The sequence below is a fragment of the Bradyrhizobium sp. LVM 105 genome (assembly GCF_003957705.1).
GTDB classification, from domain to species: domain Bacteria; phylum Pseudomonadota; class Alphaproteobacteria; order Rhizobiales; family Xanthobacteraceae; genus Bradyrhizobium; species Bradyrhizobium frederickii.
Genome location: NZ_QZMV01000001.1, coordinates 794,674 through 850,252, shown reverse-complemented (window position 1 = coordinate 850,252; position 55,579 = coordinate 794,674). Strand labels below are relative to the sequence as shown.

The 55,579-nt window shown below is 64.9% G+C and carries 56 protein-coding genes and 1 pseudogene (2 of these 57 running past the window's edge); 33 read left to right on the top strand and 24 right to left on the bottom strand.

Annotated elements, in window-relative coordinates; translation table 11 throughout:
• From D6B98_RS04045 to D6B98_RS04030, 4 genes are all read left to right on the top strand, one after another.
• Positions 1-1,587, top strand: the 3' portion of a protein-coding gene (locus D6B98_RS04045) for an ABC transporter ATP-binding protein (RefSeq protein WP_164718365.1). 3 nt of this gene lie to the left of the window's left edge; 1,587 of the gene's 1,590 nt are visible here — the last part of the coding sequence; the start codon falls outside the window, past its left edge; the stop codon is at positions 1,585-1,587.
• The gene (locus tag D6B98_RS04040; protein WP_126255615.1) at positions 1,571-2,662 is read left to right on the top strand and encodes an ABC transporter permease; all 1,092 of its coding nucleotides are present in this window, start codon (positions 1,571-1,573) and stop codon (positions 2,660-2,662) included. The genes D6B98_RS04045 and D6B98_RS04040 overlap by 17 nt, the downstream gene beginning before the upstream one ends.
• Positions 2,649-3,566, top strand: a complete 918-nt coding sequence (locus tag D6B98_RS04035; protein WP_126255614.1) for an ABC transporter permease — start codon at positions 2,649-2,651, stop codon at positions 3,564-3,566. Before D6B98_RS04040 ends, D6B98_RS04035 begins: the two co-directional genes overlap by 14 nt.
• Before the next feature lie 77 nt (positions 3,567-3,643).
• Positions 3,644-4,720: a BMP family ABC transporter substrate-binding protein gene (locus tag D6B98_RS04030; protein ID WP_164718364.1), complete on the top strand. Its 1,077-nt coding sequence runs from the start codon at positions 3,644-3,646 to the stop codon at positions 4,718-4,720.
• Positions 4,721-4,826: 106 nt separating this feature from the next.
• On the opposite strand, the gene D6B98_RS04025 is transcribed toward D6B98_RS04030, so the two are convergent.
• Complete coding sequence (locus tag D6B98_RS04025; RefSeq protein ID WP_164718363.1) at positions 4,827-6,176, bottom strand: 8-oxoguanine deaminase; 1,350 nt, start codon at positions 6,174-6,176, stop codon at positions 4,827-4,829.
• Positions 6,177-6,341: 165 nt separating this feature from the next.
• On the opposite strand from D6B98_RS04025, the gene D6B98_RS04020 reads away from it, so the two are divergent.
• Together D6B98_RS04020 and D6B98_RS04015 are read left to right on the top strand one after the other, a co-directional pair.
• On the top strand, positions 6,342-7,166 hold the full coding sequence (locus D6B98_RS04020; protein ID WP_126255611.1) for an FAD binding domain-containing protein: 825 nt from the start codon (positions 6,342-6,344) through the stop codon (positions 7,164-7,166).
• On the top strand, positions 7,163-9,889 hold the full coding sequence (locus D6B98_RS04015; RefSeq protein WP_126255610.1) for a molybdopterin-dependent oxidoreductase: 2,727 nt from the start codon (positions 7,163-7,165) through the stop codon (positions 9,887-9,889). The genes D6B98_RS04020 and D6B98_RS04015 overlap by 4 nt, the downstream gene beginning before the upstream one ends.
• Here the strand turns inward: D6B98_RS04015 and uraD are convergent.
• From uraD to D6B98_RS03975, 7 genes and pseudogenes are all read right to left on the bottom strand, one after another.
• A complete protein-coding gene (uraD, locus tag D6B98_RS04010; protein ID WP_126255609.1) occupies positions 9,886-10,773 on the bottom strand; it encodes a 2-oxo-4-hydroxy-4-carboxy-5-ureidoimidazoline decarboxylase in 888 nt (295 codons plus the stop codon). The genes D6B98_RS04015 and uraD overlap by 4 nt on opposite strands.
• 2 nt (positions 10,774-10,775) lie before the next feature.
• Positions 10,776-11,711 carry an allantoinase PuuE gene (gene puuE, locus D6B98_RS04005; RefSeq protein ID WP_126255608.1) on the bottom strand — a complete coding sequence of 312 codons (936 nt, stop codon included), beginning with the start codon at positions 11,709-11,711 and terminating at the stop codon, positions 10,776-10,778.
• On the bottom strand, positions 11,712-12,125 hold the full coding sequence (locus D6B98_RS04000) for a DUF3830 family protein (protein WP_126255607.1): 414 nt from the start codon (positions 12,123-12,125) through the stop codon (positions 11,712-11,714).
• Positions 12,126-12,696: 571 nt separating this feature from the next.
• Entirely contained in the window at positions 12,697-13,107 is a 411-nt protein-coding gene (locus tag D6B98_RS03995; protein WP_126255606.1) for a hypothetical protein, read from the bottom strand.
• Positions 13,108-13,411: 304 nt separating this feature from the next.
• Complete coding sequence (locus D6B98_RS03985) at positions 13,412-15,199, bottom strand: chloride channel protein (protein ID WP_126255605.1); 1,788 nt, start codon at positions 15,197-15,199, stop codon at positions 13,412-13,414.
• A 12-nt stretch (positions 15,200-15,211) separates the two neighbouring features.
• The gene (locus D6B98_RS03980; protein WP_205680444.1) at positions 15,212-15,604 is read right to left on the bottom strand and encodes a class II aldolase/adducin family protein; all 393 of its coding nucleotides are present in this window, start codon (positions 15,602-15,604) and stop codon (positions 15,212-15,214) included.
• A 138-nt stretch (positions 15,605-15,742) separates the two neighbouring features.
• Positions 15,743-16,368: pseudogene (locus D6B98_RS03975) on the bottom strand (MarC family protein).
• A 90-nt stretch (positions 16,369-16,458) separates the two neighbouring features.
• On the opposite strand from D6B98_RS03975, the gene D6B98_RS03970 reads away from it, so the two are divergent.
• The 5 genes from D6B98_RS03970 to D6B98_RS39675 all read left to right on the top strand — a co-directional run bounded on the left by D6B98_RS03970 (position 16,459) and on the right by D6B98_RS39675 (position 20,444).
• Positions 16,459-16,665, top strand: a complete 207-nt coding sequence (locus tag D6B98_RS03970; RefSeq protein WP_126255604.1) for a hypothetical protein — start codon at positions 16,459-16,461, stop codon at positions 16,663-16,665.
• 104 nt (positions 16,666-16,769) lie between these two features.
• A complete protein-coding gene (locus D6B98_RS03965; protein ID WP_126255603.1) occupies positions 16,770-17,336 on the top strand; it encodes a YciE/YciF ferroxidase family protein in 567 nt (188 codons plus the stop codon).
• 150 nt (positions 17,337-17,486) lie between these two features.
• Entirely contained in the window at positions 17,487-17,870 is a 384-nt protein-coding gene (locus D6B98_RS03960; protein WP_126255602.1) for an Hsp20/alpha crystallin family protein, read from the top strand.
• A gap of 8 nt (positions 17,871-17,878) precedes the next feature.
• A complete protein-coding gene (lon, locus tag D6B98_RS03955) occupies positions 17,879-20,284 on the top strand; it encodes an endopeptidase La (RefSeq protein ID WP_126255601.1) in 2,406 nt (801 codons plus the stop codon).
• Between the two features lie 4 nt (positions 20,285-20,288).
• Positions 20,289-20,444, top strand: a complete 156-nt coding sequence (locus tag D6B98_RS39675; protein ID WP_164718362.1) for a hypothetical protein — start codon at positions 20,289-20,291, stop codon at positions 20,442-20,444.
• A gap of 69 nt (positions 20,445-20,513) precedes the next feature.
• On the opposite strand, the gene D6B98_RS03950 is transcribed toward D6B98_RS39675, so the two are convergent.
• From D6B98_RS03950 to D6B98_RS03930, 5 genes are all read right to left on the bottom strand, one after another.
• Entirely contained in the window at positions 20,514-20,816 is a 303-nt protein-coding gene (locus D6B98_RS03950; RefSeq protein ID WP_025037698.1) for an HU family DNA-binding protein, read from the bottom strand.
• A gap of 340 nt (positions 20,817-21,156) precedes the next feature.
• Positions 21,157-22,389: an acetyl-CoA C-acetyltransferase gene (locus D6B98_RS03945; RefSeq protein ID WP_126255600.1), complete on the bottom strand. Its 1,233-nt coding sequence runs from the start codon at positions 22,387-22,389 to the stop codon at positions 21,157-21,159.
• A gap of 234 nt (positions 22,390-22,623) precedes the next feature.
• Complete coding sequence (locus D6B98_RS03940; protein WP_126255599.1) at positions 22,624-24,081, bottom strand: GH1 family beta-glucosidase; 1,458 nt, start codon at positions 24,079-24,081, stop codon at positions 22,624-22,626.
• Positions 24,082-24,235: 154 nt separating this feature from the next.
• Entirely contained in the window at positions 24,236-24,646 is a 411-nt protein-coding gene (locus D6B98_RS03935; protein ID WP_126255598.1) for a hypothetical protein, read from the bottom strand.
• Positions 24,647-25,014: 368 nt separating this feature from the next.
• Positions 25,015-25,377 (bottom strand): hypothetical protein, encoded by a 363-nt coding sequence (locus D6B98_RS03930; RefSeq protein WP_126255597.1) that lies wholly within the window; start codon positions 25,375-25,377, stop codon positions 25,015-25,017.
• Positions 25,378-25,742: 365 nt separating this feature from the next.
• Here D6B98_RS03930 and D6B98_RS03925 point away from each other — a divergent pair, with 365 nt between their 5' ends.
• From D6B98_RS03925 to D6B98_RS03915, 3 genes are read left to right on the top strand one after another with little or no spacing between them, the layout of a single operon-like run.
• Positions 25,743-26,696, top strand: a complete 954-nt coding sequence (locus tag D6B98_RS03925) for a sugar-binding protein (protein WP_126255596.1) — start codon at positions 25,743-25,745, stop codon at positions 26,694-26,696.
• Between the two features lie 33 nt (positions 26,697-26,729).
• Positions 26,730-28,247 (top strand): sugar ABC transporter ATP-binding protein, encoded by a 1,518-nt coding sequence (locus tag D6B98_RS03920; protein WP_126255595.1) that lies wholly within the window; start codon positions 26,730-26,732, stop codon positions 28,245-28,247.
• The gene (locus D6B98_RS03915) at positions 28,244-29,269 is read left to right on the top strand and encodes an ABC transporter permease (RefSeq protein WP_126255594.1); all 1,026 of its coding nucleotides are present in this window, start codon (positions 28,244-28,246) and stop codon (positions 29,267-29,269) included. The genes D6B98_RS03920 and D6B98_RS03915 overlap by 4 nt, the downstream gene beginning before the upstream one ends.
• Before the next feature lie 74 nt (positions 29,270-29,343).
• On the opposite strand, the gene D6B98_RS03910 is transcribed toward D6B98_RS03915, so the two are convergent.
• Positions 29,344-31,815, bottom strand: a complete 2,472-nt coding sequence (locus D6B98_RS03910) for a TonB-dependent receptor (protein WP_205680443.1) — start codon at positions 31,813-31,815, stop codon at positions 29,344-29,346.
• A 163-nt stretch (positions 31,816-31,978) separates the two neighbouring features.
• Positions 31,979-33,337, bottom strand: coding sequence for a histidine kinase (locus tag D6B98_RS03905; RefSeq protein WP_164718361.1), 1,359 nt, complete (start codon positions 33,335-33,337; stop codon positions 31,979-31,981).
• A 218-nt stretch (positions 33,338-33,555) separates the two neighbouring features.
• On the opposite strand from D6B98_RS03905, the gene D6B98_RS03900 reads away from it, so the two are divergent.
• Positions 33,556-34,176: a response regulator gene (locus tag D6B98_RS03900; RefSeq protein WP_018320706.1), complete on the top strand. Its 621-nt coding sequence runs from the start codon at positions 33,556-33,558 to the stop codon at positions 34,174-34,176.
• Positions 34,177-34,252: 76 nt separating this feature from the next.
• Complete coding sequence (gene fghA / locus D6B98_RS03895; protein ID WP_126255592.1) at positions 34,253-35,098, top strand: S-formylglutathione hydrolase; 846 nt, start codon at positions 34,253-34,255, stop codon at positions 35,096-35,098.
• Positions 35,099-35,257: 159 nt separating this feature from the next.
• On the opposite strand, the gene D6B98_RS03890 is transcribed toward fghA, so the two are convergent.
• Positions 35,258-35,830, bottom strand: coding sequence for a DUF3280 domain-containing protein (locus D6B98_RS03890; protein WP_126255591.1), 573 nt, complete (start codon positions 35,828-35,830; stop codon positions 35,258-35,260).
• Positions 35,831-35,890: 60 nt separating this feature from the next.
• On the opposite strand from D6B98_RS03890, the gene D6B98_RS03885 reads away from it, so the two are divergent.
• The 6 genes from D6B98_RS03885 to D6B98_RS03860 all read left to right on the top strand — a co-directional run bounded on the left by D6B98_RS03885 (position 35,891) and on the right by D6B98_RS03860 (position 40,909).
• Positions 35,891-37,072, top strand: coding sequence for a lanthanide ABC transporter ABC transporter substrate-binding protein PedA1 (locus D6B98_RS03885; protein ID WP_126255590.1), 1,182 nt, complete (start codon positions 35,891-35,893; stop codon positions 37,070-37,072).
• Positions 37,073-37,253: 181 nt separating this feature from the next.
• A complete protein-coding gene (locus tag D6B98_RS03880; RefSeq protein ID WP_164718413.1) occupies positions 37,254-38,222 on the top strand; it encodes a YVTN family beta-propeller repeat protein in 969 nt (322 codons plus the stop codon).
• On the top strand, positions 38,219-39,025 hold the full coding sequence (locus D6B98_RS03875; protein ID WP_126255588.1) for a lanthanide ABC transporter ATP-binding protein PedB/LutE: 807 nt from the start codon (positions 38,219-38,221) through the stop codon (positions 39,023-39,025). The genes D6B98_RS03880 and D6B98_RS03875 overlap by 4 nt, the downstream gene beginning before the upstream one ends.
• The gene (locus tag D6B98_RS03870) at positions 39,022-39,870 is read left to right on the top strand and encodes a lanthanide ABC transporter permease protein PedC (protein ID WP_126255587.1); all 849 of its coding nucleotides are present in this window, start codon (positions 39,022-39,024) and stop codon (positions 39,868-39,870) included. The genes D6B98_RS03875 and D6B98_RS03870 overlap by 4 nt, the downstream gene beginning before the upstream one ends.
• Positions 39,867-40,475 carry a BAR domain-containing protein gene (locus D6B98_RS03865; RefSeq protein ID WP_126255586.1) on the top strand — a complete coding sequence of 203 codons (609 nt, stop codon included), beginning with the start codon at positions 39,867-39,869 and terminating at the stop codon, positions 40,473-40,475. The genes D6B98_RS03870 and D6B98_RS03865 overlap by 4 nt, the downstream gene beginning before the upstream one ends.
• 134 nt (positions 40,476-40,609) lie before the next feature.
• Positions 40,610-40,909 (top strand): copper-binding protein, encoded by a 300-nt coding sequence (locus D6B98_RS03860; protein WP_126255585.1) that lies wholly within the window; start codon positions 40,610-40,612, stop codon positions 40,907-40,909.
• A gap of 52 nt (positions 40,910-40,961) precedes the next feature.
• On the opposite strand, the gene D6B98_RS03855 is transcribed toward D6B98_RS03860, so the two are convergent.
• Together D6B98_RS03855 and D6B98_RS03850 are read right to left on the bottom strand one after the other, a co-directional pair.
• Positions 40,962-41,519, bottom strand: coding sequence for a PQQ-dependent catabolism-associated CXXCW motif protein (locus tag D6B98_RS03855; protein ID WP_126255584.1), 558 nt, complete (start codon positions 41,517-41,519; stop codon positions 40,962-40,964).
• Positions 41,516-42,397 carry a substrate-binding domain-containing protein gene (locus tag D6B98_RS03850; protein ID WP_126255583.1) on the bottom strand — a complete coding sequence of 294 codons (882 nt, stop codon included), beginning with the start codon at positions 42,395-42,397 and terminating at the stop codon, positions 41,516-41,518. Before D6B98_RS03850 ends, D6B98_RS03855 begins: the two co-directional genes overlap by 4 nt.
• A 127-nt stretch (positions 42,398-42,524) precedes the next feature.
• Here D6B98_RS03850 and D6B98_RS03845 point away from each other — a divergent pair, with 127 nt between their 5' ends.
• Both D6B98_RS03845 and D6B98_RS03840 read left to right on the top strand, forming a co-directional pair.
• Entirely contained in the window at positions 42,525-43,451 is a 927-nt protein-coding gene (locus tag D6B98_RS03845) for a quinoprotein relay system zinc metallohydrolase 2 (protein ID WP_126255582.1), read from the top strand.
• A gap of 82 nt (positions 43,452-43,533) precedes the next feature.
• Positions 43,534-44,352: a quinoprotein dehydrogenase-associated SoxYZ-like carrier gene (locus tag D6B98_RS03840; RefSeq protein WP_126255581.1), complete on the top strand. Its 819-nt coding sequence runs from the start codon at positions 43,534-43,536 to the stop codon at positions 44,350-44,352.
• Positions 44,353-44,470: 118 nt separating this feature from the next.
• Here the strand turns inward: D6B98_RS03840 and D6B98_RS03835 are convergent, their stop codons facing one another.
• A complete protein-coding gene (locus tag D6B98_RS03835; RefSeq protein ID WP_126255580.1) occupies positions 44,471-44,830 on the bottom strand; it encodes a hypothetical protein in 360 nt (119 codons plus the stop codon).
• Between the two features lie 87 nt (positions 44,831-44,917).
• Between D6B98_RS03835 and D6B98_RS03830 the strand changes: the two genes are divergently transcribed.
• From D6B98_RS03830 to D6B98_RS03810, 5 genes are read left to right on the top strand one after another with little or no spacing between them, the layout of a single operon-like run.
• Complete coding sequence (locus D6B98_RS03830) at positions 44,918-45,916, top strand: ABC transporter substrate-binding protein (protein ID WP_164718412.1); 999 nt, start codon at positions 44,918-44,920, stop codon at positions 45,914-45,916.
• 1 nt (position 45,917) lies between these two features.
• Positions 45,918-46,655 carry an ABC transporter permease gene (locus D6B98_RS03825; RefSeq protein WP_126255579.1) on the top strand — a complete coding sequence of 246 codons (738 nt, stop codon included), beginning with the start codon at positions 45,918-45,920 and terminating at the stop codon, positions 46,653-46,655.
• A complete protein-coding gene (locus D6B98_RS03820) occupies positions 46,645-47,385 on the top strand; it encodes an ABC transporter ATP-binding protein (protein WP_126255578.1) in 741 nt (246 codons plus the stop codon). Before D6B98_RS03825 ends, D6B98_RS03820 begins: the two co-directional genes overlap by 11 nt.
• 48 nt (positions 47,386-47,433) lie before the next feature.
• Positions 47,434-48,228, top strand: a complete 795-nt coding sequence (locus tag D6B98_RS03815) for a pentapeptide repeat-containing protein (RefSeq protein ID WP_164718359.1) — start codon at positions 47,434-47,436, stop codon at positions 48,226-48,228.
• 26 nt (positions 48,229-48,254) lie between these two features.
• On the top strand, positions 48,255-48,602 hold the full coding sequence (locus tag D6B98_RS03810) for a hypothetical protein (RefSeq protein ID WP_126255576.1): 348 nt from the start codon (positions 48,255-48,257) through the stop codon (positions 48,600-48,602).
• A gap of 149 nt (positions 48,603-48,751) precedes the next feature.
• On the opposite strand, the gene D6B98_RS03805 is transcribed toward D6B98_RS03810, so the two are convergent.
• The 5 genes from D6B98_RS03805 to lanM form a co-directional block, all read right to left on the bottom strand.
• Positions 48,752-48,961, bottom strand: a complete 210-nt coding sequence (locus D6B98_RS03805; RefSeq protein WP_126255575.1) for a hypothetical protein — start codon at positions 48,959-48,961, stop codon at positions 48,752-48,754.
• A gap of 360 nt (positions 48,962-49,321) precedes the next feature.
• Complete coding sequence (locus D6B98_RS03800; protein ID WP_126255574.1) at positions 49,322-50,227, bottom strand: DUF6662 family protein; 906 nt, start codon at positions 50,225-50,227, stop codon at positions 49,322-49,324.
• Positions 50,228-50,251: 24 nt separating this feature from the next.
• Entirely contained in the window at positions 50,252-50,332 is an 81-nt protein-coding gene (pqqA, locus tag D6B98_RS03795) for a pyrroloquinoline quinone precursor peptide PqqA (RefSeq protein ID WP_008562446.1), read from the bottom strand.
• A 228-nt stretch (positions 50,333-50,560) separates the two neighbouring features.
• A complete protein-coding gene (locus D6B98_RS03790; protein ID WP_126255573.1) occupies positions 50,561-50,899 on the bottom strand; it encodes a hypothetical protein in 339 nt (112 codons plus the stop codon).
• Positions 50,900-51,026: 127 nt separating this feature from the next.
• Positions 51,027-51,419 (bottom strand): lanmodulin LanM, encoded by a 393-nt coding sequence (lanM, locus tag D6B98_RS03785; protein ID WP_126255572.1) that lies wholly within the window; start codon positions 51,417-51,419, stop codon positions 51,027-51,029.
• A 329-nt stretch (positions 51,420-51,748) separates the two neighbouring features.
• Between lanM and D6B98_RS03780 the strand changes: the two genes are divergently transcribed.
• The 4 genes from D6B98_RS03780 to D6B98_RS03765 form a co-directional block, all read left to right on the top strand.
• Positions 51,749-53,413 carry a methanol/ethanol family PQQ-dependent dehydrogenase gene (locus tag D6B98_RS03780; RefSeq protein ID WP_126255571.1) on the top strand — a complete coding sequence of 555 codons (1,665 nt, stop codon included), beginning with the start codon at positions 51,749-51,751 and terminating at the stop codon, positions 53,411-53,413.
• Positions 53,414-53,424: 11 nt separating this feature from the next.
• Positions 53,425-53,781: a c-type cytochrome gene (locus tag D6B98_RS03775; protein ID WP_126255570.1), complete on the top strand. Its 357-nt coding sequence runs from the start codon at positions 53,425-53,427 to the stop codon at positions 53,779-53,781.
• Positions 53,778-54,713 (top strand): type 2 periplasmic-binding domain-containing protein, encoded by a 936-nt coding sequence (locus D6B98_RS03770; protein ID WP_126255569.1) that lies wholly within the window; start codon positions 53,778-53,780, stop codon positions 54,711-54,713. Before D6B98_RS03775 ends, D6B98_RS03770 begins: the two co-directional genes overlap by 4 nt.
• 164 nt (positions 54,714-54,877) lie before the next feature.
• Positions 54,878-55,579, top strand: partial view of a tripartite tricarboxylate transporter substrate binding protein gene (locus tag D6B98_RS03765; RefSeq protein ID WP_126255568.1) — the 5' portion only. The gene runs 300 nt beyond the window's last position; the window shows 702 of its 1,002 coding nt (coding positions 1-702); the start codon lies at positions 54,878-54,880; its stop codon lies beyond the right edge, outside the window.

The following is a 55,579-nucleotide window of genomic DNA, read 5'->3' as shown; positions in this document are numbered from 1 at the left end:
CAAGCGCATCAGCGAATGTTAGATTCAACACCTGACGGCCTGAATTCCGGCGAATCTCCGCTGCTGCGGACGATCGGGCTCACCAAACGGTATGGCGATTTCCTTGCCAACGATTCTATCGACATCGATATCTGGCCCGGCCAAATCCACGCGCTGCTCGGTGAAAATGGGGCCGGCAAGTCGACGCTGGTCAAGGCGGTCTACGGGCTGATCCAGCCCAGCGCCGGTGAAATTTACTGGCTGGGCGAACGCATCGTGCTGTCCGGCCCCTCGGAAGCCCGCAGCCGCGGCATCGGCATGGTATTTCAGCACTTCTCGCTGTTCGACAATCTCACGGTCGCCGAGAACGTCGCGCTCGGCCTCGACGGACGGGAATCCTTCAACGACATGTCGGCGCGGCTGGCACAGGTGTCGAAGACTTACGGCCTTCCGCTCGATCCCCGGCGCGAGGTCTGGCAATTGTCGGTCGGCGAGCGCCAGCGCATCGAGATCGTCCGCGCCTTGATGCAGGATCCGAAATTCCTGATCCTGGACGAGCCCACCGCAGTCTTAACGCCGCAGGAATCCGATCAGCTTTTCATCGTACTGGAGCGCCTCAAGTCCGAAGGCCGCGCCATCCTCTACATCAGCCACAAGCTCGAGGAGGTGAAGCGGCTCTGCGATACCGCCACGATCCTGCGCGGCGGCAGAAAGGTCGAGACCTGCGATCCCCGGCGCGAGACCGCCGCTTCGCTCGCGCGCATGATGGTCGGCGGAGAGATCAAGGAGGTGAAGGCGGCGGCCGGCCGGACGACCACCGTGCCGCGGCTCGTCGTCAACGATCTGTCGCTCGCACCAGGCGAGGCGCATGGCGTGCGGCTCGCGCACATCTCTTTCGAACTGAAGGGCGGCGAGATTCTGGGGATCGCGGGCGTTGCCGGCAACGGCCAGGACGAATTATTCGCCGCGCTGTCCGGCGAGCGATTGTCGAAGGATCCGGGCACGGTGGTGATCGAAGGCATTGCCGCCGGCCATCTCTCCATCACGCAACGGCGTAAGCTGGGTGCCGCCTTCGTTCCCGAGGAGCGGCTCGGCCACGGCACGGCGCCGCGCATGAAGCTCTCGGAGAACGCGCTGCTCACCGGCCATGCCGCGAGCGGCATGGTGCATCGCGGCTTCATCGATACCGCCGCCACGCTGAAGACCGTCGACCGCGCGACCGAGACGTTCGACGTGCGCAAGGCCAAGCGCGATCCCGAAGCAGCATCCCTTTCCGGCGGCAATCTGCAGAAATTCATCGTGGGGCGCGAGATCCTGCGCAACCCCGCGGTGCTGGTCGTGAGCCAGCCGACCTGGGGCGTCGACGCCGGCGCCGCTGCCGTCATTCGCCAGGCGCTGCTTGATCTCGCAACCGCGGGCGCCGCCGTGCTCGTGACCAGCCAGGATCTGGACGAACTCGCCGAGATCGCCGACCGTATCGCCGTGATGTTCCACGGCAGGTTATCAGCGCCGCTCGCCGCCAGCGAGGCGACGCGCGAAAAGCTCGGCCTTCTCATGGGCGGCAGCATGCTGGAGCCGAAGGAGGCGGCGCATGCAGTTGGTGCTTGAGAAGCGCGCCGAGCGTTCCGGCACGATCGCGCTGGTCTCGCCGCTGATCGCGGTCGGCCTCACGATCGTGACCATGGTCATCCTGTTCGCGATCCTCGGCAAGAACCCGCTGCTCGCTTTGCACGCCTATTTCATCGCGCCCTTGACCGACGGCTATTCGCTGCAGGAGATCGCGGTAAAGGCAACGCCGCTGGTGATGATCGCGATCGGGCTGTCGCTCTGCTATCTCGCCAATGCCTGGAACATCGGCGCCGAAGGTCAGTTCCTGATCGGCGCGGTGGCCGGAAGCTGGATCGCGGTGAGGACGCAAGGCACCGACGCCGGCGCCTGGGTGCTGCCCGCCATGATCGTCCTTGCCGCCGCCGCAGGTGCGCTCTATGCGCTGATCCCGGCGATCTGCAAGGTGAGGTTCGGTGCCAGCGAGATCCTGACCAGCTTGATGCTGGTCTATGTTGCCGACCTCTTCCTCGACTATCTCGTGCGCGGCCCCTGGCGTGATCCGCACGGCTTCAACTTCCCAACCACGGCCGAGTTCGACCCGGTGGCAACCGTCCCGCTGCTGATCGAGGGCGGCCGGCTGCATCTCGGCGCGATCATCGCGCTTCTGGTCGTGGCGGCCGCCGCAATCCTGCTCGGGCGAACCATCAAGGGTTTTGAGATCCGCGTCGTTGGCGCAGCCCCCCGCGCGGCGCAGTTCGGCGGCTTCAAAGCCGACCATCTGGTCATCCTGACCTTCGTGGTATCAGGCGCGCTCGCGGGCCTCGCCGGCATCATCGAGGTTGCAGGTCCCGTCGGCCATCTCCAGCCCGGCATCTCCCCCGGCTACGGTTTTACGGCGATCATCGTTGCCTTCCTCGGCCGGCTGAATCCGCTGGGAATACTGGTTGCGGGCCTGTTCCTTGCGTTGACCTTTATCGGCGGCGAGCAAGCGCAGATCGCGATGAAGATCCCGTTGGATGTCACCAAGGTTTTTCAGGGTATTCTGCTGTTCTACGTGCTCGCCTGCGATTCCCTGATCCTCTATCGCTTCAGGCTGGTCTTCCCGAACCGTCAGGTGGCCCGTGGAACTCGTTGAAGCCATCATCCTTTCGGTGCTCGCCGCATCGACGCCGCTCCTGCTCGCCGCGACCGGAGAGCTCGTGACCGAGCGCTCCGGCGTGCTCAATCTCGGCGTCGAGGGCATGATGATCGTCGGCGCGGCCTGCGGCTTTGCCGGGGCCTGGCTCACCGGGTCGATCTTCGTTGGGGCGCTGTTCGGCATCCTCGCGGGCACGATGATGTCGCTGATCTTCGCATTGATGGCGCTCGGGCTCGCCGTCAACCAGGTCGCGACGGGTCTCGCGCTGACCATCCTCGGCGTCGGGCTGTCCGGACTGGTCGGTGCCGGCTTCGTCGGCGAGCGCATCACGCCGGCAGCCCATCTCTCCATTCCGGGCCTCACCGATATCCCGCTGGTCGGCCGCGTGCTGTTCGGCGAGGATGCTTTCGTCTACTTCTCCATTGCACTCGTCGTCGCCGTCTGGTGGTTCCTGTACCGTACGCGCGCGGGACTGATCCTGCGCGCCTGCGGCGACAATCACGTCTCCGCACATGCGCTGGGTTATCCCGTGTTGCGGATCCGCACCTTCGCCGTGATGTTCGGTGGCGCCTGCGCCGGGCTTGCAGGCGCCTATCTGCCGCTCGCCTATACGCCGTTCTTCATCCCCGGCATGACCGCGGGCCGCGGCTGGATCGCCCTGGCGCTGGTGGTGTTCTCGTCCTGGCGGCCGGGCCGGCTCGTAGTCGGCGCCTATCTCTTCGGCGCCGTGACGATCCTTCAGCTGCATGCGCAAGGCTGGGGCGTCGGCATTCCCTCGCAATTCATGTCGGCGCTGCCTTATCTTGCGACCGTCATCGTTCTGGTTCTGCTCTCCCGTGCGCGCAGCGGCGGCTCGACCGCACCGGCCGCGCTCGGGACCGTGTTCGTACCTGACCGCTGAGTTTCATTTTCGCGACAGGCGCGATGGGGCGCGCAGGTTGCGGATCGTGGCTTCCCCCTGATGTTTGGAGATCGATGATGAGGAAATCACTTCTTGCGCTGGCCGCCACACTCTTGCTCGCCGGGAGCATCAGTGCAGCCTCCGCCGCCGACAAGCTGAAGGTCGGCTTCATCTATCTGGGCCCGATCGGAGACTTGGGGTGGACCTATCAGCACGATCTCGGGCGCCAGGCTCTGGTCAAGGAATTGGGCGACAAGATCGAGACCACCTATCTCGAGAACGTGCCCGAAGGCCCCGACGCCGAACGCGCCATCGAGCAGCTCGTCCGCGCCGGCAACAAGCTGATCTTCACGACGTCGTTCGGCTACATGGATCCGACGCTGAAGGTCGCCAAGAAATATCCGAATGTGCATTTCGAGCACGCGACCGGATACAAGCGCAACCCAAACATGTCGACCTATTCGGCCAGATGGTATCAGGGCCGCTACATTCAAGGCCTGATCGCGGCCAAGATGTCGAAGTCCGGCGTGCTCGGCTACATCGGCTCGTTCCCGATTCCGGAGGTCGTCTCCGGCATCAACGCGACGATGCTGGCGGCACAGACCATCAACCCGAACATCAAGGTCAAGATCATCTGGGCCAACACCTGGTTCGATCCGGGCAAGGAGGCCGACGCCGCCAAGGCTTTGATCGACCAGGGCGCCGACGTGATCATGCAGCATACGGATTCGCCCGCGGCGATGCAGATCGCCAGCGAACGCGGCAAGCTCGCCTTCGGCCAGGATTCCGAGATGATCAAGTTCGGGCCGAAGACCCAGCTGACCTCGATCCTGGACACCTGGGGCCCCTACTACATCGAGCGCGTCAAGGCCGAGCTCGCCGGCACCTGGAAGTCCGAGGACAGCTGGGGCGGCCTCGACAGCCACATGTTCGCGATGGCGCCCTATACCAACATGCCCGACGAGGTGAAGAAAATGGCGGAGGATGCCCAGGCCGCGATCACCGCAGGCAAGCTGCATCCGTTCAAATGCCCGATTGTTGGGCAGGACGGCAAGCCGGTGGAGTGCAAGGGCGGTGATCACCTCGATGACAGCCAGATCCTCGGCATGAATTTCTACGTCAAGGGCATCGACGACAGGCTGCCGGGCAAGTAGCACGCTTCTTGCTTTGCCCAGATCACCTGCTCCTCCCGGAGGAGGTTCGGAGGGGGTGGCCAGAAGCACCCGGCACTTGTGGTCGCCCCCTCTTTCAATTTCTGCCTTATCCCGACTGCATGGCCCGCGCCGCGGAACTGTGGCGACGGATGAGATCGGCGACATCGAGACCCGGAATCGCACCGTCGGTCACGACCCATTGTCCGGCTACCATCACGCGATCGGCCCGATGCGCTCCGCACAGAACCAGCGCGGCCAAGGGATCGCCATGGCCGGAGAAGCGCAGCTCGTCCAGCTTGAACAGCGCGAGATCAGCCGCCTTGCCGATGGCGATCTCGCCGAGTTCCGGCCGGCCGACGCAGGCCGCCGAGCCCTTGGTGGCCCAGCGCAACGCGTCCTTGTGGCTGACTTTCGTGACGCCATAGCGGGCCCGTTGCAGCAGGAACGCAGCCCGCACCTCCTGCATCAGGTTCGATCCGTCGTTCGAGGCCGAGCCGTCCACGCCGAGCCCAATGCCGACGCCGGCCTCTTCCATCTCGCAGACCGGACAGCGGCCTGACGCCAGCAACTGGTTGCTGCATGCGCAATGGCTGATGGTCGTCCTGGCCTTGCCGAGCCGCTTGATCTCGTCGGCGTTGAAGAAAATCCCGTGAGCAAGCCAGGTTCGCGCAGAGAGCCAACCGCATTGTTCGAGATAGTCGAGCGGGCGGCAGCCATACATCTGCTCGCAAAACTTGTTCTCGTCCTCGGTCTCGGCGAGATGGGTATGCAGACGCACATCGAGCTTGCCGGCGAGATCGGCGGTCGCGCGCATCAGCGACGTCGTCACCGAGAACGGCGAGCACGGCGCCAGCGCGATCTGCACCATTGCATCCGGACCGCGCTGGTGATGTTTTGCCACCACGCGCGCGCTGTCGGCGAGGATCGTGTCCTCGTCCTGCACCACGCTGTCGGGCGGCAGGCCGCCGTCGCGCTGCGACAGGTTCATCGAGCCGCGCGTCAGCAGCACGCGCACACCGAGCCGCTTTGCGACGCCGACCTCGATGTCGACGGCGCCCTCGAGTCCTGCCGGGAAAACGTAATGATGATCGGTCGTGGTGGTGCAGCCCGACAGTAGCAGCTCGGACATCGCCACGGTGACGCCGAGCTCGAGCGCGTCAGGCGTCAGCTTGGCCCAGACCGGATAAAGTGCCTGGAGCCAGGGGAACAGCTCGCGGTCCATCGCCGCCGGCAGCGCCCGCGTCAGCGTCTGGTAGAAGTGATGATGGGTGTTGATCAGACCCGGCAGCACGACGTGCTCGGCCGCATCGAACACCGCGACATCGGCGGTCGCAGGCGTGCCGCCGGCCGGCACCAGCTCGACAATCCGGCCGTCCGTCACCACAATCCCGCGCTCGGCACCGTCGGCGAGGATCGCCAGGGGATCCCTGATCCAAATCGGCCTTGTGTCGTCCATGATTCCGCTTCTCCTCACATTCGTTGACGACGGGACCGCAAGGCGGAGGCGGGTCCGATCGCGGATTTGCTGCGACCTGCCGTTGCGACTTCTTGTTGCGACTTGGCTCCGGTCTTGCAAGACTTTCCGTCGGACGATTCACCCGACGCTAGCGTGGGCGCAGCCATGGACTTGAATACCATCACAGCGGTCGCCCATCCGCAAACGCGCGCACAGCTGCCGGTCTGGACGGCTGGGGATGCTTGGCTGGCAGGCGGCACCTGGCTGTTCTCGGAGCCGCAGACTCATCTGACACGACTGATCGATCTCACCGATCTGAAATGGCCGGCGCTGACGGTCACAGAGAACCATCTCAGCATCGCCGCGACCTGCACCATCGCGCAGCTCGATGGTCTCGCCTGCCCGCCTGACTGGCGCGCAGCGCCGCTGATCGGCCAGTGCTGCCGGGCCTTCTTGGCCTCGTTCAAGATCTGGAAGACCGCGACCATCGGCGGCAATCTCTGCATGTCGTTGCCGGCAGGGCCGATGATCTCGCTCGCCTCCGCGCTCGACGGCGTCTGCACCATCTGGAAGGCCGGTGGCGGCGAGCAGAAGATTCCGGTGATCGACTTCGTCACCGGCAACCAGCGCAATCGCCTGACGCCGGGCGACCTGCTACGCCAGATCGATATTCCGGTTGCCGCGTTGAAACGCCGCACGGCGTTTCGTCAGATCTCGCTGGCACCGGTCGGCCGCTCGGCGGCGCTCCTGATCGGCAGCCGCGATACCGATGGCGTGCTGACGCTCACGGTTACCGCATCGACGGTGCGGCCGATCCAGTTGTCCTTTCGCGGCGCTCCGGATGCGAGTGCGTTGCATGCAGCGATCGCGCAGCAGATCACGGACGATCTGTATCACACCGACATCCACGGCCAGCCGCTCTGGCGCAAACACATGACATTGCGGCTCGCCGAGGAGATTCGCCGCGAGCTCCTGGGAGCAACGTCGTGAGCTTCGAGATCAACGGCAAGACGTTCGCGCAGGAGCCGCGCGCCGGTCAATGCCTGCGCACGTTCCTGCGCGAGCTTGGCCATTTCGGCGTGAAAAAGGGTTGCGACGCCGGCGATTGCGGCGCCTGCACCGTGCTGCTTGACGGCGAGCCGGTGCATAGCTGCCTGATCCCGGCGTTCCGGGCCGAGGGACGCCCCGTGACCACGATCGAAGGCCTCGCCGGAGACCGCGGCACGCATCCGATGCAGCAGGCCTTCCTTGACGCGCAGGGTTTCCAATGCGGCTTCTGCACCGCCGGGATGATCCTGACCTGCGCCTCGCTGAACCAGGCCCAGCGCACCGATCTCGGCGCAGCGCTGAAGGGCAATATCTGCCGTTGCACCGGCTACCGCTCGATCGAGGATGCATTGCTCGGCAAGACCAACGTCGAGACAGGCGTCGAGGCAGGCGCCGCCTTCGGCCGCAGCCTGCCGGCGCCCGCCGGCCCCGACATCGTGCGTGGCATCGCGCGCTACACCTTCGACACCGCGATCGACGGCCTGCTTCACGTCAAGCTGGCGCGATCGCCTCATGCCCACGCCAGGATCGCCGCGATCGACAAGTCGCAAGCGCTGCAAGTTCCCGGCGTGCACGCGGTGCTGACGCACGAGGATGCACCATCGGTCCTGATCTCGACTGCGCGGCACGAGATGGACTGGATGGACCCGGAGGACACCCGCATTCTCGACGACGTCGTCCGCTTCATCGGCCAGCGCGTTGCCGCAATCGTCGCCGAGAGCGAGGCCGCCGCCGAGGAGGCCTGCCGCCGGCTGAAGGTCGATTACGAGATTCTGCCGGCGCTGATCGATCCCGAGCAGGCGATGGCGCCGGGCGCGCCCGTCATTCATCCCGATCGAACCACCGCGAACCGCATCGCCGATCCCCAGTGCAACCTCGCGGCGGAAACGCATGGCGAATTCGGCAATGTCGCCTCGGCGCTCGCCGCGTCCGCCGTCACATACGAGGCCACCTTCCACAGTCATCGCGTGCAGCATGCCGCGCTGGAGACCCATGGCGGCCTCGCCTGGCTCGATGAGTCCGGGGTGCTCAACGTCCGCAGCTCGACGCAGGTGCCGTTCCTGACCCGCCGCGCGCTCTCGAATATCTTCCAGCTTCCCATGGACAAGGTCCGCGTGTTCTGCGAGCGCGTCGGCGGCGGTTTTGGCGGCAAGCAGGAGATGTTCGTCGAGGACATTCTGGCGCTCGCTGCGCTGAAGACCGGACGCGCTGTGAAACTGGAGCTCACCCGCGAGGAGCAGTTCATCGCGACCTCGACGCGGCACCCGATGCGGGTCCACATCAAGGCCGGCGCCGACGCCGACGGCAAGCTCACCGCGCTCCAGCTCGACCTACTCTCCAACACCGGCGCTTACGGCAATCACGCCGGTCCCGTGATGTTCCACGCCCTGGCGGAGACCATTGCCGTCTACAACTGCCCGAACAAGCGGGTCGATGGCTTTGCGGTCTATACCAATACGGTGCCGGCGGGGGCGTTTCGCGGTTACGGCCTGCCACAGGCGCTCATCGCCGTCGAAGCCGCAATTGACGAGCTGGCGAAGCAACTCGGCATCAGCGCCTACGAGATGCGCCGGCGCAACATCGTCAGACCCGGCGATCCCATGCTGTCGCCGCCACCGTCCGAATATCACGACGTCGTCTACGGCTCCTACGGGCTCGACCAGTGTCTCGACCTCGTCGAGCGCGCCATGCATGCCGATGGTCCCCAGCCGGACCTGTCGCCGGAATGGTTGATCGGCGACGGCGTCGCGCTGACCATGATTCACACCGTGCCGCCGGCCGGACATATCGCCGACGCCATGATCGTGCTCAACGAGCACGGCGGCTTCGAGCTCACCGTCGGCACCGCCGAGTTCGGCAACGGCACCAGCACCGTGCACCGGCAGATCGCCGCGACCACACTTGCGACCACCGTCGACAGGATCCACCTGCGCCAGTCCGACACAGCCCATGGCGGCCATGACACCGGCGCCTATGGCAGTGCGGGCACCTTCGTCGCCGGCAAGGCGACCCATGCGGCTTCCATGCAACTCGCGACCGAGCTGAAGGCGGCCGCCGCCGGCGCGTGGCTCTGTGACGTCGGGACCTGTGTGCTCGAGGACAATGCAGTCGTCAGCGGCGTACGGCGCATGTCCTTTGTTGAGCTGGCGAAGCTCGGCGGCGAACGCGGACGACCGTTCGTCGGCAGCGGCAATTCCGGCGGCACGCCGCGCTCGGTCGGCTTCAACGTGCAGGGTTTTCGCGTCGGCGTGAACCGGGGCACCGGCGAGCTCAGGATTCTCAGGAGCGTGCACGCCGCCGACGCAGGCGTCGTCGCCAATCCGATGCAGTGCCGCGGCCAGGTCGAAGGCGGCGTCGCCCAAGCGCTCGGCGCCGCGCTCTACGAGGAGATGGTGATCGATGCTGAGGGGCGCGTGATCAACCCGAAATTCCGCGACTACCACCTGCCCTCTTTCGCCGACGTGCCGCGCACCGAGGTGTTCTTCGCCGAGACGACCGACACCATCGGTCCGTTGGGAGCGAAGTCGATGAGCGAGAGTCCGTACAATCCGGTCGCTGCCGCGCTCGGAAACGCCATTGCCGATGCCACCGGCATCCGCTTCACCGCACCGCCGTTCAAGCCGGACCGGCTGTTTCCGGCGCTGCTCGAGAAGTTCGGCGGCTAGCTACCGCGATAGGTCGAATAGCTCCACGGCGTGACCAGCAGCGGCACGTGATAGTGGCCTTCCGGCTCGCTGATCGCGAAGCGCAGCGGGATGTCGTCGAGGAACGGCGGGTCGGTGAGCTGCACGTTGCGCTCGGCATAGTATCCGGCAGTGCTGAATCTGAGTTCGTAACGGCCGATCGGCAGCGGCCGTCCGCCGATCAGCGGCTGGTCGGTGCGGCCGTCCGCATTGGTGACCGCGCGCGCGATGATTCGGTTCTCGCCGAGCGCGGAGAGTTCGACAAGCTCCACGGGGATGCCCGCCGCGGGCCTGCCGATCTGATTGTCCAGCACATGGGTCGACAGCCGGCCATGCACCTTCAACTCGTCGTCGGCAATGACGAGCTGATCGAGCCGCAGCGCGGAGATCCGACCGATCTCCTCGATCGCCCGCCGTGTCTCGGTCTTGGCGATATTGCGCAACCGGACCTCGAAATCGCGCAGCACGGAATCCCGGGTGTGCCGGCGCACGCAGACGATATAGGGGAAGCCGAACTTGGCGCGATAGGCGTTGTTGACGCGCTCGAACGCGGCGTATTCGGCATCCGACAGCCGATCGAGGCCGGCGCTGTTCTGCTCATTGGTCGATTCCGCCGTGAGCCCTGCCGCGCGCCGGGTCTTGCTGGCGAGATCGGGATGCGCCCGGATCAGCGCGAGCTGCACATCGGGGTCGGCGCCTTGAATCACCGCCATCAGCGCCGTGTGCAACTGGTTAATGCCGGCGAACGGCCGCTTGTCGGCGAGCTGCTCGGCGATCCACGGCGAGTATTCGACGACGTTGGCAAGCGCGGCGACGAAATCGGCCTTGGCAGCGCCATTGAGATCGGAGAGGGAAATCTGCGACATCGTCAACCGATCTCAAATGCGTCGGCGGCAAGATCCGCGTGCCTGGCGTGCCAGTGTTGCGCGATCTGCAATCGCGTCGGCACCCAGACTCGCTCGTGCTTGCCGATATAGTCGAGGAAGCGGATCAGGCCAGCAGCGCGGCCGGGCCGACCGGCGAGGCGGCAATGCAGACCGACCGACATCATCTTGGGCGCGGTCTCGCCTTCGGCATAGAGCACGTCGAAAGCGTCCTTGAGGTAAGTGAAGAACTGCTCGCCTTCTGCAAACCCCTGCGGGTTGATGAAGCGCATGTCGTTGGCATCCAGCGTGTAGGGAATGACGAGCTGCTTGCCATTCGCGCCCTTGATCCAATAGGGTAGATCGTCGGCATAGGAATCGCAGAGATAGAGGAAGCCGCCCTCCTCCATCAGCAGACGGTTGGTGTTGATCGAGGAGCGTCCGGTGTACCAGCCGAGCGGCCGCGCGCCGGTGGCTTCGGTATGGACGCGGATCGCCTCCGCGATCTCGGCGCGCTCCTGCGCTTCGGTCATGTCCTTGTGCTCGATCCATTTCAGGCTGTGACTGGCGATGTCCCAGCCCGCCTCGTTCATCGCCGCGACGATCTCGGGGTTGCGCTTGAGCGCGGTGGCGACGCCGAACACCGTGGTCGGCCAGTTGCGTTCGCCGAACATCCGCCACAGCCGCCAGAACCCGGCGCGCGAGCCGTATTCGAACATCGATTCGATATTGGCGTGGCGCTGGCCGGGCCACGGCTGCGCGCCGAGCACGTCGGACAGGAACGCTTCCGAGGCGCGGTCGCCGTGCAGGATGTTGTTCTCGCCGCCTTCCTCGAAATTGACGACGAACTGCACCGCGATCCGCGCATCGCCGGGCCATTGCGGGTGCGGCGGATTGCGGCCGTAACCGCGGAGATCGCGCGGGTAGCTCTTATCGGTCACTCAGGCTTCCTCGAAACGGATCGGCAGGGCGCCCTTCCACAGCACGCTCCTGCCCAGCGCCGCCAGATTCTCCAGGCCGGAGGTCAGCGTGATGAAATGGTTGCCGGCGAGCTGGCCCATCTTGCTCGCGAAATGCACGCTGCCATAGGCCAGCAGGATCTCGGTCTCGCTGATGCCGCCGGGATAGAGAATGATCTGGCCGGGCGCGGGATAGCTGGTGTGGTTCTCATAGCCGACGCCGAAATCGAGATCGCCGAGCGGCATCCACACGCCTTCGCCGCTCCAGCGCACATGGATGATGTGGCTTTCGAACGGCAGCGCCTTGCGAAAGGCGGCGACGGTCTTGGGTGCCAGCTGCTCCTCGAAGCGGGCATCGAAGGTGAAATCGCCGGCGCGGATAACGAGCTTGCTCATCTCATCTCTCGGGATCGGGTCCGGTGGCCCCGGACAACGCTCAAGCAAAGAGCACTCCCGACGACTTCGCGCAAGTGGCGCGCCGCATCACACGTCATGGAGTACCAGCTTGCGGTCTGCGGTACGCCCCGATCGGGGCAGAAGGATCGGGACGTCCGGCCGCGGCCTTCGCCGCCATCTTGGCTCGCGCGTCGCCTGGAAACTCAATGGGTCCCATTGAACCGGATTGCCGCAGGCAAGTCCATCGGCGCGGGCGGGCATGATTGCCGAATAATTGGCCGGCATGGGCCGGGCGGCTCCGCGAGGGACGGCAGGCGCGCAAAGACAGAGAGCTAGCTGCATCACCCCCTCGTGTCCCGGCTCTGCGGCGCACCGCTGAAGAAGCGCTGCGCTGCGTCCGGGGCACGAGAGTTGAGTCTGGCGCAGGTTCTTTCCAGGTGCCGGCCCAATCCGGGACGGGGCCATCCAGGCTACAGAAGCACCGGCGCATCAAAAAAGGGCGGCACAAAGCACCGCCCTCTTTGTGCAACCCAATCCGGGCAGCGCCGAAAACGATCGCTCGATACGATCCCTAATAGCCCGGATCGTAATAGTAAGGGCTGCCGCCGCCGTAATAGCCGTGACCGCCATAATAACCGGTACCGCCGTAGTAAGGACGCGGGCCGTAGTAATAGCGGTTCTCGTAATACTCGCGGCGCCGGCTCTCGGCGATCGCACCACCGATCATCCCCGCCGCGAGGCCCATGAAGGCGAGACCGGCAGCGTTGGGCCCGCGTCGATAGTAATGGCGACGCCGGGCTGAGCTGAAATCAGTGACGTCGGACGAGCCCTGCCCTGCCGTGACAGGCTTCGTGGACAGCGCCTCAGCCGCCCCTGCGGACGCCGCAGCAGAGGGCGATGCGGAGGTTGCGACCATTGCCAGGCTGGCGAACGCGGCCAGTAGCGTCTTGCGGCCGGCAGAAATCATCGGTCTGGCAGTCATTTTGACCTCCTATGTCCTTGCGCAAACGTAGAATATGCAAACCACGTTAAACGCGCAAACCACTGAAATGGTTTCCTAATCGCGGCAATCCGCCACGTTTTGAACGATTGTAAACGAACGGCCGAAGCCCAGCATGCACCCTCCAACCTGAGCGGATCATGAACAGCCGCTGCGTTTTGCGGTCACCGCCGGGCACCTGGGCGCTGTCCTCGCCGGTCGCCTTTCCAACGCTGCTCGTGGTGCTGCCGTGGTGCGGCGGATCGTGACCTGCCTCGTTGCAGCCCCATCCCGCCTATAGGCGCGCTTACGACAACGCGCCCAGCACGCCGCGCGTGGCCTTGTCGATCTCCTCGACATAGCGGCGGCGGGCGAAGCTCTCGGTGAGGAAGCCGACCACCTTGCGGCTGTCGGTGGAGTCGACCACCGCCAGCATCTCGGCCTCGGCCTCGTCGAACACCGCCATGGCCGATTTCACGTTCATTTCCGGGATCAGCACGATGTCGATCAGGCGGGCGAGCTCGACCACCTGGATGTCGTCGGCGATGCTGTCGAGATCATTGGAGAACAAGTCGGGCAGCATGACCAACCCGACATATTCGTCCGCATTGTTGACGATCACGATTCCGGGCCGCGAGCCCAGCGCGAACTCGCGACGAACCGCGGCGATCGTCGTGGTCGAGGGCACCTTGCCGACGTCGGAGCGCATCAGGCGCTCGACGGTGAGATTGCGCAGCCAGCCGACGTCGTTGGCGCTGCGGATGGTCTCGCCGCGCAGATGCAGGCGCCAGGTCGAGAAGGAGTGGCCGAACATGAAGCGGACGCAGATCGAGGTGACGATGCAGCCGGCCAGCACCACGGCGGTGACGTCGACATTGCGGGTCATCTCCAGCACCAGGAACGACATGGTGAGCGGGCCGCCGACGACGGCGACACCGAGCGTCGCCATGCCCGTCAGCATCGCGACCAGCGGATCGATCGCGAAGTTCGGGCTGATCAGGAGCAGCACCGCGGCAAAGAACTTGCCGATCAGGCTGCCGACGAAAAGCGATGCGAAGAACAGACCGCCGCGGAAGCCCGAGGCGAGCGAGATCAGGCAGGCCGTCACCTTCAAGGCGATGACCAGCGCGATCAGGCCGATCGTCATCTCGTGAAACAGATCGAGCACCATGGCACCGTGGCCGGCTGCCAGCACCTGCGGCGTGATGATCGCAAAGCCGCCGACGATGAGGCCGCCGATCACCGGACGCAGCCAGACCGGCATCCAGGCGAACAGGCGCTCGAACATCGGCGAGGAGCGCATCACGGCGATGCCGACGCCGCTGGTGATGAGCGCAAGCCCGATCAGTGCCAGATATTGCTCGACGCCGACGGCGCTTACCTTGGGTATCTCCAGCGAATACGGCGCGCCGCCGAGCCATTGCGCGGTCAACGCGCCGGCCAGCGAGGCTGCCAGGATCGGCGCTGCGCTGCTGACCGAATAGACTCCGACGATCAACTCGCAGGCATAGAAGGCGCCGGTGATCGGCGCGCCGAACGCCGCCGCGATCGCCGCGGCAGCGCCGCAACCGACCATCAGGCGCAGATCGTTGCGGCGCAGATTGAAGAACTTGCCCAACAGCGAGGCGATCCCCGAACCGATCTGGGTATAGCCCGCCTCGAGGCCGACCGAGGCGCCGCAGCCATTGGAGATCAGCGTCTGGCTCGACACCACCATGCTGTCGCGCATCGACAGATTGCCGCCGCGCAGTGCGTTCGCCTCGATCGGGTCGACCGCATTCGAGATCTTCATGCGCCGCCGCGACCATTCCATGATGCCGAGCGACAGGCCGCCGAGCGCAGGCGCGATCAGCGCCGCCCACGGGCTGACGCTCTCGTGAGCCGACAGGTGAACATCAATGGGAATGCCGTAGATCACCACATGCGCGATCTGGGCAATCTGGGCCATCAGCGTCACGACCGAGCCCGCGAGCGTGCCGATCACCAGCGCAAGCGGGATCAGGTAGAACTCGTTGCTGCGCAAGAGGGCGCGCAGCCGAACCATGGTCCGGTTCGTTCCCTTGCGATCGACGAGATGCCTGATCCGCACGAACACTTTCTGCCTGCCCTACCCTTCCGGCAGGCCGTAGCCGGCCATGCGCTGGCGGACCCGCTCGATCTCGGCGCTGTGGAGCAGCGGCGGTTGTCCGATCTGGAGGCAGCCGTGATATTGCCGCGCCAGCGTCTCGACCTCGACGGCGAGCCACATCGCCTTGTCCAGCGTCTTGCCGACCGCGATCATGCCGTGATGGTCGAGCAGACAGGCAAGCCGGCCCTCCAGCGCCCGCACCGCATGTTCGGACGATTCCGCGGTTCCGAACGTCGGCGTGACCAGCAGCCCGTCCACATGCCGGACAGAAATGTTGCCTGAGGTGCCCTGGTTGATGCCGAGCGCATTCATGCGCCGGCAAGCGTCGATGATGGCCTGTCGCTTGGCGAGCTCGTCCGTTGTCATCGACATCCCGATTTCCCGACGATGGTCTTGTTAGACCGGAAGTACGTCAAAGCAACATGGCAGTGCAAGCGAAAGCGGCCCGGATCGGGTGCCAAAACCACGAAACGGACGGCAAAATCAATGGATTCACCTGTTATCGCAGCCCTATGACAGGCCGGCCCGGACGGCCGCGATCCCGTTGATCACGAACTGCACCGAATAGGCCGCGAGCAGCATGCCGAGGACGCGCGAAAGCACGGCATTTCCGGTGCGTCCGAGAGTGCGCGCGATCAGGTGAGCGGAGACGAAGCACAGCATGCAGAGCAGGCAGACCGAGAGGACGGCGGCGATGATGATCGCGAGCCTCGCCCCATAGCCGGCATCGCCCGAAAGCAGCAGCGTGGTCGCGATGGCACCGGGGCCGGCCATCATGGAGATGGCCAGGGGAAACACCGCGACATCGGAGGCGTGCTCCGAGGTCGCTCGGTCGGCCTCGCGGGCTCGCGGTGCGGACGATCGCCGAAGATCATCTGATAGGACACGCCGAACAGCAGCAGCCCGCCGGCGATCTGGAAGGCTGGAACGCCGATCCCAAGCTGGCGCAGCAGCCAGTTTCCGAGCAGCGCGATCATTACCAAAATCGAGGCCGCGATCAGCGGCGCGCGCAGCGCGATCGTTCGCTTGATCGTGTCGGGCAGCCCGGCTGTGGCCGCCAGAAAAGCCGGAACGAGGCCGACAGGATCGACCACCAGCAGCAGCGTCACGAAGGCTGACAGGGCGAAGTCGATCATGTCCCGGTGGGCTCCCTGGACGCTGGAACGATGGCGGGCGGTCTGACTTAGCCCGGCAGGACCGTTTTGCAAAATCACTGGAGACGATCGATGAGCGACAGTGGAATCGGAATGCTGCTCGGCCAGCTCTCTGCCAACCTGCTCTGGCTCTGGTTCATCGGCGCGTTCGTGCTCGGCGCGGCCCTCGTCTATGGCGTGATGAAGGCCGGCCACCTCAGGCGCAGCGAGCGGGCACAGCTCGATCGCAACACCGAGGCGCGGCAGCGCCAGGAAGATCCGTATAAGCGCCCGACCTGAGCGTTGACCGGTTGCAGATTGGAACTTTCGTTGCTGAAGCGGCTTTGATCGCCTGAGGATTGAGGAGGGCGAGGCCTTCCTGTGTCACCTCGTGAGGAGGACCTATGGCTAAGCAAGCAAAGAAGCGCACGACCAAGAAGACCGCGGCGCGCCGACCGCGACAGGCACCGAAGATGCTCAGCGACCTGTTTCTGGAGACGCTGAAGGACATCTATTTCGCCGAGAACAAGATCATCAAGACCTTGCCCAAGATGGCGAAGGCAGCGCGGTCGAAGGAGCTGGCCGCCGCCTTCAACAAGCACCTGCGCGAGACCCAGGGTCAGGTCAAGCGGCTGGACCAGATCTTCAAGATGCTGGGCAAGCCTGCACGCGGCAAGCCCTGCGAGGCCATCAACGGCATCACCGACGAGGGCGCCGAGATCATGAAGGACTTCAAGGGCGCACCGGCGCTCGATGCTGGACTGCTCGCGGCCGCCCAGGCGGTCGAGCACTACGAGATCTCCCGCTACGGCACCTTGCGGACCTGGGCCGAGGAGCTCGGCATGCAGGACGCGGCAAGGCTGCTTCAGGCGACGCTGGACGAAGAAGAGGCGACCGATCACGCGCTGACGGAGCTCGCGACGTCCGTGATCAACCTCGAAGCGGAGCAAGAGTACCGCGCCGCGGCCTGACCCGCGCCGCTGCCGATGACGGAACGCCGCGGCCCATGCCGCGGCGTTTGTTTTGGATCGCACGACAGCGCATGGCACGTCGGCGCCGGCGCACTGGATTTTCCGGGAACCGGCCCCATATGCAGGCTTTCCCACCCCTGAGCCTTCCACATGCAACCCAAAAATCCCCTCGACTGGATGCTGTCCGAAGCCCTGGACTCGCTGACCCGCGCCGACCGGCTGCGCCAGCAGTTCGGCCGCCAGGAAGCCTGCTGGGAGCCGCCGATCGACGTGCTGGAAACCGAGCACGAGCTCCTGATCCTGGTGGCGCTTCCGGGCGTCAATCCGGACAATGTCGAGACGGTCATCCATGACGGCGTGCTCGTCATCTCCGGCCAGCGCACCCTCCCGCCGGAGCTCCGCAACGCCCGCATCCATCGGCTCGAGCTGCCGCAGGGGCGTTTTGAGCGCCGCATTGCATTGCCCGTCGGCCGCTACGCCATCAGCCGCTTCGTGATGGACGGCTGCGTCGCACTGCGCCTCGCCAAATCCTGAGGTCGATCATGGCCACCGAACAGATGAACAACGAACAGACCAATAACGACGTGAAGATCCCCGACGACGCGCTGATCATCATCCCCGTGCGCGAGATGGTGCTGTTCCCCGGCGCCATCGCGCCGATCACCATCGGCCGGGCGAAGTCCATCGCCGCCGCCCAGCAGGCGCTGCGCGAGCAGCGGCCCGTCGGCATCGTCCTGCAACGCAGCCCCGAGACCGATGCGCCGGGGCCGGACGACCTGTACCGGGTCGCGACCATCGCCAACATCGTGCGCTATATCACCGCGCCCGACGGCAGCCACCACATCGTCTGCCAGGGCGTGCAGCGTGCACGCCTCCTCGACTTCCTGCCGGGGACGCCGTTTCCCGTTGCGCGCTTCCAGCAGATCCCCGAGCCGACCACGACCTCGCCCGAGATCGAGGCGCGCGCCTTGAACCTGCAGCGCCAGGCCATCGAGGCCATCGAGCTGCTGCCGCAGGCGCCGCCCGAGCTGGCCGCGATGTTCCAGGGCACCAGTGCGCCCGGCGCGCTGGCGGACCTGGCGACCTCGTTCATGGACATCAAGCCGCAGGACAAGCAGGAGGTGCTGGAGACCATCGACCTCGTTTTGCGCGTCGAGAAGGTGTCCAAGCACTTGGCCGAGCGGTTGGAGGTGCTGCGCATCTCCAACGAAATCGGCCAGAAGACCAAGGCCTCCTTCGACGAGCGGCAGCGCGAGGCGATCCTGCGCGAGCAGATGGCGACCATCCAGCGCCAGCTCGGTGAAGGCGACGGCAAGGCCGCCGAGGTCGCCGAGCTGACGGCTGCCATCGCCAAGGCCAATATGCCGCCCGAGGCCGACGCACACGCCAAGAAGGAGCTGCGCCGCTACGAGCGCATGCCGGAGGCCGCCGGCGAAGCCGGCATGGTCCGCACCTATCTGGACTGGCTGATCGAGCTGCCCTGGGCGCTGCCTGCGGAGAAGCCGATCGACATCAAGGAGGCGCGAGCCATCCTCGACGCCGACCATTTCGGCCTGGAGAAGATCAAGAGCCGGATCATCGAATATCTGGCGGTCCGCAAGCTCGCCCCGCAGGGCAAGGCGCCGATCCTGTGCTTCGTCGGTCCGCCCGGCGTCGGCAAGACCTCGCTTGGCCAATCCATCGCCCGCGCGATGGACCGTCCCTTCGTCCGCGTCAGCTTAGGCGGCGTGCACGACGAGGCCGAGATCCGCGGCCACCGGCGCACCTATATCGGCGCGCTGCCGGGCAACATCATCCAGGGCATCAAGAAGGCCGGCGCGCGGAACTGCGTCATGATGCTGGACGAGATCGACAAGATGGGCCGCGGCGTGCAGGGCGATCCCTCGGCCGCCATGCTGGAAGTGCTCGACCCCGAGCAGAACGGGACGTTCCGGGACAATTACCTCGGCGTGCCGTTCGACCTGTCGCGCGTGGTGTTCATCGCGACCGCCAATATGCTGGACCAGATCCCGGGGCCGCTGCTGGACCGCATGGAGCTGATCAGCCTCGCCGGTTACACCGAGGACGAGAAGCTCGAGATCGCGCGGCGCTATCTGGTGCGGCGGCAGCTGGAGGCCAACGGCCTCTCGGCCGAGCAGGCCGAGATCGAGCCGGAGGCGCTGAAGCTGGTGGTCAAGGGCTACACCCGCGAGGCCGGCGTGCGTAACCTCGAGCGCGAGATCGGCAAGCTGTTCCGGCATGCTGCGGTGCAGGTCGCCGAGGGTACGGCTGCCAAGGTCGTGATAGCGGCGAAGGACATCGTCACCGTGCTCGGCCAGCCGCGCTTCGAAGGCGAGATCGCCCAGCGCACCAGCATTCCGGGCGTGGCCACGGGCCTTGCCTGGACGCCGGTCGGCGGCGACATCCTGTTCATCGAGGCATCAAAGGTGCCCGGCAAGGGCGGCATGATCCTGACCGGTCAGCTCGGCGACGTCATGCGCGAGAGCGTGCAGGCTGCGATGACGCTGGTGAAGAGCCGCGCCTCGCAGCTCGGCATCGATCCGCAAGCCTTCGAGAAGAGCGACATCCACGTGCACGTGCCCGCGGGAGCAACCCCGAAAGACGGGCCCAGCGCGGGCGTTGCGATGTTCACGGCGCTAACGTCCCTGCTCACCAACCGCACCGTGCGCAGCGACACCGCCATGACCGGCGAGATCTCGCTGCGCGGCCTGGTGCTGCCGGTCGGCGGCATCAAGGAGAAGGTGGTCGCAGCCGCGGCCGCCGGCCTGAAGCGGGTGATGCTGCCGGCGCGCAACAAGCGGGACTATGACGACATCCCGAAGAGCGCGCGGGACAACCTCGAATTCATCTGGCTGGAGCGTGTCGACGAAGCCATCGCCGCGGCGCTCGAACCGGTCGAGGCCCAAGTCAATGCGAAGGTCAACGCGAAAGTCGAAGCGGCGGAGTAACGCGATGAAGAAACTGCTGGAGAAAGCGAAGGGATCGCGGAAGACGCAGCGGCTGCGCCAAATGCTCGATCGCGCGATCGACCGGCTTCGCGATGCGCTGGCGGCGCCCGGGCGGCAGCTTCAACCCGTTCCGGTCAGGGTGAAGCGCCGCAAGGGTTGAGCCCTCCGTCTCAAGTCCTCGCGGCTGCCCCAAACAAAAGGCCCCCTTACCCAAGGGGGCCTTGCGTCGCTAGCCCACGGCGTCCTTGGCCGCCTTGACCGGGCGGGCGCGGACGATCTTCCGGGCCGGCTTGGCCTTGAACATCATCTCTTCACCCGTGAACGGGTTGGTGCCCTTGCGCGCCTTGGTCGCGGGCTTCTTGATGACCACGAACTTGGCGAAGCCCGGCACCAGGAACAGGCCGTTCTTCTTGAGCTCCTTGTGGCCGACGTCGGTCAGCGTCTCCATGACGTTCTTGACGTCGCGCTTGGAAAGCTCTGTGGCGGTCGCAATCTTTTCGATCAACTGCGATTTGGACATTTGGGTTGCCATCGTGTCTCCTCTGATTCGTGACGGCTGCATATTAGACCAACCGGCGAAGGCCTATAGCCTTCTGCACAGTTTTGTCGCGATTTTACGGGCTTTTTTGGCCCTCTGTGGCAAAAAGCCCTGCTTTTTAGCTACTTCCGGAGCGGGAGAAGCCTCAGGCAGCGGATTTTGCCTTGTTTCAAAGGCCCGCACGACATCTTGCTAGAACTGATTCGCCGCCTTCGACAAGCGACGACCGGCCTCTTTGTGCAAGGAAGCGCGCGATTCACCCTGAAAAATAAGGGTTGGATCGATGTCGCCGGTCTTCCTCCCCGTAAGAACAGGGAGAAGTGCGAGCAATTGGCTAGACGCGCTCGATGATGATGGCGGGAGCCATACCGCCGGCGGCGCACATGGTGACAAGTCCGCGCCTCAAGTCGCGCCGTTCGAGCTCGTCGAGCACGGTGCCGATCAGGATCGAGCCGGTGGCACCGATGGGATGACCGAGCGCGATCGAGCCGCCATTGACGTTGACCTTGGCGCGATCGAGCCCGAGGTCGCGGATATATTTCTCCGCCACCACCGCGAACGCCTCGTTGATCTCGAACAGGTCGATGTCGTCGACGGTCAAGCCGGCCTTCGCCAGCACCTTGCGCGTGGCCGGCACCGGTGCGTTCAGCATCAGGGTCGGCGAATCCCCCATATTCGCCATCGCCACCACGCGGGCGCGGGCCTTGAGGCCATGCGCCTTGGCGTAAGCGGGCGAGGCCAAGAGGATCGCCGCGGCGCCGTCGACGACGCCGGACGAGTTGCCGGCATGGTGCACGAAGTCGATCTCGAGATCAGGATATTTCTGCAGGATCAGGCCGCGATAGGTCGTGCCCTTGTCGTCGAGCGCATAGTCGGCGATCCCCGGGAATGCCGGCTTCAGGCTGCTCAGCCCCTCCATCGTGGTCTGCGGCCGCGGATACTCCTCCTGGTCGAGCGCAAGGCTGCCGTCCTCGCGGTGGACCGGCACGAGGCTCTTCTTGAAATACCCGTTCGCCATCGCGTGCGCGGCACGTTTCTGACTCTCCAGCCCGAGCGCGTCGACATCCCTTCGGGTAATGCCTTCCAGCGTCGCGATCGCATCCGCGCAGACGCCCTGATGCGACTGCGGATGCCGCGCGCGCAGACGCAGATTGCCGTTGTCCATCATCATCGGACCCGAGCCGCGGCGTCCCTCCATCGACATCATCTCGCAGCCGCCGGCGATGACGAGGTCTTCCACGCCCGCCATGATCGAGCTTGCGGCCATGTTGACGCTGGTGATGCCGCTTCCGCAGAAGCGGTCGAGCGTCACGGCGCTGGCGCGCACATCGTAGCCGGCGTCGAGCGCCGACATCCGGCCGAGATCGCCGCCTTGCGTTGCGACCTGCGCGCTGCAGCCCCAGACGATATCGTCGACGTCGGCGGTGTCGATGCCGGTGCGCTCGGCGAGCGCGCGCAGCACGGTTGCGCCCAGCTGCTGCGGATGTATGCCCGACAGTGCCCCCTTGCCGGCCTTGCCGACGCCGCGCGGGGTCCGGCAGGCATCGATGATGAGTGCGTCGGTCATGGGCGCTGTCCTCTTGTTATGAGTGTTGAGGACAGTTCTGAATAACGGGGAGAGGAGAGTCAATCCGCGTTGCAGACGTCACTCGCGCGGATTTTCCGTTGCGCGGTTAGCCCACGAAGCTTCGGCGACGTCATGGCCGGGCTTGTCCCGGCCATCCACGTCTTAGTCAATGGACGAAGAACGTGGATGCCCGGGACAAGCCCAGGCATGACGACCTCTGGGCGAGGAAAGCAATCACGCCCCCGCCGCGTTCTTCGCGATCACGTTGCGGTAGAAGCTGGCGCTGAGTTTCGGTGTACGCACCTGCGTATCGAAATTGACGTGATAGAGCCCAAAGCGCTTGTTCAGCCCATAGACCCATTCGAAATTGTCCATCAGGCTCCAGAGGAAATAGCCGCGCACCGGCACGCCTTCGGCCGTGGCGCGCTGGAGCTGGGCGAGATAGTTGCGCAGGTACATGATGCGATCGGTGTCGTAGATCTTGCCGTCGGGCGTCACGACGTCGTCGCCGGAGGCCCCGTTCTCGCTGATATAGATCGCATCCGTCTTCCAGATCTTTGCCGCCAGCTTCGGCACCCAGTAGATCGTCTCGGGTCCGACGCGCAGCCAGTCCGAATTCATGTGCGGGAACGATTTCGGAATCGGCAGCGGCATGAAGCCCGCGCCCTGGTCGGACGCCACCACGTAGTGCTGCGGCGCGTAGATGTTGAGGCCGAGGAAATCGACCGGCGAGGAGATGATCTTCAGCTCCGCATCGGTGTATTTGGGCGCGTTGGGCCCGGCGAATTTCAGGAAGGCATCGGTATAGCGGCCTGTCATGATGACGTTGAGATAGCCGGCGTTCATCTCGCGCAGCGCGATCTCCGCAGCGCGAACGTTTTCCGGCGTGTCGATCGCGGGCGCACAGGCATCGATGTTCTCGGCCGGCCCCACCCTTGTGCCGCGACGGCCATGGGCGCGCACCGCCTGCACCGCGAGCCCGTGCGCCAGCGCGCTGTTATGCCTGATCTGGTTGACCTCGGCTTGCGGCAACTTCACGCCGGGCGCGTCGATGCCGATGCCGTAGCCGAAATAGACGAAGCGGCCGCTCTCGTTCAGCGTGAACACATTCCTCACGCGGTCGGTGAGGTGCTCGGCGACATAGGCCGCGTAGTCGCCGAAGATCTTGCAGGTCTCCGTCGAGCGCCAGCCGCCGAAGCGATCCTCAAGCGATTGCGGCAGGTCCCAATGATAGAGCGTCAGCCACGGCTCGATGCCGTTCTTCAGGAGCTCGTCAATGAGCCGGTTGTAGAAGTCGAGCCCCTTCGGATTGGGCTTGCCGTCGCCGTCCGGAAACAGCCGCGGCCAGGCCACCGAGAAGCGGTAGGCTTTGCAGCCGAGTTCCTTGATGAGCCCGATATCCTCCTTGTAGCGGCGATAGTGCTCGTTGGCGCGGTCGCCAGTGGTGCCGTCCTCGATCTTGCCGGGGATGCGCACGAACTTGTCCCAGATCGAGGCCCCTCGCCCGTCCTCGTTGACCGCGCCCTCGACCTGGTAGGAGGAGGTCGCCGTGCCCCAGACGAAGCCGGCGGGAAAGCCGGCGCGCGGCGCTGCTGCCGGCCTCGCTTCGGCCGCATCGAGCGAACCGGTCAGGCCGGCTGCGGACAGCCCCGCGAGTTTCGCGAAACGGCGACGCGAGACCTTGTCCGACATTGATGCTTCTCCGCTTCAGGGGCCTGTTGCGGGCGCACAATGGCGAGTTCAGGGCGGTTTGAGAAGCAAGCTTTGGGAGAAACCGGATGCAGAATCGCGCGGCCCGGGGGCACGACAGATGGATGCCGGGCAACTGCCCCGCGTGCTTCCCGGCTCAGCGCGGGCGCTTCGGCAGCTTTGGCAACTTGGCGGGGTTGAACGCCGGGCGCTGCTCGGCTCGCTGTTCACGTGTCGGCGGCGGCGGTTCGGTGAGAATGAGCGTTCCCTGGAGAATCATGCCCGGCACTTGTTGTGCCGTCGCGGTGTAAGTCGCGATCTTGCCGGGGCAGTTTCCCTCGATGTCCAAAGTGAGCTCGTCTTCCACGCCGAACACGGTTGCACGACCGTCGGTATGGCGCTTCGTCGACACGGTGGCGGTGAAGCGATCTCCATCGACCTGACAGGAGCCGTGATAGGTCATCAGGCTGTCGCGGCCCCAGATCTGTCCGTCTGCGACATGGACGATCCCGGTCCCCTGATCGAGCGGCGTCTTGTACCACGCCGCATATGTCCCGTCCTTCAGCATGGGAGCAGTCTCCCCTGGCATTCCCCGACGATAATCCGCATGATTAGCGCTAAGAAAGCGTTAATCTCGCGGCCCGTTCCATTCCGGCCTGTCCTTGCGCAGCTCGGCTTCGAGCTCCTCGACGATGTCGTGTAGCAGACACGCGGCCAGCGGATCCGTCACCTCCCGCTCCAAACGCCGATAACGGGCGATCCGGCATTCCTGCTCTCTCAATTGGTGCTCTGTCATCACGCGGGCCCTCCGTCGAGTTGACGCGGAGAGTGCCGGGCAGTTTCGTTAAAGTTTTCAGATCATTTTTGATGGTTTCTGATTGGTAAAGACAGCGCTGCGCGGAACGAGACCAAGTCATCGCCAGGGCGCTATCGCTTCTAAGTGGACAGACGAAGCCAGACGTCCTTGCTTGCCAGCGTGCCGTTGGGCGTTGCGATCTCCATGTCCACGACGTGGAGGGAACCGGGCTCGTCTGCATAGATGTACTTGAGATGCCACATCAGACCCAGGTCCGGTGAAACGACAAAATCGTCCAATGCGTCCGTGATATCTCGAACCGCCTCGCGGTGCGTCAAGGGCGCGGAAAACATCGCATCGATCAGGTCGGCGAGGCTCATGCCCTCGACGAGCATCAGTCGCGCGATCTCGTCGCCGTAGACGTGCCGAAGCGCTGAAACGATCGCAGCGACGGCATCCGGATTCTTCAACGACACGGCAAAGCAGGCCTCCGAAGCTATCATGCCGGAGGCGGAATATTCTGCAAGATCAGCGAGCACTCCAGCAGAGCAATGGACGCGGCGTCCGAGAGCGCGGCTGAGCCGGGCTCAGCGAGCGCGGGTCGGTGAGCTCGGCGCCACCGTTGGTGCGGTTGGGCAAGGCCTCGCGGTCGGCGCCGCGACCGTGCTTCTGATTGCACGCCCGGCGTGCTTCTGCTACCTTGAGGTACGTGCCTCATTTCACCTCGCCGGCCGTCGGTGAGTCGGCCCCGCCGCAACGATGCGGATGGCAGCTGATCGCCGCGCAGCCTGGGGGTGAGACGTGCGTCCAATTTGGGCACAAGCAGAGTTGGCCTTCATCAAGGGCCGACCGCCTTAGGGAGGATAATATGCAGCGTCTCTTGGTTGCAGGTGTCTCTATTGCCTTCGCGATAGCATCGGGTGTCGGCTCGGCCGGTGCGGCAGACAAGAAGGTTCTGGCCTTCGTCGTCAACGGCGCATCCGACTTCTGGAAGATCGCTGAGGCCGGCGTGAAGAAGGCGCAGGGCGAGCTGCCCAACTACGACCTCCAGTTCAAATATCCGGAACAGGCTGCGGCCGCCGTGCAGCAGCGCGTGATGGACGACCTCGTCGCCGCCGGCGCCGCCGGCATCATGGTCAGCGCGGTCGATCCGAAGAACCAGACCGATCACCTCAACAAGGTTGCGTCCCAGACGGTGCTGTTCACCACCGATAGCGACGCGCCGCAGTCCAAGCGCGTGGCCTATATCGGCTCCTCCAACACCGATCTCGGCAAGGAGGCAGGAAAGCTGATGGTCAAGGCGCTGCCGAACGGCGGCAAATGCGTCGGCTTCGTCGGCCTACCCGGCGCCGACAATGCGCGCGAGCGCATCGAAGGCGTGAAGGAGACGATCAAGGGCTCGAAGGTCGAGCTCGTCGATGTCCGCGGCGACGAGATCGACCAGACCCGCGCCAAGCGCAACGTCGAGGACATCCTTGCTGCGATGCCCGATGTGAGCTGCCTCGTCGGCTTTTATTCCTACAATACGCCGCGCATCTACGAGGTGCTCAAGGAAGCCGGCAAGCTCAACAAGATCAAGATCATCGGCTTTGACGAGGATCCGATCACGCTCGGCGGCGTCAAGGAAGGCAGCATCGTCGGCACGGTGGTACAGCAGCCGTTCGAATGGGGCTATCAGGGCATGAAGCTGATGGCGAACTACATCGGCGGCAACAAGTCTGGTGTTCCGGCCAACGGCATCATCATCGTGCCCGGCAAGGTCATCGAAAAGGAGAATGTCGACGACTTCATGGCCTCGATGAAGCAGATGCTGAAGAAATAGGAGATATCCCCGCTGCCCGAGCCGCAGCCCGCCATGTCAGGACCGTTCCTCGAACTGATTGACATCAGCAAGAGCTATCCTGGCGTGGTCGCGCTCGATCGCGTCAGTTTGCAGGTGTCGCCCGGCGAGGTCATTGCGCTGATCGGCGAGAACGGCGCCGGCAAGTCGACGCTAATGCGCGTGCTTGGCGGGGTCGTGGAGCCGAGCGGCGGCGTCATCCGTGTGGACGGCGCCGCGCGAAGCTCGCTCACCGTGGCGGATGCGATCAAGGCCGGCATCGCCTTCGTCCATCAGGAGCTGAACCTCTTCGACAATCTGGACGTCGCCGCCAACGTTTTCATCGGCCGCGAGCCCGTGCGCGGCGGGCCCTTGCGGCTGATCGACCGCAAACGGATGCATGCCGGCGTCGCTCCGCTGCTCGATAGGCTGGGCTGCGATTTCGCCGCCGATGCGCCGCTCGCCGAATTGTCGCTGGCGCAGCGCCAACTCGTCGAGATCATGAAGGCGCTCTCGCTCGATGCTCGTCTCGTCATCATGGACGAGCCGACCTCGAGCCTGACGCTCACGGAGACCGACCGCTTGATGCGGATCGTCGCCGGCCTGAAAGCCCACGGGGTCAGCATCATCTTCATCACCCATCGGCTCAACGAGGTGATGCAGTGCGCCGATCGCGCGGTCGTGCTGCGTGACGGCCGCGTGGTAGGCACATTGAAGCGCGCGGAGCTCTCGCCGGCGGCGATGATCCGCCTGATGATCGGCCGCGACCTGAAATCGCTTTACGTTCCCCCGGCCGCAGCTCCTGGGGACAGCGTGCTCCAGATCATCGATGCCGTCACCGACACCTATCCCGACCGCGCCGTGAGCCTGTCGGTCCATCGCGGCGAGATCCTCGGACTTGCCGGCCTCGTCGGGTCCGGCCGCACGGAGCTCGCGCGCGCCGTCTTCGGCATCGACCGATTGCGTGGCGGCGCGATCAGACTAGATGGCGAGCCGATCCGTATCGCAAACCCGCGAGCCGCCATCGCGCAAGGCATCTACCTCGTTCCGGAGGACCGCAAGGGCTCGGGCCTGTTGCTCGACGTCTCGATCGCCGAGAACATCTCGCTGCCCGATCTCGCGTCCTATTCGCGCTTCTGGCTGGTGGATACGGCGCGCGAGAAGGAGAATGCGATGCGCCAGCGGGAGCGTCTCAATATCCGCGCGCCCGACGTCGAGACCGCCGTCGGCTCTCTGTCGGGAGGCAATCAGCAGAAGGTCGTGCTCGCCAAATGGCTGTCGATGCGGCCGAAGGTCCTGATTTTCGACGAGCCGACGCGTGGCGTTGACGTCGGAGCCAAGCAGGAAATCTACGACATGCTGCGCCGTCTGACCGACGGCGGCGTTGCGATCCTGATGATCTCCAGCGACATGGAGGAGGTGATCGGGATCAGCGACCGGATCGCGGTCATGCATGAAGGCGCGATCTCGGGCTTCCTTGATCGCAGCCAGTTCAGCGAGCACAATGTGCTGCAGCTTGCCGTCGGTCACGCAATTGAGCCGGAGGGACCTTGAGCAAGAAAGACCTGAGCCTTCTGGTCCTGATCCTCTTGGTCGGGACCGTCGTCGCCCTCATCAATCCGAGATTCCTGTACGTTGGCAACCTCTCCAATACCGCCAACCAGGTCGGGCTGTTCGGCATCTTCTCCATCGCGCAAGCCTTCGTCATCATCATCGGCGGAATCGAACTGTCGGTTGGTTCCGTGATCGCATTGCTGGGGGTCCTGTTCATCGACCTCATCGTCAATCGCGACGTCGACTGGTTGGTGGCAACCGCCATCATCGTTGCGGCCGGGCTCGTGATCGGCCTGGTTCATGGCACGCTGGTGACCAGGATGCGGATCCAGGCTTTCGTGGTAACGCTGTGCGGCCTCCTGATCTATCGCGGCGCGGCACGCTATTATACCGAGGACGCGACGGCGGGGTTCGGCTTCGGTGCGAGCTTTCCTATGCTGGAATGGCTGGCCGCTGGCCGCACCAACGTCCTCGGCTTTCCGCTGCCGCACAGCGTGGTGGCGCTTGGCGTCGTGACCATCATCGCCTGGGTGGTGCTGCACCGCTCCGTGTTCGGCCGCTATCTCTATGCCGTCGGCAAGAACGAGGAGGCGGCACGCTATTCCGGCATTCGCTCCAGCCGCGTGATCATCTCGGCCTATATCATTTGCGGCGGGCTGACGGCATTTTCAGCCATCCTGATCGCGATGTACACCCGTTCGATTTCGCCGGCCGTGCACGGCTCGTTCTACGAGCTCTATGCCATCGCCGCCGCTGTGCTCGGCGGCTGTTCCTTGCGCGGCGGCGAAGGCTCGATCATCGGCGTCGTACTCGGCACCGTACTGCTCCAGATGCTACAGAATCTGGTCAACCTGCTGGGCATTCCGAGTTCGCTCAATTTCGCGGTGATGGGAACGGTGATCCTGGCCGGGGTGCTCGGCGATCAGTATCTGGTGCAGCGACGCCACCGCGTGGGCGCGGCCAAAGGCCGAGGGCAGGCGAGCGCCGCGGCCGTACCGATCGAGAGAATGAAGGTGGAGTGAAAGCGACGGTTTGCGCGGGCGTGTGTCCGAATCAGACGGGTCAATCACGTGAGGACGCCACCGCTTCCAAGTATCTAGAACGTCACCCGCATCCCCGCGTAGAACGCGCGCGGCCTGGCCGGGCTCAGCGAGCGCGGGTCGGTGAACTCGGCGCCGCCGTTGGTGAAGTTGGGCAAGGCCTCGCGATCGAAGAACTGTCCATAGGTCGCGTAGCGCTTGTCGAAGATGTTGTCGACGCGACCGTAGAGCTGGACGTTCTTCGTCACCTGGTAGGAGGTGTGGAGATTGAACACGGTATAGGACGGCAGCTTGGCATATTGGTTGGACTCGTCGCCGACCAGATATTGGCTGGAGACGAACAGCGCGTTGCCGCCGACCTTCCAGACGTCGGTCAGGGCGTAATCGATGCCGACCTTGACGCGGTGGCGCGGGATCGCGGGGATCTGGTTGCCGGGCCTGACCTGGATGGTCTCGGTGGCGTCATCGGCGAACGGGCTTTCCGAGCCGAGCTCGAGCGGATCCAGGAAGCGCGCGTCGACGAAGGCGTAGCTCGCCTGGAACTGGAGCGTCGGCGACTTGATGTTGACCTCGGCCTCGAGGCCCTGCCGGCGGGTCCGGCCGATGTTGGAGAAATAGCCGAAGCCCGTGCGCCCGACGACGGGGACCGCGACGATGTCGTCATAATTGGTGGCGCGGAAGCCGCCGATCTTCCAGCCGAGGGTCCCGATGTTCAGCTCCCTGGTGCCGCGCAGGCCGGCTTCCACGGTCTTGGACACGACCTGCTTGAGCGGCGGATCGGAGACCAGGAACGCCGCGATCAGACAGGGACGGGCGGGATCGGAGCAACCGAGCTCGAGCGGCGTCGGCACGCGATTGGCCTCGGAGTAGCCAGCATAGGCGGTCAATTCCGGCGTGATCTTGTAGGTGCCGCCGATCATCGGATTGAAGCGGGTGAAGGTGTGATCGCCGTTGAGCGCCGTGCCGAGCTGATCTTCCAGCGAGATCCGCGCCGCATTGAAGCGCCCACCACCCGTGATCGCGAAGGCGTCCGTGACGTTGAACGTGTCCATCGCGTAGAGGCCATTGTATTGATTGACGGTCCGCAACGAGACGGGGCCGGCCACGGGATCTGCCGTGGGAGTCGCCCCCAGGAAAACGCCGCTGCCGCTGACGACGTAATTCTCACCCATCGAGCCGATCTCGGCGGTCGCGTTGTAGCGCGTCACGCTGGCGTCATAGGCTGCGCCCACCACGAAGCGGTTGTCATGGCCGAACAATTGATCGGTGTTGGTGGCCTGTCCTGACACGCCGAACGTGGTCGAACGGATCGAGCTTCGATCGATCTCGCCGAGAATCGTTCCCGGTGCGAAGGGATTGGCGAGCTGCACGCCGTCTGCGCCGTTGGCGGGCGTGGCGTCATCGCCGAAGCAGAGCAGCGCCGGATCGGCGCATTCCTGCACGTCGGTCGGATTGCCGTCGACGAGCTTCTGCTCGTACCTGCGCACATGCGCGGTACCTTCGAGCGTCCAGGTCGGCGTCGCATCGACCTTTCCGGTCAGATTGAGATAGCCGACACGGTTAGACGTCGTCTGCGGGGTGGTGTAGGTCGCGCCCCAATATTTGTCGAGCAGTTCGGCCGGGACGGTGGCGCTGGCGCCGAAATCGTTCTTGGCGACGCCCATATTGGCATGGAATTCGCTGTCGCCGGCCTTGTAGCCGATATCGCCGTAGAACCGCCGCACGGTGGATTGAGAGTAGTTGCGGAAGCCGTTGTCGCGCAGGCCTTCCAGCGCGGCATAGACGGCGTAATTGTTGTCGACCTGCTTACCCCATTGCGCCGAGCCCTGGATGCGGCCGAACGAGCCGCCCATCAGATCGAGTTCCGCACCCTGATAGGTGAAGCCGTCCTTCATTTGCAGATTGAGCGCGCCGCCCAGGGCGTTGAGACCGAAGGCGGGATTGTTGGTCACCAGCGTCACCGACCTGATCGCTGCGGTGGGGATCAGGTCCCAATTGACCGCGTCAGAGAAGGCCTCGTTGATGCGGACGCCGTTCTGATACACCGCAAGGCCCTGCGGCGTGCCCGTCACGGGTGAGGCGACGAAGCCGCGGAATTCGACATCCGGCTGGAACGGATTGCCGGTGACCTCGGTGATGTTGACGCCGGCGATGTTGTCACGGAGCGCGTCAGTGACGTTCAGCGAGCCGGTGCGCTTGATCTGGCTCGGATCGACGGCGTTGATCGCCGACGGCACCTTGTCGACATCAAGACCTCTGCCGATGCCCGGCGCAGTCGGGTAAACGTAGATGCGTGTCCGGGGACTTGCGGACGACGCGGCCCCGATGCGCGCGACCGGTCGCGTCGGCGCCGTACGCCTCGCCACCGACGGCGGCGGCGCCGCCACTTCGACCGGCGGCAAATTCTGGACGTTGGTCTCCTCGTCTTGCGCGGCCCCCGCGGGGCTCGCGAAGAGCATCCCGGACACCAGACCGGTCGACACCGAAGCCATCAACAAACGACGCTTGAACCAAAGAACCTTGCCCATCCCCGCCTTCCCATCCGTGACCACCGGCTGTTTTGCCCTTCGCCGATTGGTCGGGACGAGTGTAATCGGCGGCAAGTCGCGCGCCAGCCACAAAAGATCGGGCAATATCCGCTCCCGTTTTCCCGACCAAATCGGGAATTTTTCCCGATCGCCTCGGGCGCGGTCAGGCGGCCGCAGTCGGAACCAGCGCCTCCACCGTCAAGCCGCCTGCGCCGGAGACGACATTGAGCGTGCCACCGAGTGCCAGAATCCGCTCACGCATGCCGACGAGGCCGAAGCCGAGCTTCTGGCCCGGCTCCATGCCGCGGCCATTGTCGCTGACCCGCACCCGGGCGCAGAAGCGGCCATCGTGAGCCGTTTGCTCCGCCGGTTCGATGACGACATTGACCGAGGTCGCGCCGGCATGGCGGAACACATTGGTGAGCGCCTCCTGCACGATGCGGTAGATGGTGAGGTCGGCAGTCTCGCCCGTGGGACCGAGCGCGGGTGAGATCACGGTCTCGATCGCGACATCGGGATGCGATTCCCGCCACAGCCGCGACAGCGATTCCAGCGCCTGGCGCAGGCCGAGCTCGGCGAGCCCGACGGGACGGAGGCGCTCCAGCACACGGCGATTGAACTGCTGCAGCGCGTTGATCTGCTCCAGCATGGCGCTGCCGTGCTTTCGCACGGCCTCCGCATTGGGAACGCGTCCATCCGCCTGCTTTGCCAGCGCGCCGGCATGGGCGCGCAACGAGAACAGATACGGCCCGAACTCGTCGTGGAGCTCGCGCGCGATCTCCTTGCGCTCGATATCCTGAAGCGACACCGCTCGCTCGGCGAGGCGCCGCTTGTCCTCGACCGCCGCATGAAGCGTTGCGGCAAGGTGGTTGAGTTTGGTGCAGATCGCGGCGAGCTCCGGCGCGCCGCCCGGCGTGACGCGGGCCTCATAATGTCCACCTTCGAGCTTCCCCATCGCCTCCGCCAGCGATTGCAGCGGCGCCAGCGCCCGGCCGACCACATTCATCATCAAGAAAAACAGCGCCAGTGCGATCACCGAGCCGACCTCGAGCTGGGTCACGATGCCGTCCCAGATCTCGGCGATCTCGTCATCTGGATGCGAGGTGATCAGGAGCGAGCCGGGCCTGCCGTGGATCGATACCGGAACGCTCACCGCAGTCTGGTCGGGATGAACCAGGCTGACGAACCAGGCCGGCGGCCCGCGCGTGTCGGCATCGGCGTCGGCCCGCGGCGGCGACAGCGGATGGCCGCCGGCGTCCCGGAGCGTGATGCTGACATGGCGCAGGCGGCTGAGATCGCGCGCGATCTGGTTGAGCCTGGCATCCGGATCGGGGGCCTCGTTGAGATCCGCCACGATCATTTCGATGAACTCGCGCGCCAGGCGGATCACGCTCTGGTCCTCGGCCTGCACGCGGGGACCAGCCTCCGCGACCTGGCGGCCGATATTGACCGCGAGCCCCAGCGCCAACAGCAGTGCCAGCAAGAGGTTGATGCGACCGCGCAAGGATAGATTTTGCCACATGGGTGTCGCTCGTGCCTCGCGAAGCTCTGCCCGCCGCTGTCCGACGACGTTGACAGGGGCGGAGCGGCGGATATCTAATCGGAAGCGTACAGCAATCCCGGCCGGGTTGCATGAGGCGAGCTCGGACACATCGCTCACGCGCCTGTCCCAGGTCGGTATCATGCGGCGCAGAATAGGCGAGTTTTGTCACAGGGAACGCGCTGTCACGGGGAACGCCTATGCGTATTCTGATCGTCGATGATCATCCCATCGTCGCCTCCGGCTGCCGCGCCGTGCTGGCCGACGAGGGCGAGATCGAGATTTTGGAGGCCGCCGACGCCGAGGACGGCGAGTGCGTCTTCATCGTCGAACGTCCCGACCTCTGCATCATCGACATCAATTTGCCGACCGTCTCCGGATTCGAGCTTGCCCGCCGCATCCTCGAGCGCGCGCCCGAAGCCCGCATCATCATGTTCAGCATGAACGACGACCCGGCCTTCGCCGCGCGCGCTATCGAATGCGGCGCCAAGGGCTACGTCTCCAAGACCGGCGACCCCGACGACCTCGTCGAGGCGATCCGCGCCGTCGGCGGCGGCGGCACGTACTTGCCGAGCGCGATCGCGCGCAGCATCGCGTTCGCCGGACCGACACTGGCGCAAAGCCCGCTGTCGAAGCTGAACGCGCGCGAGATGGAGATCCTGCGGCTGCTCAGCGCCGGAAAGAGCCTGTCGGAGATCGCCTGGCTGGTGCAGTCGTCGTACAAGACGGTCGCCAACACCTCCTCCATCATGCGCCAGAAGCTCGGCGTGAAGACCTCGGTCGAGCTGGTGCGGCTGGCGATCGACAGCGGTGTCGCCTGACGCACGGGGCGCCGCCACAAATTCGGTCACACAAGCGTTGCAATGTTGATGTGGTGAGATGCCACGGAGCTAAGGCATGACGATTCAGACTGTCTCGACCAACAAATCCTACGGCGGCGTGCAGGGCGTGTACCGCCATGCGAGCCAGGCGACCGGAACCGACATGGTGTTCTCGGTCTATGTTCCCCCGCATGCCGAAGGCGCGAAGCTGCCCGTGGTCTGGTATCTGTCCGGCCTCACCTGCACGCATGCCAACGTCACCGAGAAGGGCGAATTCCGCAAGGCCTGTGCCGAGCTCGGCCTGATCTTCGTCGCACCCGACACCTCACCCCGCGGCCCCGACGTGCCAGGCGATGCCAATAACGCGTATGATTTCGGCCTTGGGGCCGGCTTCTATGTCGACGCCACGCAGGAGCCGTTCGCGCGCAATTATCGGATGTGGAGCTACGTGACAGACGAGCTGCCCAAGCTCGTGGCGGGAAATTTTCCCGTCGATGCCAAACGGCAATCGATCATGGGCCATTCGATGGGCGGTCACGGTGCGCTGACGGTGGCGCTGCGCAACCCGCACCGCTATCGCGCGGCAAGCGCGTTCGCGCCGATCGTTGCGCCCTCGCTTGTGCCCTGGGGCATTAAGGCGCTGACCGGCTATCTCGGACCGAACAAGGAGGCCTGGCGCAGCCACGACACGGTGGCGCTGATCGAGGACGGCGCGAAGTTCTCCGGCTTCCTGGTCGATGTCGGCGAAGCCGACAACTTCCTGAAGGAGCAGCTCAAGCCGGAGCTGCTCGAAGCCGCCTGCACCAGGGCGGGCATCCCGCTGACGCTGCGGCGACAGGCGGGCTATGACCATAGCTATTATTTCATCTCGACCTTCATGGGCGATCACCTGCACTGGCATGCGGAGAAGCTGAAGGGGTGATTGCTTCCCCCTCGCCCCGCTTGCGGGGAGAGGGTCGGGGTGAGGGGGCTCTCCGCGCAGACGGTCGCAGTTGGGCTCGCGGAGAGCCCCCTCACCCGGAATTTGCTGTCGCAAATTCCGGCCTCTCCCCGCGCGCGGGGAGAGGCGAAAAGACACGCCCTACTCCGGCCTGCCGTAATTCGGTGCGAGCAAGCGGTTGCGGATCAGATAACTCATCGTGCGCGTCCAGGATTCATCGGTGTTGCCGCGCATGTCGGCGCTCGCCGCGGTGATCATGGCGCCTGTCTTCACGTCGCGCAGATAGACGTTGAGATTGATGATCAGGTTCGAGACCTTCTGCACCATGCCGGTGATCTCGAGGTCTGCTCCGAGCTGGGCGGCGAGCTTGAGATCGCAGCCGCCGCAGGCCTGTAAATTGGCGTGACGGGCCGCGTCCCTGACCGGCGCGATGTCCAGCACCTGGAACCTGCCGGAATCGGTCAATTCCTTACGGAGCTGCTCGCTGATGCGCAGGAGCCGCGCCTCTTCGGGCCTGGAGCCGTAGAACTCCCCAGGCAGGCTGGTGTCGATCAGCTCGAAATCGAACACGGCCAGCTTCGGCGGGTCGGCGCGCGCGACCGAAGGCGTCAACAGCAAAGCGGCGATCATCATCGATGTTCGCATGATCGTGATTCCGGACGTGGCGCGCGCGCGGACGAAATGCGGGGTTGCATGGCCTGACAAATTGGTCATGCTTGAAGCAGAGACAATTCTTCACCTGCGGTCAAGCCGGGGAGATCGTCCGGAGGAAACATGATCCGATGGTTGGCCGGTCTGATCGGCTTTGGTCTTGCTGCGACGAGCGCGCTCGCGGCGGAGCCTGCCCTGATCGGCGTCGGCTATCTCGGCGTCGCGGCTCCCCGATCGACGCTGTCGCTGATCGCGCAGCCCGCGGAGAATGACGGCGTCGCCGGCGCGCGCCTCGCGATCGACGACAACAACACCACCGGAAAATTCCTCGGCCAGCGGTTCGCGCTGGAAGAGCGCCGCGTCAAGGAAGGCGAGGACCCGGTGCAGGCCGCGACCGCGCTGGCAGAGAAGAACGGCTTCATCATCACCGACCTGCCGGCCGATGCGCTGCTGAAAGTCTCGGATGCCTTGCGCGACCGTGGCACGCTGCTGTTCAATGCGGGGGCGATCGACGAGCGGCTGCGCGAGGCCGATTGCCGCGCCAACGTGATCCACACCGCGCCGACGCGCGCCATGCTGGCCGATGCGCTCGGGCAATATCTGGTGTGGAAGAAGTGGTCCCGCTGGCTGCTGGTGGTCGGCTCGCACGACGAGGACAAGCTGTTCGCGGACGCGCTCCGGCGCACCGCCGCACGCTTCGGCGCCAAGATCGTGCAGGAGAAGACCTTCGAAGACAAAGGCGGCGCGCGGCGTACCGACAGCGGCGTCACGCTGATCCAGCGCCAGATGCCGGTGTTCACACAAGGCGCGCCGGCCTACGACGTGCTGGTCGCCGCCGACGAAAGCGAAGTGTTCGGCGGCTACCTGCCCTATCGCACCTGGGATCCGCGGCCGGTCGCGGGCTCAGCCGGACTCGTGCCGCGCAGCTGGGACGCATCGCAGGACCAGTGGGGCGCGATCCAGATGCAGAACCGTTTCGTCAAGCTCAACTCGCGGCGCATGACGGCGCTCGACATGCAGGCCTGGACCGCGGTGCGCATGATCGGCGAAGCCACCTCACGCACCAATTCAGGCGACGTCAAGAAGGTCACGGACTTCATCAAGGGCCCGGACTTCTCGGTCGCCGCCTTCAAGGGCACGCGATTGACCCTGCGCGACTGGAATTTGCAGCTGCGCCAGCCGATCCTCTTGGTCGACGGTCGCATGGTGGTGTCGGTCTCGCCGCAGGAGGGGTTTCTGCACCAGGTCTCCGAGCTCGATACGCTCGGCTATGATCGTCCGGAGAGCAAATGCAAGTTGAAGTGAGCGATTTGAGATGAGATCAAGCTGGCACCGTGACGATGCTGCGCCCCTTCCCCCGCTTGCGGGGGAAGGCATCTCCACAAGCGATAGCCCCCAAGAGGAGAGAGCCCTCTCCCGCATCGCATTTTGCGATGCGATGCGACCTCCCCCGCAAGCGGGGGAGGTGAAGACAGCCCGCGGACAGATGTCGCGCATCCTCGCAACGCCGTTGCTGGTCGCCCTCGGACTGGCGGCAGCGCCCGCGCATGCCTTCATTGCCTATGTCTCGAACGAGAAGAGCAATACGGTAACGGTGATCGACACCGACAGCTGGACCGTGACCAAGACCATCAAGGTCGGCCAGCGCCCCCGCGGCATCGATTTGACGCGCGACGGCAAGTTCGTGCTGGTCGCGGTCGGCGACGACGACACCATCCAGATGATCGACGCCAAGACGCAGAGCGTCGTGGACAGCCTGCCCTCGGGCCCCGACCCGGAATTGTTCGCCCAGGATGCGGCCGGCAAGACTCTCTATGTCGCCAACGAGAACGACAACACGGTGACCGTGATCGACCTCGAAAAGCGTGCCCGGCTCGGCGACATCCAGGTCGGCGTCGAGCCCGAGGGCATGACCATCAGTCCCGACGGCAAGACGCTGATCAACACGTCGGAAACGACCAACATGGCGCATTTCATCGACACCGCTTCGCGCCAGATCGTCGCCAACGTGCTGGTCGACGCCCGGCCGCGCTTTGCCGAGTTCAAGCACGATTCGTCCGAAGTGTGGGTCTCCTCCGAGATCGGCGGCACCGTCTCGATCATCGATCCCGGGAAGCACGAAGTGATCGGCAAGGTCACGTTCGAGATTCCGGGCCTGCGGAAAGAGGCGATCCAGCCTGTCGGCATCGGCATGACCAAGGACGACAAGACCGCCTTCGTCGCGCTCGGACCGGCCAACCGCATCGCCGTGGTCGATGTCGCCTCGCGCAAGGTGACCAAATACCTGCTGGTCGGGCAGCGGGTCTGGCACATGGCGTTCACGCCCGACGAAAAATATCTGCTCACCACCAACGGCGTCTCGAACGACGTCTCCGTCATCGACGTCGCCGCGCAGAAGGTGATCAAGACCATTCAGGTGGGCGAACTGCCCTGGGGCATCACGATCGCGCCATGACCAGCCCTGCCCCGATTCCCGAACCACAGGAGACGCCGAGGCCAGCAGCGGCCACGGCGCCGGCGCTGTCGATCGACGGCGTCAGCCATGCCTATGGGCCGCGCCGGGCGTTGATCGACGTCTCCTTCCATGTGCAGCCGGCAAGCTTTACCGCCCTGCTCGGCCTTAACGGTGCCGGCAAGAGCACGCTGTTCTCGCTCATCACGCGCCTGTTCGGCATCCAGTCCGGCCGCGTCGGGATCTTCGGTCATGACATCAGCAAGAGCCCCGGCGAGGCGCTGCGGCTGCTGGGCGTCGTGTTCCAGCCGCGCACGCTCGACCTCGACCTGTCGCTGACGCAGAACCTGCTCTATCACGCCGCGCTCCACGGCATCGGCCGGAGCGACGCCGCAGCGCGCAGCGCCGAGCTGCTTGGCCGCATCGGGCTCGAAGAGCGCGCCGGCAGCAAGGTGCGCGATCTCTCGGGCGGACAGATGCGGCGGCTGGAGATCGCGCGGGCGCTGCTGCACCGGCCGCGGCTATTGTTGCTCGACGAGCCGACGGTCGGCCTCGATGTCAAGGCGCGCGCCGACATCATTGGCCAGGTCCGCCAGCTCGTCACGGAACAAGGCATCGGCGTGCTCTGGGCTACGCACCTGTTCGACGAGATCATGCCCAGCGACGACCTCGTGGTGCTGCACCAGGGCAAGGTGCTGGCGCGGGGGCCGGTGAGCCGCGTCGTCACCGAGGCCGGCGCACAGGACGTCAACACCGCCTTCATGCGCTTGACCGGCGCGCAGACCATGCCGGGAGGCGGCGCATGAGCAGCATCGCGACGCGCGAGGCCACGCGCGGCTTCTCATTTGCCGAGTACATGACCTGTCTCACCGGCATCGTCTGGCGCGAAGGCCTGCGCTTCCTGCATCAGCGCGAGCGCTTCGTCTCGGCGCTGGTGCGGCCGCTGGTGTGGCTGTTCATCTTCGCCGCCGGCTTCCGCCAGGTGCTCGGCATCTCCATCATCCCGCCCTACGAGACCTACATCCTCTACGAGGTCTATATCGCGCCCGGGCTGATGGCGATGATCCAGCTCTTCAACGGCATGCAATCCTCGCTGTCGATGGTCTACGACCGCGAGATGGGCAACATGCGCACGCTGCTGGTGAGCCCGCTGCCGCGCGGCTTCCTGCTGTTCTGCAAGCTGCTGGCGGGGACCGCGGTGTCGCTGCTCCAGGTCTATGCGTTCCTTCTGATCGCCTGGTTCTGGGACATCACCCCGCCGTCATCGGGTTATCTCACCGTGCTGCCGGCGCTGATCCTGTCCGGGCTGATGCTGGGCTCGCTCGGCATGCTGATCTCCTCCGGCATCAAGCAGCTGGAGAACTTCGCCGGGGTCATGAATTTTGTCATTTTCCCGATGTTCTTCGCCTCCTCCGCGCTCTATCCGCTCTGGCGGGTGCGGGAGGGCAGTCCCTATCTGTACTATCTCTGCGAGGCCAACCCGTTCACTCATGCGGTCGAGCTGATACGTTTTGCACTCTACGGGCAAATCAACTGGATCTCGCTGGCCGTGGTCGCGGCTTGCACAATCGTCTTCATGATCGGCGCAATTCTGGCCTATGATCCCTCGCGTGGACTGGCGCGACGGGGGCCCGCAGGAGGCGAAGGATGAAGGTTCTGGCGATCGCTGCTCTGGCGCTCGCGCTGTCGGGCACGGCCGCCCGCGCCGCCGATCCGCGCTACCCCAACTGGCCGTGCACGCAGGCCAAGGTGCCGGAGATCTCGCTCGCCGCCGTCTGGGCCGGCCCCGCCCTCGACGACGCCGAGACCAGGTGGAAGAACGACACGAAAATCACCGCGCTGGTCGCAAGACTGTCGGCGCGCAAGACGCCGATTGACGAGGCCGAAAAGTTGGTGAAGGACTTCCTGGCTGCCTCTTCCGCCGACAAGACCACCAACGCAAAGCTGCTGTTCGCCGGCCTGTTCGAGACGCTCAACGCCCAGCGTTCGCAGGTCATGAACGGGCTCGAACGCGTCAGCCGCAAGCAGCGCGAGGCCGCCGACAAGATCCGTGAGGAGGCAATTCAGCTCCAGGCGCTTCAGAGCGCCACGCCGCGTGACGAGGCCAAGGTCGAGGCGCTCAGCAACGAGCTGATCTGGAAGACCCGCATCTTCGAGGACCGCAACAAGGTCGTGCGGTTCGTCTGCGAGGTTCCAACCGCGATCGACCAGCGCCTGTTCGCGCTCGGCCGCGTGATTCAGCAGGAGATGGAATAGCGTCAGCTTCCTGACGGCGTCGGAAGTTCCCGCGATAGCGACACCATCGTTAACCTTTGCCCCGGCTATCCGCCGGAACCAAATCGATCTAGGATGGCTTGTCGAAGTGAACTCCAGGATGTCGGGAGGCCTCGATGGGAACCACCAAATTTATCTGGGCGGGTGCTGCGGCCCTCAGCCTGCTCGCAACCAGCGCTCTTGCTGACGACATGACCGGCATGGTGATGCGGATCGATCGGCTCAACGGCACGATCTCGATCCAGCAGACGCAAAAGGGCACGGTCGGCGCCAGCACAGGGAGTGCCGGCGCGCTCCAGGAGTTCAAGGCCAAGGACGCCGCGATGCTGGACGCCGTTCATGCCGGCGACAGGGTGAACTATTCTGCAACTGAAACGAACGGCACCGGCACTCTGACGAAGCTGCAGAAGCAGTAGCGCCTGCTTCGCCTCGCTTGCGGGGTGAGGCAGCAGACCTGCGTTCACGCTCCTATTGCTCCGGCCGCGGTTCCGGCTGCGCCTCTTCCGTCGGAAGCCTGGCGCGCTCCCAGCCGTCGGTGCCGTCGGGGTACCAGGCGATGTTGGAATAGCCATAGGCCAGCGCGCGTTTGGCGGCGTTCCAGGACATCCAGCAATCGGCCAGGCAGTAGATCACCAGCAGCGCGGCCTTGTCGCCGCCCGAGACATGAGCGAGCCCGCGCTGGAAATAATCATCCATCGCCGGCGGCAGAGATCCGTAGCCGGTATCCGGCAGCCAGACGCTGCCCGGAATGTTCCTGTGCAGCGCATCACGCCACACCGTGCCTTCCGGAAGGTTCTTCGGCTTCGGCGGGCGCGGCAGCACGTCGACGAACGCACCGCTCTTCGCCCGCCAGATCGCTTCGGCTTCCGCCGTGGTGAGCACGCGCGCGCCGGCCAGCGTCGCCGGCACCGGCGCGCGATAATTGTCGGCGCGATAATTCTCGGGCTCGAACGGCTCCTGCTGCTGCGCCAGAGCCGGCGCCGCCAGCGCGGCAGCGACGAGCGCAACGGCGGGAAGCCGCCTCATGGCGACTTCTTGGCCGTCTCCGCATTGATCGGCCGATCGCTCTCGTCGAGCAACGGTACGCCGAAGTCGATCAGGATCTTGTTGATCTCGCCCTGGTTCTCCTGGATCAGCTTGTTGAGCTGTCGCTTCCAGTTCTGGTCGGCGGGACGTACGCCCATGCCGATACGGTAGACCAGCTTCGGCCCTGTGGTCTCCTTCACCAGCGGCGTGACATGAAGCGCGCCGACCTTCTTCGCGTAGTAGCCGGCCATGGGACCCCACAGCACGCCGGCGTCGATCTTGCCGGCGGCGAGGTCGTCGATCATGGCCTGCGCCGAATTCTCGTAGCGCGTGTCGATCACCAGCGGATAGGGCTTCGCATCGCCCATCAGGCCGGCAATGGCCATGTTGGTCGCCGGCGGCGTTCCGGCGACGATGCCGACATGCTTGCCCTTCAGCTTCGGGTCCTCGAGCGTGTCCACGTCCTCGAGCCCGCTGCCGGTCTTGGCGACCAGCGCATAGGTCGTGCGGTAATAGGAATTGGTGCCCTGCACGACATCGTCGCCCTGCGGAAAGCCCATGATGACATCGCAGCGATGCGCCCCCAGCGTCATCCGCACGAAGCCCGTGGCCTGCGGGAAGAAGACGTAGTCGAGTTTCTTCTTGAGCCTGTCTGCAAACAGCTCGGCCAGCTTGTTCTCGAACCCCTCGCCCTTTTCGTTCGAGAACGGCAGATTGCGTGGATCGGCACAGACGCGCAGCACGTTCGGGTCGACCAGCTCGAACGAGAGGTCGCCGCTGTCACTGGTCTGCGCGATGGCGACCTCGCCGAGCGCGCAGGAAGCAATCACGACCCGCAGTGAAAACAACCAGCGACGATGTCGTCCGGCCTTCGTCATCGCGCTTCCTCCTTGTTTTGTTTGAATGCTATCCATGCAACGCATGACGCGCCATGTTTTGCCAGACTTTGCTGGCTTTGCTTTGTTGCAGTGCAATGCAGCCAATCCTTTGAACTGAGGCGGAAAAGTGTCTCGCATCGCTCGAGTGATCGCAGCCTTGTCCCTGCTGGGGACAGCAACGCTAGCACGGGCCGGGGCGGCCGAATTGCCTGTGAGCGAAGTCGCGCCGGGAATCTTCGTACACTCCGGGGCCATTGCCCTGATGACCCGTGAGAACGAGGGCGACATCGCCAATGTCGGCTTCATCGTGGGCGATGATGCCGTGGCTGTCATCGACACGGGCGGCAGCTTGCGCGAAGGCGAGGCCCTGCTGTCGGCCGTGCGGGCCCGTACGCCCAAGCCGATCCGCTATGTCATCAACACCCACGGCCACCCCGACCATGTCTTCGGCAATGCGGCCTTCGCCGCCACAGACACGACCTTCGTCGGCCACAGCAAGCTGCCCCAGGCGCTCGCGACGCGCGGACCCCACTATCTCGACAATTTTCGCCGCATCATGGGCAGCGCGTTGATCGATCCCGTGAAGATCATTGCTCCAACCCTCCTGGTCTCAGACACGATGACGCTCGATCTCGGATCGCGTCGCCTGACCTTGCGCGCCTGGCGGGCCGGGCATAGCGACAACGACGTCACCGTGTACGACGAGACGAGCAAGACCCTGTTTGCGGGCGACCTCGTCTTTCTCCGCCACATTCCGGTCATGGACGGCAGCATCCGCGGTTGGCTCAAGACGTTGAAGGAGTTGGAAGCCATTCCAGCGCAGCGCGTCGTTCCCGGTCACGGACCCGTGAGCGACTGGCCTGCTGCGTTGACCGATGAACGGCGTTACCTGTCAACGCTGCTGTCCGACGTTCGCGCGCTGAACAAGAACGGCGAGCCGATCCGGGCCGCTGCCGACAAGGCGGCCGCCGAGGAGCGACCGCGCTGGGAGCTGTTCGGCGATTACAACGCCCGGAACGCGACTGCAGCATTCTCGGAAATTGAATGGGAGTAGCCGGCGCGCTAGGATAAGCAAGAGTTCAGCTTCGCTGACTCCGGGGACGAGATCAGCTTCGCTGACTCGGAGGACCACGACCATGACGCGATGCACACGCCGCCTGCCCCTGATCGCCGCACTGCTCGGTCTCGCCTTTGCTGTGCCGGTGCAGGCCGAAGAAGCCTACGATCCCTGGCCGGGCCTGGTGCAGGACATCTTCAATGGCCGTCCGATGAATGACGGCAGTGCCGTCATCGGCATCGAGATGCCGTATCGCGCCGAGGACGCGGCGATCGTGCCGGTGACCCTGCGCAGCAAGCTGTCGCCCGCAGACAGCCGCCGGATCCGTTCGATCACGCTCGTGATCGACCGTAACCCGGCGCCGATGGCGGCGAAGTTCGAGCTCGGCGCCGATGCCAATGTCAGCGAGATCTCGACGCGCGTGCGTATCAACAATTACACCGACGTCCATGCGGTGGCCGAGCTCAGCGACGGCCAGCTCTATGTCTCGAAAGTCTATGTGAAGGCCTCCGGCGGCTGCTCGGCGCCGGCGGGAAAGAATGTCGAGGAAGCCAACAGCCGGCTCGGCAAGATGCGCTACCGGCAATTCGCGCGCGAGGAGGCGCCGGCGAGCCGCGTCCGCGAAGCGCAGATCATGATCGGCCATCCCAACAATTCCGGCCTGCAGATGGACCAGGTCACGCAGCTTTATATTCCCGCCTTCTTCATCAACCAGTTGAAGCTGACGCAGGACGACAGCCCCGTGCTGTCGATGGAAGGCGGCATCTCGATCTCGGAAGATCCCAACCTGCGCTTCACCTATGTCTCCAACGGCGCCAAGCGTTTCCGTGCGGAAGCCAGGGACACCGAGGGACACGTGTTCCGCAACGAGTGGGATGTCGAGAAGCCGGGGACGTAGGTCCCTCACCCGTCATGGCCGGCTTGTCCCGGCCATCCACGTACTTCGCGCCTCACCACAAGAACGTGGATGCCCGGGACAAGCCCGGGCATGACGAATGCGGTTGGTTGCTGCACCGTCAAAAACACCTCACCTCGGCTTCCGCCTGCGCCCGCCGCAGATCGTTCACTGCCGTGTTGGCCTGCTCCGAGGTGCGGAACTGGACGCCGAGATTGCCGCGGACCTGCGACATGCTGAGCGCGGTCTCCGCGGTAACATAGCGCTCATAGGGGACGATCGAGGCCACCACGTCGATCGAGCAGGAACATTGCTCGATCGACTGCCGGCTCTCGCCATTGGCCTTCATGCAGCCATAGACGTACTCCGCGCGCGCCGACGTCGGATAATCGTTGGCGTCCTCGGCCCGCGCCACGCACGCCGTCGCCGCCAGCACCGTCAATGCGGCGACAATCGGTCGTAGCTGTCCGGCCAGTTTCATGCGCATCCTCCCGCTGGTTGCGATCAAAGCTATGCTATGCGTATTGTCCTGAAAAGCACTCTGTCAGAGGAAACGGCTCACAAGGTGATGAGAGCACTTGGCCTGATAAGGGCACTTGGTCGACCATTGGCGCTCGCGACGACGCTGGCGCTGACGCTGGCCGCACCCGGCCGCGCCGCGGAGACGATCCGCCTTGCGGTGCAGAAAACCGGAACATTCTCCTGGGAGCTGGCCGCGATCCGCGCGAACGGGCTCGACAAGGAAGCGGGCCTCGCGCTGGAGGTCACCGAACTCGCAAGCACCGAGGCCGGCAAGATCGCGATGCGCGCAGGCAGTGCCGACATCATCCTGTCGGACTGGCTGTGGGTGTCGCGCGAGCGCGCGCTCGGTGCCAAGCTCACCTTCTATCCCTACTCCAGTGCGCTCGGCGCGGTGATGGTGCCGTCCTCATCGCCGATCAAGTCGCTTGCCGACTTGAAGGGCCGCAAGCTCGCCGTCGCGGGCGGGGCCATCGACAAGAGCTGGCTGCTGCTGCAGGCGCGCATGAAGCAGGATGGCATCGACCTGAAGTCGGAGGCGACCATCGCCTATGGCGCCCCGCCCCTGATCGCCGCCAAGGCGCTCGACGGCGAGATGGAGGCGAGCCTCAACTTCTGGAATTTCTGTGCCCAGCTCGAAGCCAAGGGTTTTAGGCGCCTCGCCGGCATCGAAGACATTTTACCGAAGCTGGGTGCCAAGGGCGCCGTCTCCGCGGTCGGTTACGTCTTCGACGAGAATTGGGCCGCGAGCCATCGCGACGCCGTGGCGCGCTTCATCGCCATGACCCGCAAGGCCAAGCAATTGCTGGTCACCTCGGATGCGGCCTGGGACAAGATCGCGACGCTGACCGGCACGAGCGATGTCACCCTGCTCAAGACCTATCGCGAGCGCTATCGCGACGGTATTCCGCACCGGAGCATCGCTGAGGAGGAACAGGACGCGCGCGTGCTGTATCGCGTGCTGGCCGAGATCGGTGGCCGCGACCTCGTCGGCCCCGCGGCCGAGCTCGATCCCGGCACGTTCTACCACGCCGTGCCTGGAGACTGAGGTGCTGCGTCTTCTGTCGTTCGCCCTGTTCCTCGTGTCCTGGTGGATTGCCGCGCTGTTCGTCGGCGGCGCGAAGCTGCCGTCCCCGCCGGCCGTGCTCGAGGTGATGATTGCGGAAGCCTCGTCCGGCGCGCTGTTCCTGCATCTCGGCGCCACGCTGGCGCGCGTCGCGCTCGCCTTCGTGCTGGCGATGTCGCTCGGCAGCGCCATCGGATACCTGATGGGACGGGTCAGGCTCGCCGACCGGCTCGGCGATCCCTGGCTGATCCTGCTGCTCAACCTGCCCGCGCTGGTCGTGATCGTGCTGGCCTATATCTGGGCCGGCCTGACCGAGACTGCCGCGATCGCGGCGATCGCCATCAACAAGCTGCCGACCGCCGTCGTCACCCTGCGCGAGGGCACCCGCGCGCTCGATCGCTCGCTCGACGAGATGGCAAGCGTGTTCGCGATGCCGCGCTGGCGCGCATTCCGCCATGTCGTGCTGCCGCAGCTAGCGCCCTATATCGCGGCCGCCGCCCGCTCCGGACTGTCGCTGGTGTGGAAGATCGTGCTGGTCGCCGAACTGCTCGGACGTCCGAACGGGGTCGGTTTCGAGATCGGCGTCGCCTTCCAGCTGTTCGACACGCCACGGCTGCTGGCCTATTCGCTGACTTTCGCCGCGGTCGTGCTCGTGATCGAAACCTTGCTGGTGCAGCCGTTCGAAGCCCGCACAACACGGTGGCGGCCCCGTGCGGCTTGAGGTCGACATTACGGGCAAGACGTTCACGAGTGCCGCGGGCGGGACCCACGAGGTGCTCGCGCCGCTCAAGTTCGCGCTCTGCCCCGGCGAGGTCGGCGTACTCATCGGTCCGTCCGGCTGCGGCAAGAGCACGATGCTGCGCATCATCCTCGGGCTCGATGGCGATTTCAGGGGCCATATCGCGCGGCCGCCGCGGGCGCGGATCGGAATGGTGTTCCAGGAGCCCCGGCTGCTGCCGTGGCGTTCGGTCGAGCAGAATGTGCGGCTGGCTGCCCCTGATGTGACCGAGCCGAAGCTGTCGGAGCTGTTCAGAATTCTGGAGCTCGAAGCGCATCGCAGCCACTTTCCCGGTGAGTTGTCGCTTGGCCTTGCCCGGCGCGTCGCGCTCGCCCGCGCTTTCGCGGTCGAGCCTGACCTCCTGGTGCTCGACGAACCCCTCGCCTCGCTCGACGACGCCCTCGCCGGCCGCTTGCGCGACGAGATCGCAATGCTGGTGGCGCGACGTCCGGTGATGACGCTGCTCGTGACCCATAGTCTCGACGATGCGATCCGGCTCGGCGACCGGCTGTTCTTCTTGTCGCCGCGTCCCGCGCGGATCGTACAGGAGCTTCCGATCGCCATCCCGCGCGCCGCGCGCAGCGAAGCCGAGATTGCGGCGATGAGGACCGAGCTTGCACGGCGCATCCAGGCGGAACAAGGCGACGTTCACGCCGGGCGGGATGTCTCATAGGCAACCGCACGAGGCCCGTGCTAAATTGGGTCGCAGCGGAGTCTGCTGATGAAGCGAAGGATCGCCCTGACGGCACTTGGCCTTGCTCTGCTCGCGACGACGACGCGCGCGCAGGACATGATGCGCGATCTCGATCTGACGTCACCCGCCATGGTCTCCGCCGAGATGAGCCGGCAGGAGGTCGAGGCCGCGCTGGCCAAAGCGAGCGCCGGCGCCCCCGCCGATCTGACCGGCAAGCGGTTATCGGGGCTCGATCTCAGTGGTCTCGACCTCGCCAACGCAATTCTCCGTACGGCACGGCTCAACAAGACGAAACTCGCCGGTGCCCGGCTCGATGGGGCGATCCTCGATCAGGCGTGGCTGCTGGAGGCAGATCTCACGGGCGCGAGTCTGAAGGGCGCCAATTTGTTCGCGTCACAGATGGCACGTGCTCGCCTCGACGGCGCCGATCTGACTGGTGCGCGCATCACGGCAGATCTCACCGGCGCGAGCATGGTCGGCACGTCGATCGCGGATGCGAATCTCGGTGCCGACATGCGCAACCAGTCGATGGGGCTGATGCGCGCGGTGCTGAGATCCGCCAATATGGAACGGCTGAACGCACGCAACGCCGATTTGTCACGCGTCGACCTTGAATTCGCAGTCCTCAGGGGCGCCGACCTGAGCGGTGCATCGCTGAAAAACGCTCAACTCGGCGGGGCCGATCTGACCGGCGCCATCGTCATCGACGCCGATTTCGACGGCGCCGATCTCGCCTCGGCGAAGCTGATCGCGCCGATCGGCCTTGACCGCGCCAAAAATTTCGACAAGGCAAAGAACCGCGAACGCCTGATCAGGGAATGACGGCGCGCCTGTGGGAGGACTGCTTGATGCGTTGGGTTCTGGCATTGATCGCGTTGTCGACGCTTGCCGGCGACGCCGCCGCGCAGACCAAGGGCAAGGGCGTAAGGCTCTGGAACCTGACGACGGAGACGATCTCCGGTTTCCAGCTCTCACCGGCCGGCAAGACCGACTGGGGCCCGAACCAATGCCTGAACGACAAGGACAAGGAGGTCGACCACGACGAGCGGCTGCGCATCACCGGCGTCGAGCCCGGCCGCTACGATGCCAAGGTCGGCTATCCCAACGGACGCCAATGCGTGGTCCGCGACATCGAGATCAGGGCCGACGCAGTGTTCTCGATCGCCGACAAGGATTTGAAGGACTGCACCAAATAGCTCCCCCTCATGGTGAGGAGCGCGAAGCGCGTCTCGAACCATGAAGGCCCGGCTGATGCAGCTCGGCCCCGATCCTTCGAGACGCCGCTACGCGGCTCTCCAGGATGAGGGGCTACTGCCCGTGACTCGGCCCGATCAACGCCCGCGGCTCACGCCTTGTCGTTCGGGTGCGGATATTCGCAGCGCCACCGCACCGCCTGCCACTTCGGATGCTCGACGACCCATCGCGCGATATAGGGCGGCGCGGCCATCGCGCATTGCCGCGGCGACCCATCATAGCTGAACATCAGATGCTGCTCCTCGCAGGTCGCCGGCGAGAGTACCGCACACACAGTCACCACCAGGTCAATCGGGCTCATGCCGGGATCCTCTCGCAAGGGCGATCAAGATTAGCACGAAAGGTTACGTTCCAAGGAGGGGGAAGTTTCAATACGGCGTGAGGGACGGGGCGTCCCTTCCCCCTCTCCCCGCTTGCGACAGGACAATCGCATATGCGAGCGATCTCGCCTATGGCCATCCTTCGAGACGCCCGCCGTTGGCGGGCCCTCAGGATGAGAACCGGATGCGCGGCACTAGTTCAAGAAGCACCAAAGCTGCTTAGCCTCATCCTGAGGAGACCGCGAAGCGGTCGTCTCGAAGGACGAGGCGCGCGCTCAGGTCCCGCAAAGCGCCATATGCGATGGCCCTGCCGCATGCGGGGAGAGGCGAAGCACGCACGTCTAGAAGTTCACCCCGAACACCATCCGGGCCTGGTGGCGTTCGAAATTGACGAGGTCGAGATTTCCGCCCGATCCGGCCGGACGGCCCCAGGCCTGCGTGCTCCAGCTCAAGGTCAGCCGTGAGCGCTCGGACAATTGGAAATAAGCGGTCGGGCCGACGAACAGGGCCTGGCCGGAAAACTCGCCAAGGCCGATCCCCTCATATTGCCGGAAGTAGCGCAGCTCCCCGCCGAGCAGCACGTTGGACCGCACACGCACCAGGCCGGCCAATGCCGCCCCGACCGTCGAGCTCTTCTCGGACACGCCCGCCACCTCGAAGCGCGCCCATTCCGGTTGGTAGATCAGGTTGAGAGCGCCGATGGCGAAGTTCGGAATGAGTTCGCGGTCGAACGCCAGCGTGAATTCGGTGCCGTACATCCGCCCTTTCGCGCCGCTGGTCTCGTCGATGCGGTCGCCATGGAGCTCGGCGGCGATGGTGAGGCCGAACGGCGCACGCGCGCGGTCGAGCAGGCGGTAGCGCAGATCGAGCGAGCCGCCTTGGAAATTGAACTGGCGGCGGTCGTCGATATCGGGGACGCCGGTGATGTCGTGCAAGCTCGCGGTGCCGCCGACCTCGATGCGGAAGTTCGGCAGCGGCACGACTTCGATTTCGAATTCGTTCTCGAGGGCGCGATATCTGCCGCCGCCCTTGCCGAAGCGTCCCGTGGTCTGGCTCTGGAATTCGCGCTCGCCGGGATTGCCGACATCGGTGCCGATCATGAAGCCGAAGATGTGCTCGGTATCGAAGCCATCCTCGGCATCCACATGCGCCGGTGTCAGCGCGACCGCGCAGGCAGCAATAGTCCAGAAGCTGTTGGCTCTCGCCCGCATTCCCGACACTACCACGGCTTCGACGGCGTTTGCCATTGAAGCCGCGGCAGGTCGTCAGTCTTACTTGCGCGAAGCGCAGGCGTACATGTTGATTTCCATGCCGACCGGCACTTCCACGATCTTCGGAGCTTTCCAAGCCATTCGGGGTCTCCCCAAGGTATTGAGCGCGACATCGCGCGGCGCAAAACCTAGGGCTGCCTCAGATGCAGTTCAAGCCTCGAGTCGCCTGCCGAGCGCGTCTGTGTCGATTCTTCGCGGCTGCATTTCTCTCTCGGACAAAGCCAGTTCTCTCTTGGTCAAGCACGACCTGCGGAAACGCTGGCTGTGCGACGCACCGCGCGTCGAATCGACACGAACGATACCGCGCCGTCAGCAGTCCTTGTCGGCCGTTGCCGAGCCGCTCGGCTTGGCGCCTTCGGCCCGCTGAGCCGCCGTCGGCTCGCTCTGCATTTGCCGCTGCGCATCTTCGGACGACGCCGGCGTTTCGCCGCTGGCACGATTCATCGTGCTGGTCGGCGGATGCTGGCTGGAGTCGCCGGCCGAACCGGACGAGTGCGATTGCGCTGCGCCCACGGTGACCGGACCAGAGCCAGCATCCTTGTCGGTGCTGGCACTGCCCGTGTTGCACGGGCCGGCGACGGCGAGGCCGGCGCTCAGAGTCAGGATCGCGCAGGCGGCAAGAACGGAATGTTTCGTGTTCATCTGCATCTCCTCTTCTCCCGCCGCGCGGCCCCGGCGCCGGGCAGGATATCGCGGAGAGAACAGACCGAGCTGCCCGATGTTCCGAGCGCCGGCTCGCAAAAAGCCGCCCTCACGTTTGTTCCGATTGTCCCGCTCAGCGCAACAATCGCACAAGCGCGCGGCCGGCACGCGAGTTCAGCTCCTTCGCATCCAGCGTTCCATCCTTGTCGGGGTTGGCCGCATTGAAGCGCTGCTCGACAACGGACAGGTATTCGTCGAGCGTCAGTGTCCCGTCGCGGTCGGGATCGGCGGCGGCGAGCTCTTTCGCCGTCAGCCGTCCGCGCAATTCGCGCGCATCGAGCGTGCCGTCGCGATCCGGATCGAGCTTTGCGAATAATCCGGCCGCCGCCTTCTTGACCTCGGCCAGATCGAGCGTGCCGTCGTTGTCGGTATCGAACAATTTGACCGCATTGCCGGAGGCCGGCCACGCCGGACCCGACAACAATGCAATCGAGAGCGCAAGTGCAACTGAGCGACGCGAAATCATCAAGACCTCCAGACAAAGAGCCCCGGTGCGGGACGGGCCAGCAACGAGATAAATCCGCAAGCGGGTCTGATTCAAGTCCGGAATTACAACTTGCGCGCGCCACAACTCACGAATCCCCGCGACTCGGCCAGTCCCCCTGGATCGGAGCTGCGTTGCGGCGCGGAATTTCCCCAGCGTCTCTGCACAAATCGGCCGGTTTCCATGAGGTGACCGGCAATTGCATTCGCCGATATCGGCACGACACTTGCGACTTTCGTATTGACGCGTTTTTGTTTCCGACGGAGTGTTAGTGCCGCAGCGTCAAAAGGCGCGCATATTGGGAGGGACGGATGAAACGCTTTGCGATGGCCGCGGGCCTCGTCATGCTTGCGTCGACGTGTGCAAGTGCACAGACCACCGAGCAACTGGTCAAGGGCGCGACCGACACATCGAATGTTCTCAATTACGGGATGGGCTACCATCTTCAGCGTTTCTCGACGCTGAAACAGATCAACAAGGACACGGTCAAAAATCTCGTCCCGGTCTGGAATTACAGTTTCAATGACGATCGGAGTGAGGAATCCCAGCCCATCGTCTATCAGGGCGTCATCTACGTGACCTCGCACAATGCCACGATGGCCGTCGATGCCAAGACTGGCAAGCAGATCTGGAAGAGCAAGATCGAATATCCGGCGGAGACGCCGCGAATCGTCTGCTGCGGTATCATCAACCGCGGCGTCGCGATTCACGAGGGCAAGTTGTTCCGTACGACGCTCGATGCCCACGTGGTCGCCATCGACGCCAAGAACGGCAAGGAGCTGTGGCGGCAGAAGGCGGCCGACATCAAGGAAGGCTATTCGATGACGGTCGCCCCGCTGGTCGCCGACGGCGTCGTTATCACCGGCATCTCCGGCGCCGAGTTCGGCACGCGCGGCTTCATCGACGGCTGGGAGCCCGCGACGGGTAAGCACCTCTGGCGCACCCATTCGATCCCCTCGCCGGAGGAGCCCGGCGGTGACACCTGGAAGGGTGACACCTGGAAGCTCGGCGGCGGCTCGACCTGGATCACGGGCTCTTACGATCCGGAACTGAACACGATCTATTGGGGCATCGGCAATCCCGGCCCGTTCAATTCTGCGGTCCGGCCCGGTGACAATCTCTACACCTGCTCGGTGCTGGCGCTGGATCCGAAGACCGGCAAGATCAAGTGGCACTACCAGTTCTCGCCGAACAATCCGTTCGACTACGACGCCGTCGCAGAGATGGTGCTCGCCGACATGACGATCGAGGGCAAGCCGACCAAGGCGCTACTGAATGCCAATCGCAACGGCTTCTTCTACGTGCTCGACCGCACCAACGGCAAGCTGCTCGCGGCCAATCCTTACGTCAAGGTGAACTGGGCGACCGGCGTCGACATGAAGACGGGCCGTCCGATCGAGACCGACATTTCCAAGGACGCGCGCGAGGGCAAGAAGGTGACGGTCTATCCGTCCATCCTCGGCGGCAAGAACTGGGAGCCGATGTCGTTCAATCCGCAAACTGGCCTCGCCTATGCCAATACACTCGCCTTCGGCGGCAGGTACAAGACCGAGCCCGTCACCTACAAGCAGGGTGAATGGTATCTCGGCATGGATCTGACCGACCTCTGGGAGTACGGGGACGGGCCGCGCGGTCATCTCAAGGCCATCGATCCCATGACCGGCAAATCGAAGTGGGAAGCGCCGAGCGACATTCCGCGCTTCTCGGGCGTGCTGTCGACCGCGGGCGGCGTCGTGTTCTCGGGCGCCCTGACCGGCGAGTTCGAGGCCTTCGACGCCGACACCGGCAAGAAGCTCTGGCAGTTCCAGACCGGGTCCGGCATCGAGGGGCAGCCGGTGACCTGGCAGCAGGACGGCGTGCAATATGTCGCGGTGACCAGCGGCTACGGCGGCGTCTACTCGCTGTTCTCCGGCGACGAGCGGCTTGCCAAGGTGCCGCCCGGCGGTTCGCTCTGGGTCTTTGCAGTCAAGCAGTAACCACGGCTGCGATGCTGAAACTGATCTCTCACAAGACGGTGGCGAGCCTCGCCACCGTCGCGGTGCTGACGGTCGCGCTTGCGGCGACCGTTCGTGCCGCGGACGACGCGAACGGCAATCCATTGCAGGCTCAGATCGACCATGGCAAGTCGACCTATGCCTCGAAATGCTCGCACTGCCACGGCCCCAATCTGATGAACTCTGGTACAATCACGCCGGACCTGCGCGCCATTCCCGACGACAAGACGCGCTTCGTCACCACCGTGAAGAACGGCAAGAACAACAAGATGCCGCCCTGGGGCGACATCCTCTCAGACGACGAGATCGGGAATCTCTGGGCGTTCGTCTCCAGCCGGAGAAAGCCATGAGACGATGCCTCTCCATCTGGAGCGTCGCGGCGATCCTCTTGGCAGCGCCTCTCGTTGCGAGCGCGGCCGCCGCCGAGGATCCGCTCAAGATATGTCTCGATGAAGACCGGCCGCCGCTGTCGGTGCATCGAAAGGGCAAGCCGGATGCCGGCTTCGACGTACTGCTGGCGCAGGCCGTGGCCGAACGCCTGCGACGGCCGCTCGCGATCCAATGGTTCGAGAGCAGGCTCGATGAGGATTCCAGCCCGCAGCTCGAGGCCAACGCGCTGCTCTCCGATGGGCGCTGCTCGCTGGTCGGCGGCTACGCGCTGACGCAGGATTCGCTCGTCGTTCCCGGGATGAAGACGGCGCGCCTGCCGGACTTCGCCGGGGCCACGCGCGACGACCGGCGGCGCCGCGTCGCCCTCGGCGTGCTCGCGCCAAGCCAGCCCTACATCTATTCGCCGATGACGGTGGCGCTGGGGCCGAAGGCCAAGGGCCGCAAGATCGGCGACATCGGCGATCTTGCCGGGCTTCGCCTAGTCATCGAAAGCGGCTCGCTCGGCGACGCCATCCTGATGACCTTCGACAAGGGGCGGCTGATCGACAGCATCACCCATCTCGTCCCCGGCCGCGACGATCTCCTGGGCGCTCTCGAGCGCGGCGACCATGACGCGACCCTGATCGATCTCGCCCGCTTCGACGCCCATCGCGCCGCGCACCCCGACACGGCGATCACGGCGTCCGGCTATTACTATCCGATCGGCGCCAATCGCGGCTATGTCGGGCTTGCCAGCGATGGCGCGCTGATCGAGGCCGTCAACAAGGCGCTGAGCGCCCTCGCGGCCGAGGGCAGGATTGCCGAATTCGGCAGGCAGGCCGGCCTCACCTATCTGCCGCCGCGCGAGCCCGCCATTCTGGGCGACGTCTGGACCAAGATCATTCAGCGGTGACTGGAAAGGCCCGGGTCTGCCGGCAGCGCTGCGCTGCGTCCGGGGACGAACGCCGCGCTCGCCATGTCACACCCCTGTCCGACGGAATGCGCCAATCTGTCTCGCCTGACGCCCATGGCAGCGCCGGCCTGGTGCAGTACCCTGCCCGGAATCGGGAGAGAATCATGTCCAAGAAGATTGATCGCCGCCACTTCATCGCCGCCGGAGCCGGCGCATTCGCGATGCCTTTCGTCTCGCGCAGCGCCTCGGCGCAAGCCGCATCACAAGGCACCTGGCCAACGCGGCAGATTCGCATGATTTGCAGCTATCCCGCCGGCGGGCAGACCGACCTGCTCGCGCGCGCTTACGGCGAATTCATCTCCAAGCAGGTCGGCAAGACCGTGGTCGTCGAGAACAAGCCCGGCGCTTCCGGCGCGATCGGCACGGCGGAGGTCGCCCGCGCCGAGCCGGACGGCCACACCATCCTGTGCTCGATCTCGACCACTTACATCATGAACCGGGTGGTGATGAAAAATCCCGGCTACGACATGGACAAGGATCTGACCCTCGTCAGCGTCATTCCGGGCGCCGGCCTGTTGCTGGTGGCCAACCCGAAAACCGGGGTCAAGACGCTGGAGGATTTCGTCGCCTTCGCGCGCAAGAGCGGCAAGGTGAATTTCGGCACCTACAGCGCGGGCTCGGCCCCGCACATGACGATCAACGAGCTCAACAAGCAGTACGGTCTCAACATCGAGCCGATCCATTACCGCGGCGAGGCCCCGATGTGGACCGGGATGCTCGAAGGCACGCTCGATGCCGCCATGGGAAGCTACACGGCTGCCCAGTCGGTCCTGCAAAGCGATCGCGGCACCGTATTCGCGGTGCAT

Coding starts and splice junctions, on each gene's coding strand:
- D6B98_RS04040 (WP_126255615.1), top strand. CDS start 1,571: ATGCAGTTGGTGCTTGAGAAGCGCGCCGAGCGTTCCGGCACGATCGCG.
- D6B98_RS04030 (WP_164718364.1), top strand. CDS start 3,644: ATGAGGAAATCACTTCTTGCGCTGGCCGCCACACTCTTGCTCGCCGGG.
- D6B98_RS04025 (WP_164718363.1), bottom strand. CDS start 6,176: ATGGACGACACAAGGCCGATTTGGATCAGGGATCCCCTGGCGATCCTC.
- D6B98_RS04020 (WP_126255611.1), top strand. CDS start 6,342: ATGGACTTGAATACCATCACAGCGGTCGCCCATCCGCAAACGCGCGCA.
- uraD (WP_126255609.1), bottom strand. CDS start 10,773: ATGTCGCAGATTTCCCTCTCCGATCTCAATGGCGCTGCCAAGGCCGAT.
- D6B98_RS04000 (WP_126255607.1), bottom strand. CDS start 12,125: ATGAGCAAGCTCGTTATCCGCGCCGGCGATTTCACCTTCGATGCCCGC.
- D6B98_RS03995 (WP_126255606.1), bottom strand. CDS start 13,107: ATGACTGCCAGACCGATGATTTCTGCCGGCCGCAAGACGCTACTGGCC.
- D6B98_RS03980 (WP_205680444.1), bottom strand. CDS start 15,604: ATGTCGATGACAACGGACGAGCTCGCCAAGCGACAGGCCATCATCGAC.
- D6B98_RS03970 (WP_126255604.1), top strand. CDS start 16,459: ATGAGCGACAGTGGAATCGGAATGCTGCTCGGCCAGCTCTCTGCCAAC.
- D6B98_RS03965 (WP_126255603.1), top strand. CDS start 16,770: ATGGCTAAGCAAGCAAAGAAGCGCACGACCAAGAAGACCGCGGCGCGC.
- D6B98_RS03960 (WP_126255602.1), top strand. CDS start 17,487: ATGCAACCCAAAAATCCCCTCGACTGGATGCTGTCCGAAGCCCTGGAC.
- lon (WP_126255601.1), top strand. CDS start 17,879: ATGGCCACCGAACAGATGAACAACGAACAGACCAATAACGACGTGAAG.
- D6B98_RS39675 (WP_164718362.1), top strand. CDS start 20,289: ATGAAGAAACTGCTGGAGAAAGCGAAGGGATCGCGGAAGACGCAGCGG.
- D6B98_RS03950 (WP_025037698.1), bottom strand. CDS start 20,816: ATGGCAACCCAAATGTCCAAATCGCAGTTGATCGAAAAGATTGCGACC.
- D6B98_RS03945 (WP_126255600.1), bottom strand. CDS start 22,389: ATGACCGACGCACTCATCATCGATGCCTGCCGGACCCCGCGCGGCGTC.
- D6B98_RS03940 (WP_126255599.1), bottom strand. CDS start 24,081: ATGTCGGACAAGGTCTCGCGTCGCCGTTTCGCGAAACTCGCGGGGCTG.
- D6B98_RS03935 (WP_126255598.1), bottom strand. CDS start 24,646: ATGCTGAAGGACGGGACATATGCGGCGTGGTACAAGACGCCGCTCGAT.
- D6B98_RS03930 (WP_126255597.1), bottom strand. CDS start 25,377: ATGATAGCTTCGGAGGCCTGCTTTGCCGTGTCGTTGAAGAATCCGGAT.
- D6B98_RS03925 (WP_126255596.1), top strand. CDS start 25,743: ATGCAGCGTCTCTTGGTTGCAGGTGTCTCTATTGCCTTCGCGATAGCA.
- D6B98_RS03920 (WP_126255595.1), top strand. CDS start 26,730: ATGTCAGGACCGTTCCTCGAACTGATTGACATCAGCAAGAGCTATCCT.
- D6B98_RS03910 (WP_205680443.1), bottom strand. CDS start 31,815: ATGGGCAAGGTTCTTTGGTTCAAGCGTCGTTTGTTGATGGCTTCGGTG.
- D6B98_RS03905 (WP_164718361.1), bottom strand. CDS start 33,337: ATGTGGCAAAATCTATCCTTGCGCGGTCGCATCAACCTCTTGCTGGCA.
- D6B98_RS03900 (WP_018320706.1), top strand. CDS start 33,556: ATGCGTATTCTGATCGTCGATGATCATCCCATCGTCGCCTCCGGCTGC.
- fghA (WP_126255592.1), top strand. CDS start 34,253: ATGACGATTCAGACTGTCTCGACCAACAAATCCTACGGCGGCGTGCAG.
- D6B98_RS03890 (WP_126255591.1), bottom strand. CDS start 35,830: ATGACCAATTTGTCAGGCCATGCAACCCCGCATTTCGTCCGCGCGCGC.
- D6B98_RS03885 (WP_126255590.1), top strand. CDS start 35,891: ATGATCCGATGGTTGGCCGGTCTGATCGGCTTTGGTCTTGCTGCGACG.
- D6B98_RS03880 (WP_164718413.1), top strand. CDS start 37,254: ATGTCGCGCATCCTCGCAACGCCGTTGCTGGTCGCCCTCGGACTGGCG.
- D6B98_RS03875 (WP_126255588.1), top strand. CDS start 38,219: ATGACCAGCCCTGCCCCGATTCCCGAACCACAGGAGACGCCGAGGCCA.
- D6B98_RS03870 (WP_126255587.1), top strand. CDS start 39,022: ATGAGCAGCATCGCGACGCGCGAGGCCACGCGCGGCTTCTCATTTGCC.
- D6B98_RS03865 (WP_126255586.1), top strand. CDS start 39,867: ATGAAGGTTCTGGCGATCGCTGCTCTGGCGCTCGCGCTGTCGGGCACG.
- D6B98_RS03860 (WP_126255585.1), top strand. CDS start 40,610: ATGGGAACCACCAAATTTATCTGGGCGGGTGCTGCGGCCCTCAGCCTG.
- D6B98_RS03855 (WP_126255584.1), bottom strand. CDS start 41,519: ATGAGGCGGCTTCCCGCCGTTGCGCTCGTCGCTGCCGCGCTGGCGGCG.
- D6B98_RS03850 (WP_126255583.1), bottom strand. CDS start 42,397: ATGACGAAGGCCGGACGACATCGTCGCTGGTTGTTTTCACTGCGGGTC.
- D6B98_RS03840 (WP_126255581.1), top strand. CDS start 43,534: ATGACGCGATGCACACGCCGCCTGCCCCTGATCGCCGCACTGCTCGGT.
- D6B98_RS03835 (WP_126255580.1), bottom strand. CDS start 44,830: ATGAAACTGGCCGGACAGCTACGACCGATTGTCGCCGCATTGACGGTG.
- D6B98_RS03830 (WP_164718412.1), top strand. CDS start 44,918: ATGAGAGCACTTGGCCTGATAAGGGCACTTGGTCGACCATTGGCGCTC.
- D6B98_RS03815 (WP_164718359.1), top strand. CDS start 47,434: ATGAAGCGAAGGATCGCCCTGACGGCACTTGGCCTTGCTCTGCTCGCG.
- D6B98_RS03810 (WP_126255576.1), top strand. CDS start 48,255: ATGCGTTGGGTTCTGGCATTGATCGCGTTGTCGACGCTTGCCGGCGAC.
- D6B98_RS03805 (WP_126255575.1), bottom strand. CDS start 48,961: ATGAGCCCGATTGACCTGGTGGTGACTGTGTGTGCGGTACTCTCGCCG.
- D6B98_RS03800 (WP_126255574.1), bottom strand. CDS start 50,227: ATGGCAAACGCCGTCGAAGCCGTGGTAGTGTCGGGAATGCGGGCGAGA.
- pqqA (WP_008562446.1), bottom strand. CDS start 50,332: ATGGCTTGGAAAGCTCCGAAGATCGTGGAAGTGCCGGTCGGCATGGAA.
- D6B98_RS03790 (WP_126255573.1), bottom strand. CDS start 50,899: ATGCAGATGAACACGAAACATTCCGTTCTTGCCGCCTGCGCGATCCTG.
- lanM (WP_126255572.1), bottom strand. CDS start 51,419: ATGATTTCGCGTCGCTCAGTTGCACTTGCGCTCTCGATTGCATTGTTG.
- D6B98_RS03780 (WP_126255571.1), top strand. CDS start 51,749: ATGAAACGCTTTGCGATGGCCGCGGGCCTCGTCATGCTTGCGTCGACG.
- D6B98_RS03775 (WP_126255570.1), top strand. CDS start 53,425: ATGCTGAAACTGATCTCTCACAAGACGGTGGCGAGCCTCGCCACCGTC.
- D6B98_RS03770 (WP_126255569.1), top strand. CDS start 53,778: ATGAGACGATGCCTCTCCATCTGGAGCGTCGCGGCGATCCTCTTGGCA.